At 71.6% G+C, this 55,985-nt stretch carries 52 protein-coding genes (2 of these 52 cut by a window edge); 34 read left to right on the top strand and 18 right to left on the bottom strand.

Going from position 1 to position 55,985, the window contains the following annotated elements:
- A protein-coding gene (locus AB0P41_RS05225; protein ID WP_365930198.1) for a bifunctional polysaccharide deacetylase/glycosyltransferase family 2 protein crosses the window boundary here: on the top strand, positions 1-368 show its 3' end. The gene continues 1,858 nt to the left of window position 1, outside the view; only the last 368 of its 2,226 coding nucleotides appear in the window; the start codon falls outside the window, past its left edge; it ends in the stop codon at positions 366-368.
- A complete protein-coding gene (locus AB0P41_RS05230) occupies positions 368-1,441 on the top strand; it encodes an acyltransferase family protein (RefSeq protein WP_356716483.1) in 1,074 nt (357 codons plus the stop codon). The genes AB0P41_RS05225 and AB0P41_RS05230 overlap by 1 nt, the downstream gene beginning before the upstream one ends.
- Positions 1,442-1,481: 40 nt before the next feature.
- Here AB0P41_RS05230 and AB0P41_RS05235 read toward each other — a convergent pair whose 3' ends face one another.
- Both AB0P41_RS05235 and AB0P41_RS05240 read right to left on the bottom strand, forming a co-directional pair.
- Positions 1,482-3,950, bottom strand: a complete 2,469-nt coding sequence (locus AB0P41_RS05235; protein ID WP_365930200.1) for an MFS transporter — start codon at positions 3,948-3,950, stop codon at positions 1,482-1,484.
- 200 nt (positions 3,951-4,150) lie between these two features.
- On the bottom strand, positions 4,151-4,594 hold the full coding sequence (locus tag AB0P41_RS05240; protein ID WP_356716479.1) for an SRPBCC family protein: 444 nt from the start codon (positions 4,592-4,594) through the stop codon (positions 4,151-4,153).
- A gap of 148 nt (positions 4,595-4,742) precedes the next feature.
- Between AB0P41_RS05240 and AB0P41_RS05245 the strand changes: the two genes are divergently transcribed.
- The 3 genes from AB0P41_RS05245 to AB0P41_RS05255 all read left to right on the top strand — a co-directional run bounded on the left by AB0P41_RS05245 (position 4,743) and on the right by AB0P41_RS05255 (position 8,118).
- Positions 4,743-5,786, top strand: coding sequence for an Rv2578c family radical SAM protein (locus tag AB0P41_RS05245; protein WP_365930202.1), 1,044 nt, complete (start codon positions 4,743-4,745; stop codon positions 5,784-5,786).
- A gap of 128 nt (positions 5,787-5,914) precedes the next feature.
- Entirely contained in the window at positions 5,915-7,486 is a 1,572-nt protein-coding gene (locus tag AB0P41_RS05250; protein ID WP_365930204.1) for an alpha/beta hydrolase, read from the top strand.
- A 59-nt stretch (positions 7,487-7,545) separates the two neighbouring features.
- The gene (locus tag AB0P41_RS05255; protein WP_365930205.1) at positions 7,546-8,118 is read left to right on the top strand and encodes a GNAT family N-acetyltransferase; all 573 of its coding nucleotides are present in this window, start codon (positions 7,546-7,548) and stop codon (positions 8,116-8,118) included.
- Here the strand turns inward: AB0P41_RS05255 and AB0P41_RS05260 are convergent.
- The 4 genes from AB0P41_RS05260 to AB0P41_RS05275 are packed head-to-tail and all read right to left on the bottom strand — an operon-like array spanning position 8,096 to position 10,722.
- Positions 8,096-8,668, bottom strand: coding sequence for an adenylosuccinate lyase (locus AB0P41_RS05260; RefSeq protein WP_365930207.1), 573 nt, complete (start codon positions 8,666-8,668; stop codon positions 8,096-8,098). The genes AB0P41_RS05255 and AB0P41_RS05260 overlap by 23 nt on opposite strands.
- A 10-nt stretch (positions 8,669-8,678) precedes the next feature.
- A complete protein-coding gene (locus AB0P41_RS05265; RefSeq protein ID WP_365930737.1) occupies positions 8,679-9,245 on the bottom strand; it encodes an MFS transporter in 567 nt (188 codons plus the stop codon).
- Positions 9,131-10,129: an MFS transporter gene (locus AB0P41_RS05270; RefSeq protein ID WP_365930209.1), complete on the bottom strand. Its 999-nt coding sequence runs from the start codon at positions 10,127-10,129 to the stop codon at positions 9,131-9,133. Before AB0P41_RS05270 ends, AB0P41_RS05265 begins: the two co-directional genes overlap by 115 nt.
- Complete coding sequence (locus AB0P41_RS05275) at positions 10,126-10,722, bottom strand: TetR/AcrR family transcriptional regulator (RefSeq protein ID WP_356716468.1); 597 nt, start codon at positions 10,720-10,722, stop codon at positions 10,126-10,128. The genes AB0P41_RS05270 and AB0P41_RS05275 overlap by 4 nt, the downstream gene beginning before the upstream one ends.
- Before the next feature lie 377 nt (positions 10,723-11,099).
- On the opposite strand from AB0P41_RS05275, the gene AB0P41_RS05280 reads away from it, so the two are divergent.
- A complete protein-coding gene (locus AB0P41_RS05280) occupies positions 11,100-12,881 on the top strand; it encodes a 3-hydroxybutyryl-CoA dehydrogenase (protein ID WP_365930210.1) in 1,782 nt (593 codons plus the stop codon).
- Positions 12,882-13,135: 254 nt separating this feature from the next.
- Positions 13,136-13,948 (top strand): TetR family transcriptional regulator, encoded by an 813-nt coding sequence (locus AB0P41_RS05285; RefSeq protein WP_365930212.1) that lies wholly within the window; start codon positions 13,136-13,138, stop codon positions 13,946-13,948.
- Positions 13,949-13,966: 18 nt separating this feature from the next.
- Here AB0P41_RS05285 and AB0P41_RS05290 read toward each other — a convergent pair whose 3' ends face one another.
- Positions 13,967-14,719 carry a restriction endonuclease gene (locus AB0P41_RS05290; RefSeq protein ID WP_356716462.1) on the bottom strand — a complete coding sequence of 251 codons (753 nt, stop codon included), beginning with the start codon at positions 14,717-14,719 and terminating at the stop codon, positions 13,967-13,969.
- 129 nt (positions 14,720-14,848) lie between these two features.
- Between AB0P41_RS05290 and AB0P41_RS05295 the strand changes: the two genes are divergently transcribed.
- The 9 genes from AB0P41_RS05295 (at position 14,849) to AB0P41_RS05335 (ending at position 25,998) form a co-directional block, all read left to right on the top strand.
- Positions 14,849-15,643: a GNAT family N-acetyltransferase gene (locus tag AB0P41_RS05295; protein WP_356716461.1), complete on the top strand. Its 795-nt coding sequence runs from the start codon at positions 14,849-14,851 to the stop codon at positions 15,641-15,643.
- Positions 15,644-16,009: 366 nt separating this feature from the next.
- Entirely contained in the window at positions 16,010-17,347 is a 1,338-nt protein-coding gene (ccrA, locus tag AB0P41_RS05300; protein WP_365930215.1) for a crotonyl-CoA carboxylase/reductase, read from the top strand.
- A gap of 8 nt (positions 17,348-17,355) precedes the next feature.
- The gene (locus AB0P41_RS05305; protein WP_356716457.1) at positions 17,356-19,368 is read left to right on the top strand and encodes a protein meaA; all 2,013 of its coding nucleotides are present in this window, start codon (positions 17,356-17,358) and stop codon (positions 19,366-19,368) included.
- Entirely contained in the window at positions 19,365-20,339 is a 975-nt protein-coding gene (locus AB0P41_RS05310) for a CoA ester lyase (RefSeq protein ID WP_356716455.1), read from the top strand. The genes AB0P41_RS05305 and AB0P41_RS05310 overlap by 4 nt, the downstream gene beginning before the upstream one ends.
- 2 nt (positions 20,340-20,341) lie before the next feature.
- The gene (locus tag AB0P41_RS05315) at positions 20,342-20,869 is read left to right on the top strand and encodes a MaoC family dehydratase (protein ID WP_365930217.1); all 528 of its coding nucleotides are present in this window, start codon (positions 20,342-20,344) and stop codon (positions 20,867-20,869) included.
- 2 nt (positions 20,870-20,871) lie between these two features.
- Positions 20,872-22,077, top strand: coding sequence for an acyl-CoA dehydrogenase family protein (locus AB0P41_RS05320; RefSeq protein ID WP_365930218.1), 1,206 nt, complete (start codon positions 20,872-20,874; stop codon positions 22,075-22,077).
- Positions 22,078-22,259: 182 nt separating this feature from the next.
- Positions 22,260-22,907 carry a phosphatidylserine decarboxylase gene (locus tag AB0P41_RS05325; protein ID WP_356716449.1) on the top strand — a complete coding sequence of 216 codons (648 nt, stop codon included), beginning with the start codon at positions 22,260-22,262 and terminating at the stop codon, positions 22,905-22,907.
- Between the two features lie 22 nt (positions 22,908-22,929).
- The gene (pssA, locus tag AB0P41_RS05330) at positions 22,930-23,748 is read left to right on the top strand and encodes a CDP-diacylglycerol--serine O-phosphatidyltransferase (RefSeq protein ID WP_325749121.1); all 819 of its coding nucleotides are present in this window, start codon (positions 22,930-22,932) and stop codon (positions 23,746-23,748) included.
- Positions 23,749-23,862: 114 nt separating this feature from the next.
- Positions 23,863-25,998 carry a SpoIIE family protein phosphatase gene (locus AB0P41_RS05335; protein ID WP_365930220.1) on the top strand — a complete coding sequence of 712 codons (2,136 nt, stop codon included), beginning with the start codon at positions 23,863-23,865 and terminating at the stop codon, positions 25,996-25,998.
- A gap of 39 nt (positions 25,999-26,037) precedes the next feature.
- Here the strand turns inward: AB0P41_RS05335 and AB0P41_RS05340 are convergent, their stop codons facing one another.
- From AB0P41_RS05340 to AB0P41_RS05350, 3 genes are all read right to left on the bottom strand, one after another.
- Positions 26,038-28,152 (bottom strand): acyltransferase family protein, encoded by a 2,115-nt coding sequence (locus AB0P41_RS05340; RefSeq protein WP_365930222.1) that lies wholly within the window; start codon positions 28,150-28,152, stop codon positions 26,038-26,040.
- 264 nt (positions 28,153-28,416) lie between these two features.
- Positions 28,417-29,775 carry a glycoside hydrolase family 5 protein gene (locus AB0P41_RS05345; protein WP_365930224.1) on the bottom strand — a complete coding sequence of 453 codons (1,359 nt, stop codon included), beginning with the start codon at positions 29,773-29,775 and terminating at the stop codon, positions 28,417-28,419.
- Positions 29,776-29,993: 218 nt separating this feature from the next.
- Positions 29,994-30,656 carry a ScbR family autoregulator-binding transcription factor gene (locus tag AB0P41_RS05350; RefSeq protein WP_356716441.1) on the bottom strand — a complete coding sequence of 221 codons (663 nt, stop codon included), beginning with the start codon at positions 30,654-30,656 and terminating at the stop codon, positions 29,994-29,996.
- A 162-nt stretch (positions 30,657-30,818) separates the two neighbouring features.
- Between AB0P41_RS05350 and AB0P41_RS05355 the strand changes: the two genes are divergently transcribed.
- Positions 30,819-31,925 carry a ScbA/BarX family gamma-butyrolactone biosynthesis protein gene (locus tag AB0P41_RS05355; RefSeq protein ID WP_356716439.1) on the top strand — a complete coding sequence of 369 codons (1,107 nt, stop codon included), beginning with the start codon at positions 30,819-30,821 and terminating at the stop codon, positions 31,923-31,925.
- On the opposite strand, the gene AB0P41_RS05360 is transcribed toward AB0P41_RS05355, so the two are convergent.
- Positions 31,910-32,521, bottom strand: a complete 612-nt coding sequence (locus AB0P41_RS05360; RefSeq protein WP_365930226.1) for a helix-turn-helix domain-containing protein — start codon at positions 32,519-32,521, stop codon at positions 31,910-31,912. The genes AB0P41_RS05355 and AB0P41_RS05360 overlap by 16 nt on opposite strands.
- Before the next feature lie 103 nt (positions 32,522-32,624).
- On the opposite strand from AB0P41_RS05360, the gene AB0P41_RS05365 reads away from it, so the two are divergent.
- The 16 genes from AB0P41_RS05365 (at position 32,625) to AB0P41_RS05440 (ending at position 48,131) form a co-directional block, all read left to right on the top strand.
- Positions 32,625-33,824, top strand: coding sequence for an acyl-CoA dehydrogenase family protein (locus AB0P41_RS05365; RefSeq protein WP_365930228.1), 1,200 nt, complete (start codon positions 32,625-32,627; stop codon positions 33,822-33,824).
- A 300-nt stretch (positions 33,825-34,124) separates the two neighbouring features.
- Positions 34,125-34,619 carry a MerR family transcriptional regulator gene (locus tag AB0P41_RS05370; protein WP_365930230.1) on the top strand — a complete coding sequence of 165 codons (495 nt, stop codon included), beginning with the start codon at positions 34,125-34,127 and terminating at the stop codon, positions 34,617-34,619.
- A 332-nt stretch (positions 34,620-34,951) separates the two neighbouring features.
- Positions 34,952-36,298 carry a long-chain fatty acid--CoA ligase gene (locus tag AB0P41_RS05375; protein WP_365930232.1) on the top strand — a complete coding sequence of 449 codons (1,347 nt, stop codon included), beginning with the start codon at positions 34,952-34,954 and terminating at the stop codon, positions 36,296-36,298.
- Entirely contained in the window at positions 36,295-37,074 is a 780-nt protein-coding gene (locus tag AB0P41_RS05380; protein ID WP_356716429.1) for an SDR family oxidoreductase, read from the top strand. The genes AB0P41_RS05375 and AB0P41_RS05380 overlap by 4 nt, the downstream gene beginning before the upstream one ends.
- Positions 37,068-37,337 carry an acyl carrier protein gene (locus AB0P41_RS05385; RefSeq protein WP_365930234.1) on the top strand — a complete coding sequence of 90 codons (270 nt, stop codon included), beginning with the start codon at positions 37,068-37,070 and terminating at the stop codon, positions 37,335-37,337. Before AB0P41_RS05380 ends, AB0P41_RS05385 begins: the two co-directional genes overlap by 7 nt.
- Before the next feature lies 1 nt (position 37,338).
- Positions 37,339-38,385, top strand: a complete 1,047-nt coding sequence (locus AB0P41_RS05390; RefSeq protein WP_365930236.1) for an AvrD family protein — start codon at positions 37,339-37,341, stop codon at positions 38,383-38,385.
- Positions 38,386-38,412: 27 nt separating this feature from the next.
- Positions 38,413-39,117: an AAA family ATPase gene (locus tag AB0P41_RS05395; protein WP_365930238.1), complete on the top strand. Its 705-nt coding sequence runs from the start codon at positions 38,413-38,415 to the stop codon at positions 39,115-39,117.
- A 91-nt stretch (positions 39,118-39,208) separates the two neighbouring features.
- Entirely contained in the window at positions 39,209-40,708 is a 1,500-nt protein-coding gene (locus AB0P41_RS05400) for an MFS transporter (protein WP_365930240.1), read from the top strand.
- Positions 40,709-40,743: 35 nt separating this feature from the next.
- Complete coding sequence (locus AB0P41_RS05405; RefSeq protein ID WP_356716420.1) at positions 40,744-41,193, top strand: ester cyclase; 450 nt, start codon at positions 40,744-40,746, stop codon at positions 41,191-41,193.
- An 86-nt stretch (positions 41,194-41,279) separates the two neighbouring features.
- Entirely contained in the window at positions 41,280-42,158 is an 879-nt protein-coding gene (locus AB0P41_RS05410) for an FAD binding domain-containing protein (RefSeq protein ID WP_365930241.1), read from the top strand.
- A 54-nt stretch (positions 42,159-42,212) separates the two neighbouring features.
- Positions 42,213-42,710 (top strand): (2Fe-2S)-binding protein, encoded by a 498-nt coding sequence (locus tag AB0P41_RS05415; protein WP_365930243.1) that lies wholly within the window; start codon positions 42,213-42,215, stop codon positions 42,708-42,710.
- Positions 42,707-45,007: a xanthine dehydrogenase family protein molybdopterin-binding subunit gene (locus AB0P41_RS05420; RefSeq protein WP_365930245.1), complete on the top strand. Its 2,301-nt coding sequence runs from the start codon at positions 42,707-42,709 to the stop codon at positions 45,005-45,007. The genes AB0P41_RS05415 and AB0P41_RS05420 overlap by 4 nt, the downstream gene beginning before the upstream one ends.
- 50 nt (positions 45,008-45,057) lie before the next feature.
- Positions 45,058-45,372 (top strand): acyl carrier protein, encoded by a 315-nt coding sequence (locus AB0P41_RS05425; protein WP_356716412.1) that lies wholly within the window; start codon positions 45,058-45,060, stop codon positions 45,370-45,372.
- Positions 45,369-46,178: a 4'-phosphopantetheinyl transferase superfamily protein gene (locus AB0P41_RS05430; protein WP_365930247.1), complete on the top strand. Its 810-nt coding sequence runs from the start codon at positions 45,369-45,371 to the stop codon at positions 46,176-46,178. The genes AB0P41_RS05425 and AB0P41_RS05430 overlap by 4 nt, the downstream gene beginning before the upstream one ends.
- Positions 46,162-47,394: an XdhC/CoxI family protein gene (locus AB0P41_RS05435; protein ID WP_365930249.1), complete on the top strand. Its 1,233-nt coding sequence runs from the start codon at positions 46,162-46,164 to the stop codon at positions 47,392-47,394. Before AB0P41_RS05430 ends, AB0P41_RS05435 begins: the two co-directional genes overlap by 17 nt.
- Positions 47,391-48,131: an alpha/beta fold hydrolase gene (locus AB0P41_RS05440; RefSeq protein ID WP_365930251.1), complete on the top strand. Its 741-nt coding sequence runs from the start codon at positions 47,391-47,393 to the stop codon at positions 48,129-48,131. Before AB0P41_RS05435 ends, AB0P41_RS05440 begins: the two co-directional genes overlap by 4 nt.
- Here the strand turns inward: AB0P41_RS05440 and AB0P41_RS05445 are convergent.
- The 6 genes from AB0P41_RS05445 to AB0P41_RS05470 form a co-directional block, all read right to left on the bottom strand.
- Positions 48,012-48,806: an HAD-IB family hydrolase gene (locus AB0P41_RS05445; protein ID WP_365930253.1), complete on the bottom strand. Its 795-nt coding sequence runs from the start codon at positions 48,804-48,806 to the stop codon at positions 48,012-48,014. The two genes, AB0P41_RS05440 and AB0P41_RS05445, sit on opposite strands and share 120 nt — an antisense overlap.
- A 265-nt stretch (positions 48,807-49,071) precedes the next feature.
- A complete protein-coding gene (locus AB0P41_RS05450; RefSeq protein ID WP_356715714.1) occupies positions 49,072-50,325 on the bottom strand; it encodes an ABC transporter substrate-binding protein in 1,254 nt (417 codons plus the stop codon).
- A complete protein-coding gene (locus AB0P41_RS05455) occupies positions 50,322-51,368 on the bottom strand; it encodes a branched-chain amino acid ABC transporter permease (RefSeq protein ID WP_356715832.1) in 1,047 nt (348 codons plus the stop codon). Before AB0P41_RS05455 ends, AB0P41_RS05450 begins: the two co-directional genes overlap by 4 nt.
- A gap of 46 nt (positions 51,369-51,414) precedes the next feature.
- Positions 51,415-52,305 (bottom strand): branched-chain amino acid ABC transporter permease, encoded by an 891-nt coding sequence (locus tag AB0P41_RS05460; RefSeq protein ID WP_356715716.1) that lies wholly within the window; start codon positions 52,303-52,305, stop codon positions 51,415-51,417.
- Positions 52,302-53,087: an ABC transporter ATP-binding protein gene (locus AB0P41_RS05465; RefSeq protein WP_356715718.1), complete on the bottom strand. Its 786-nt coding sequence runs from the start codon at positions 53,085-53,087 to the stop codon at positions 52,302-52,304. The genes AB0P41_RS05460 and AB0P41_RS05465 overlap by 4 nt, the downstream gene beginning before the upstream one ends.
- The gene (locus AB0P41_RS05470) at positions 53,075-53,872 is read right to left on the bottom strand and encodes an ABC transporter ATP-binding protein (protein ID WP_356715720.1); all 798 of its coding nucleotides are present in this window, start codon (positions 53,870-53,872) and stop codon (positions 53,075-53,077) included. The genes AB0P41_RS05465 and AB0P41_RS05470 overlap by 13 nt, the downstream gene beginning before the upstream one ends.
- Before the next feature lie 259 nt (positions 53,873-54,131).
- Between AB0P41_RS05470 and AB0P41_RS05475 the strand changes: the two genes are divergently transcribed.
- Complete coding sequence (locus tag AB0P41_RS05475) at positions 54,132-54,851, top strand: helix-turn-helix domain-containing protein (RefSeq protein ID WP_365930256.1); 720 nt, start codon at positions 54,132-54,134, stop codon at positions 54,849-54,851.
- A gap of 143 nt (positions 54,852-54,994) precedes the next feature.
- On the opposite strand, the gene AB0P41_RS05480 is transcribed toward AB0P41_RS05475, so the two are convergent.
- Positions 54,995-55,985, bottom strand: partial view of a glycerate kinase gene (locus AB0P41_RS05480; RefSeq protein WP_365930258.1) — the 3' portion only. The gene runs 125 nt beyond the window's last position; 991 of the gene's 1,116 nt are visible here — the last part of the coding sequence; the start codon falls outside the window, past its right edge; its stop codon occupies positions 54,995-54,997.

Raw genomic sequence — 55,985 nt, forward strand, 5'->3', positions numbered from 1 at the left:
CCTCCGGGCGCTTCGGCCGCGTCGGGATGCCGCTCGTCGTCCTCTTCCAGATCATCACACCGGTCTTCGCCCCGCTCATCGACGTCTTCACCGTCTACTCGATGGTCTTCGTGGACTTCCGGGCCTCGCTGCTCGCCTGGCTGGCGATCCTGGCCGTGCAGTTGTTCTGCGCGGCGTACGCCTTCCGTCTCGACCGGGAGAAGTACCGGTACCTGCTGATGATGCCCCTCCAGCAGCTCGCCTACCGGCAGTTGATGTACCTCGTGCTGATCCACTCCTGTGTCACGGCGGCGACCGGGGGCCGGCTGCGCTGGCAGAAGCTGAAACGCACGGGTGAGGTGGGCACGCCCCACGTGGGGGCCTCGTAGTGGCGGGGGCGCACCGCAGGGCGGCGTTCGCGCCGCCTCCCGCGGCCGGCACCGGCACGGGCCGCGACCGTTCCTTCGATGTGCTGCGGGCCGTGGCGCTCGTCCGGGTGGTGACCTACCACACCTTCGAGTGGCCCTGGCTGGGGTACGTCTTCCCGTCCATGGGCGTGATGTTCGCGCTCGCCGGGTCGCTCATGGCCCGCTCGCTGGAGCGGCCCGCCCTCGGGGTGCTCCGGAGCAGGCTGCGCAGGCTGCTCATACCGGTCTGGCTGTTCGGCCTCGTACTCGGGGTGGCGATGCTGCTGCACGGCTGGGTGCCGGGGCCGGACGTCCTGCTCTGGGTGCTGCCGGTCGGTGACCCGCCCGGCAACGCGTGGGGTGAGCAGGCCTGGGAGGTGCTCTGGTATCTGCGCGCCTATCTCTGGTTCGTGCTGCTCTCGCCGCTGCTGCTGCGCCTCTTCCGGCTCGCCCCGCTGCCCGTGCTCGCCCTCTCCCTGGTGCCGGTCTTGGTGCTGGAGACGGTGTCCGGGGTGCCGGACGGCCGACTGGGGAGCGCGATCAGCGACGCCTCGGTGTTCCTGTTCTGCTGGCTGCTGGGCTTCGCACACCGCGACGGGGTGCTCGACCGGCTGCGCGGCGCGGGAGCGGCGGCGCTCGCGGTGCCGCTGATGGCCGCGGGTGCCTGGTGGGCGGCCGGACATCCGGCGGAGGGTTCGTACGACCTGGACGACCTTCCGCTCGCCCAGGCCCTGTGGTCGGCGGGGTTCGTGCTGCTCCTGCTGCGCTTCAGGCCCCGCTTCGACGGACTCGTACGTCACCGGGTGGCCGACCGGGTCGTCACGGTGTTCAACGCCCGCGCGGTGACGGTCTATCTCTGGCACGAGGTGGCGCTGATGGCCACGGTGCCGCTGATCGACCTCATGTGGGAGGTGCCGGCGATGGAGCGGTACCTGCCGCTGGACAGCCTGTGGTGGCAGTTCGGCGTCGCCTGGGTGCTGATCGCCGCCGCCGTCGTCTGCTTCGGCTGGGTCGAGGACGTGGCGGCGAGGCGGAGGCCCCGGCTGCTGCCGTGAGCGAGGCGGGTGTGCGGAGCACCGCACACCCGTCCGGTGATCAGTCCTCGTGGCCCAGCTGGAGGTCGCGCTCCGTACGCCCCCCTCCGGGGAGCTGGAGCACGGTGGCGACCGGCGGATAGCCGGCGGCGATCACGGTGTACTCGCCGGTCGACAGGTCGACGAAGCGGAACGCCCCGTCGGAGCCGGTGGTCAGGGTGTCGACCACGTTGCCCGCCGCGTCCAGCAGCGTGACCCTCGCGTCCTCGACAACCCGCCCACCGGGTGCGCGCACGATCCCGCGGAGCACGGCGCCGCCCGCCAGCTCGATGTCCTGCCTGGTTTCCCGGGCGGCCTGCACACTGACCGGGAGGGCGGCGGGGCGGTAGGCCGGCGCACTGGCCGCGAGGGTGTACTCCCCGGCCACCAGCTCGCTGATCACATAGGCGCCCTCGCGTCCGGTGCGGGTCGTCGCGACGACTTCGCCCCGTACGTCGGTGAGGGTGACCGCCGCGTCGCGGACGGGAGCTCCGTCAGGGGTGAGGACCGCGCCGGCGAGCCGTCCCGCCCCGCCCAGGACCACGTCGAGCTCCACCGGCCGGTCGCTGACGGTCACGCTGACGGCCTGCGGCTGATGTCCGCCCGCTGCGGCGATCAGGACGTAGGCACCGGCCGCGGGCGCGCTCAGCGCGTACCGCCCGTCGTCGCCGCTCGCTCCGCGTCCTACCTGCCGTCCCTGACCGTCGATGAGGGTGAGCGCGGCCCGTCCCACCTTCGTACCGTCGGGGTGCTGGACGCACCCGCACACCGGCACCCCGGAGAGCGGGCCGGACCGCGGCGGGCCGGGGTCGGCGCGGGCGGCGGGGATCGTGGAGTGCGCCTCGGTCGGGTCGGGTGCCGTCTGGGGGGTGTGGTGGGACACCAGCGGTTTCTCCTTGAGGAAGAAGGCGAGGAACAGGCCGAGCAGGAGCACCGGCACCAGGTAGAGGAAGATCCGCGGCATCGCGTCGGCGTACGCCTGGATGTAGGCGTCACGCAGCGCGGGCTCCATGGAGTGGACCAGCTGAGGGGTGATCGACTCGGCGTCGGGCAGATCGGCGCCGGAGGGGAGCCGCACCCCGAGCGCGTCACTGAGCCGCCCGGCGAACAGGGTGCCGAAGATCGCGGCTCCGACGCTGCCGCCGATCTGTCGGAAGTAGTTGTGCGCGCTGGTGGCGGTGCCGAGGTCGGAAGGGCGTACGGAGTTCTGCACGGCCAGCACCAGGATGGACATGACGAGACCGATCCCGATGCCCAGGACGGCCTGCCAGAGGCCGTACTCCAGCGCCGAGGTGTCCGTGTCGAGCAGGGAGAGCAGCCACATTCCCACGGCCGACACGGCTCCGCCCACCAGCGGATAGACACGGTAGCGGCCGGTACGCGAGACCAGTTGGCCGGAGACGACGGAGGAGACGACGATGCCGCCCATCATGGGCAGCATCAACAGGCCCGACTCGGTGGCGGAGACGCCCTCGACCATCTGGAGGTAGGTCGGCAGGTAGCTGGCCGCCCCGAAGAGCGCGACCCCGATGACCGCGCCGACCAGCGAGGTGACGTTGAAGACGGAGTCGCGGAACAGGCGCAGCGGGATGATGGGTTCGGCGGCCCGGTGTTCGACGACGAGGAAGAGCAGTGTCGTTCCGGCAGCTCCGGCGGCGAGCCCGAGGATGGTCCGGGAGCCCCAGGCGTACTCCGTGCCGCCCCAGCTGGTGAGCAGCACCAGGCAGGTCGACGCGACGGCCAGCAGCAGGGCCCCCAGCACGTCGAGTCGGGGACGGACGGCGGGTTTGGGCAGCTTCAGTACGAGGGCGATGACGGCGAGGGTGACGAGGCCGAACGGCACGTTGATGTAGAAGCACCAGCGCCAGGAGGCGTGATCGGTGAAGAAGCCGCCGAGGAGGGGCCCGGCCACCGAGGCGAGGCCGAAGACGGCCCCGATGAGGCCCATGTAGCGGCCCCGCTCCCTGGCCGGGACGATGTCGGCGATGATCGCCTGGACGCCGATCATGAGTCCGCCGCCGCCGATGCCCTGGACGGCCCGGAAGGCGATCAGTTCGTCCATGGTGCGCGACCAGCCCGCCAGGGCCGAGCCGATGATGAAGACGACGATCGCGAACTGGAAGACGCCCTTGCGGCCGAAGAGGTCGCCGAGCTTCCCGTAGAGCGGCAGACCGATCGTGGAGGCGAGGAGATAGGCGGTGACCGCCCAGGACATCTTGTCCAGGCCGTGCAGCTCACCGACGATCTTCGGCAGGGCGGTGGCGACGATCATCTGGTCGAGCGCCGCGAGCAGCAGGGTGAGCATCAGCCCGAGGAAGACCAGCCGGATCCTGCGGGGGCTGATCCCGTCCGGAGGCGCGGACGGTCCGGCGGCGGACGGCGGCGGGGGCGGCTCGTACTCCGCCTCGGTGCCGGGCGCTGCCCGCGTGCCGGGCGTCCCGTACTCCGTGCCTCCTGGCTCGTCCTTCACCAGAGTGATCCCACCCACCACGTAACGCTCCCCTCGTCGCAGCTGCGCCGCCCATTTCTCGCATCAGGCAGCAAGGCGGGGCAAACGCGACCGGGCGCACTCAGGGCGCATTCAGTGGGCTTATGCGCCGGTGGGAGGGGTTGCGACGCACAACCGGCCACCCCGGAAAACCACTCGTTCCGGTGAGGCCGGCCATGACGTCAACAGCAGGCGGAGGAGGGTTACTTCTCCACCTCGGTGGCGAGGTTCTGCAGCAGTTCGTCGTAGATGCGGCCGAGCCCCTTGGGCGCGAAGGTCTTCTCGAAGAACCCTCCGATGCCGCCGGCGCCGTTCCACACCGTCGAGACGACGGCCTTGGACCTGCCCTCCCCGGCCGGGGTGACGGTCCAGGTGGTGACCATCGAGGAGTTCCGGTCCTTCTCGATCAGCTGCCCGTCGGTGGGCTCGGTGACCTCGAGCAGGCAGTCGCGGACCCGCTTGCTCGTGGCCTGGAGCTTCCAGTGGACGAGGGTGCCTTCCCCGTCCCCGCCCTCGCGCACCTCGTACTCGCTGAAGTGCCCGGTCAGCACCTTGCCCCGGACCTCCTTGTAGTCGGCCAGCGCGTCGAACACCGTCTCTGCGTCCGCCGCGATGATCCGCTCTGTCGTGGCCTCGACCTGCGCCATGCCTGCTCCTCCAGCACTCGGTTGTTCGGGGTGCTGCTGAGCCAACCACCTCGGGTACGGCCCCTCAAAATCGGGCCCCGCGCTCCGCCGCGCACGATCAAGGGAACGTATGTTCTATTCTCTGCGGAGTGCTACGAAGGAGGCGTTCATGCGCTGGGACAATCTGGCAGAGAACACCACAAAGGCGGGTAACGGTGCGCTCTTCGCCGCGGACGCGGTGACGACGCGCACCTTCGACACCCCGGAATTCAGGGGGATCACGTTCCATGAGATCCGGGCCCGCTCGATCGTGAACCGGGTGCCCGGGGCCTCCCGCATGCCGTTCGAATGGACCGTGAACCCCTACCGGGGCTGCACCCACGCGTGCGTGTACTGCTTCGCCCGCAAGACCCACAGCTATCTGGACCTGGACACCGGTCTCGACTTCGACTCCCAGATCGTCGTCAAGGTCAACGCCGCCGAGCTGCTGAGCCGCCATCTGGCCTCCCGTCAGTGGCACGGCCAGCACATCGCGATGGGCACGAACGTCGACTGCTACCAGCGGGCCGAGGGCCGCTACCGGCTGATGCCCGGCATCATCGCGGCGCTGCGTGATCACGCGAACCCCTTCTCCATACTCACGAAGGGCACGCTGATCCTGCGCGATCTCGACCTGCTGCGCCAGGCCGCCGGGGTCACCGAGGTCGGTGTCTCCGTCTCCGTCGGATTCACCGACCCCGAGCTGTGGCGCACGGTCGAGCCGGGCACTCCCTCCCCCGAGCGCCGCCTCGACGTCGTCCGCGCCATGACGGACAACGGGATCGGCTGCGGCGTGCTGATGGCCCCCGTCATCCCCTTCCTCGGCGACCACCCCGACCAGCTGCGCGCCACGGTCCGCGCCATCGCCGCAGCCGGGGCCACCTCCGTCACACCACTCGTCCTGCACCTGCGGCCCGGCGCCCGCGAGTGGTTCATGCAGTGGCTGGCACAGCACCACCCGCACCTGGTGCGACGGTACGAGCGGATGTACGCGGACGGCGCGTACGCGCCGACCTGGTACCAGCGGTCCATCACCCGCCGGGTCCACGAGCTCGCGACCGAGTTCGGCATCGGCCCGGCCGACCGGGGCGGCGCCCGCCGCCTCACCCGCGAGACCCCGCCCGCTCTCGCGGACGGTCACGCGCCGGGCCCCACCCAGCTGACCCTGCTCTGACCGCACCGGTCTCCCCGCCCCGAACGGGTCAACTCTCGGCGACACGTGTCCTGCCCCGACCGGATCCGGGAAGCATGCGGCGGGGGCTGTGCCACCCACAGCCGCGTTCCCCGACCACGGGAGGCCCTATGACGAAACGTGCAGGAATTCTGGTCGCCGTCGGCGCCACGGTCGCGGGTCTGGTGACCGCCGCGCCGTCGACCGCGTCCGCGCCGTCCGCCGCGCCCGCCGCGCCGCTCAAGTGGAAGGCATGCGGGACGAAGACGTATCCGGCGCTGCAATGCGCAACCGTGCGCGCGCCGCTCGACCATGACAACCCGTCGGGCAGGCAGGTCACCCTCGCCCTCTCCCGGATCCCGCACACGGCGAGGACCTCGCAGGGCCCCCTGCTGGTCAACCCCGGCGGTCCGGGCGGCAGCGGGCTCTCCATGGCGGGATTCGTCGCGTCCTCGCTGCCCGCGAAACTCGCCGCGCAGTACGACGTGATCGGGTTCGACCCGCGCGGGGTGGGGAAGAGCACCCCCGCGCTGGACTGCGTACCGAAGTACTTCGAGCCCGTACGCCCCGACTCGGTGCCGGACTCGTACGCGGCGGAGAAGACCGCGCGCAACCGGGCCGCCTCCTTCGCCGCCGCCTGCGGGGAGAAGCACGGCGACCTCCTGCCGTACATGGACACCGTCAGCGCCGCGAAGGACCTCGACGTCATCCGCCGGGCGCTCGCCGCACCGCGGATCAACTACTTCGGATACTCCTACGGCACCTACCTGGGCGCGGTCTACGCCAAGCTGTTCCCCGAGCGCGTACGCCGTCTGGTGCTGGACTCGGTCGTCGACCCGGACGGCGTCTGGTACGAGGACAACCTCGGCCAGGACCACGCGTTCGACGCCCGCCACAAGGCCTTCGCCGCATGGGTGGCGAAGAACGACGCCACGTACGAGCTCGGCAAGGACCCGGCGGCGGTCGAGGCCGCGTGGTACCGGATGCGCGACGCGGTGAAGAAGCACCCGGCGGCCGGGAAGGTCGGGCCGGGTGAGCTGGAGGACACCTTCATGCCCGGCGGTTACTACAACGGCTACTGGCCGCGCCTCGCCGAGGCGTTCGCGGCGTACGTCAACGACAAGGACCAGGAGGCTCTCGCCACCGCGTACGAGGACTTCGCGGCCGTCGACAGGAACGGCGACAACGGCTACTCCGTCTATGCCGCCGTGCAGTGCCGCGACGCCGCCTGGCCCCGTACCTGGAGCACCTGGCGCAACGACACGTGGCAGGCGCACCGGAAGGCGCCCTTCATGTCGTGGAACAACACCTGGTACAACGCCCCGTGCGCCACCTGGCCGGTGGAGCCGCTGGAGCCCGTGCGGGTGACCAACGACGCGATTCCGCCCGCGCTGATCCTCCAGGCGACCGACGACGCGGCCACGCCCTACGAGGGCGGCGTCACCATGAGCCGCAGGCTCAAAAGGTCGAGCCTCGTCGTCGAGCAGGGCGGCGGCAACCACGGCATCACCCTGAGCGGCAACGACTGCCTGGACGCGCACCTGGTGGACTACCTCACCGACGGCACCCTGCCGACCGGCGGCGGCAGCGGCGCGGACGCGGTCTGCGACGCCCTGCCGGAACCGAAGCCCGCTCCTGCCACGAAGGCCGGCGCCAACCCGAAGGGCAAGGCGCTGCACGGCCTGCTCGGCTTCCGCGGCTGATCCGGGCTGATCCGCGGCCGAGAAAAACCCCGGGCCCCACGCCGGGGGCGTACGCCAGGATGGACCGCGTGACCACACGCCCCGATCCCGCGTACGCCCCCGGCGTGCGTGTACGCGACATGACCCTCGACGACTGCTCCGCCGTGGCGGAGATCCGGGTGCGCGGCTGGCGGTGGGCGTACGCCGGGCTCATCCCGCAGCCGTATCTGGACGCGATGGACGCCGGCCAGGACGCCGAGCACCGGCGCGCGCTCCTCATGGCGGACGGCGGGCCGGTGAACCTGGTGGCGGGCGCACCGGACGCCACGGTGACGGGCTGGGCCTGCTACGGCCCCTGCCGCACCGAGAGCGCCCTGCCCGGGAGCGGGGAGCTGTACGCGCTCTACGTCCACCCGGACCGCATCGGCACGGGCACGGGGCGCGCGCTGCTGGCCGAGGTGACCGCACGGGCCCGTGCGGACGGATTCGCCGGGATGTCCCTCTGGGTGCTGAAGGAGAACACGCGGGCCCGGCGCTTCTACGAGCGCGCGGGGTTCCGGCCGGACGGCGCGGAGGTGGCCTCAGACACCGGGGGCGCCCTGGTGCCCGAGGTCAGGTACGTGCGCAGCCTCACCCCGCCCGCAGACGTCTGAGCGCCTCCGCCGCCGCGTCGCCGAGCCGGGGGTGCGGCAGTGCGGCCTCCAGGACCGGGCGGGCCCGGCCGTCCCCCAGGGTCCCCAGCCCCTCGACGCACGCGAGGGCGACGCGCCAGTGCGGCTCGTCGGGGGCCAGCAGGCGGTGCAGGGTGCTGACCAGGGCCGGCACCGACTCGGGTGCGCGCAGGTCGGTCAGCAGGCGGACCGGGTGCAGGGCGTAGCCCGTCCGGAGGCTGTTGGTGGCGAGCGCGGCGGCCGCTCTCGGCGTCCGGGGGTCGCCGAGGAGTCGCAGCGCGTGCGCGGCTGATACGCAGCGCTCGGGATCGCGGTGGTTGAGAAGGAGGACCAGTGCCTCGAAGGCCCGGCGGTCGCCCCGGCAGCCGAGCCGGAACGCCGCGATCTCGCGGGCCCACAGCGGGCGTTCACGTTCCACGAGGACCCTGGCCAGCTCCTCGTCGTCCTCGGTGGCGAGGAGTCTGTCGAAGGCGGCGGATCCGCCCGCCTCGTCCCGCAGCCGGTGGGTCAGCGAGCGCAACTCCTCGTCCATGACCGTCAGTCTACGACCGGACACGGAACGTGCGGGCCGGACGTTCCTTCCCGGGCAGCCCTCCCACCAGCAGCAGCCCCGCGGCTGTCACGGCCGCCAGCACCGTCAGGGTGAGGTCCGTCGCCGGCAGCGGCACCGGCGCGATCCCGCCGACACTCCCGCCGGGTGCAGCGGAGACGAGCAGCGCGGTCGCCGCCGCCACACCCAGTGCCGGGCCGACGTTCATCGCCGTCTGCTGGAGACCTCCGGCGACCCCTGCGTGTTCCTTCGGGACGTGCCGCACGACGACGTCCGTCGCCGTGACCATGACCGCGCCGAAGCCGGAGCCGACCAGCAGGAAGCCCACGCCCGTCGCCACCGTCGACGATCCGGCGCCGGTCCGGGAGAGGACCAGGTCGCCGAGGGCGAACAGCGTCAGCGCGACCGTCACGGTGCCGCGCGTGCCGTACCGGCGTGCCACCTTTACGGAGAAGGGAGCGGCCAAGGCCATCGCGGCCGGGCCGGGCAGCGCCGCCAGGGCGCTCTCGAAGGGGTCGAGTCCGCGGATGTCCTGAAGGTGGTAGATGCCCGCGAACAGGGTCGCGGAGAGCGCGCCCGACGCGAGGCCCAGGACGGCGAGCCCCGAGAGGACCTCTGCCCTCCCGAACACGCCGAACGGCACCAGCGGGTGCCCGGCACGGCGCTCATGCCGTACGAAGGCCCATCCGGCGGCGAGGGCCGCCACTGCGGCGGCGGCGCGCACCGCCCCTCCGCCCCTCCGCCCCATGGTCCCTCGGTGAGCGCCAGCACCCCGCAGGCCAGGGCGCCGGCCAGCAGCAGCGCACCGGGCAGGTCGAGCGCGGCCACCGTGCGCGCCTCGCGGGGCGCGGCCCATGCGCCCGCCTCGCGGGACGCGGCCCGCGGGCCGGTGTCGCGTACGGCGAGGACGGCCAGTCCCCCGGCCGTCGCCGGTGCCACGTTGAGGAAGAAGACCGCCCGCCAGCCGTGCCCGGCGGCCAGCGCCCCGCCCGCCAGAGGGCCGGCGGCCGCAGCCACGCCGATGGCGGCGGTGCGCAGGGCGAGGGGCATGCCGAGCCGGTCGGGCGGGAAGGCCGCACGCAGCATCCCGAGGGTGGCCGGCTGCAGGAGCGCCCCGAAGACGCCCTGGGCGACGCGTAGGGCGATCACCCAGCCGATCCCGGTCGCCAGACCGATGCCGGCGGAGGCCGCGCCGAAGCCCAGCATGCCGACGGCGAACACCCGCCGGTGTCCGAAACGGTCGCCGATCCGGCCCGAGAGCACGAGCAGGCCGGCCACCGCGATCAGATAGGCGGTGCTGGTCCACTGGACCTGTTCGACCGTGGCGTGGAGGTCCTTCTGCAGGGTCGGCTGCACGACGGTCAGCACGGTCCCGTCCAGGGCGACGATCGCTGCCCCGAGGACGCTCGCCGCCAGGGTGACCCGTCGGCGGGTGGCCGTCACCGCACCTCCGGGCCGAGGTGGGCGTCGAGTACGGAGCGCAGCAGCGGTTCGACGTCCTCGGTGCCGGTCGCGAGCTGGAGGCTCCCCCAGCCCCAGAGCTGCGCGATGCCGTGCAGGTTCGCCCACAGCGCGCTCGCCACCAGGGGGGCGGAGGCACCCGAGGGCCGCGAGGGGGCCCGGGCGACGCAGTCCACGAACAGGCCGAAGAGGGGAAGACTCGTCTCCCGCAGCCCCGGACGCCCGTTCTCCAGCAGATCGTGACGGAACATCAGCTCGAACATCCCGAGCTCGGTCCGGGCGAAGTCCAGGTAGACCCGGCACAATGCGGCGACCTGAGCGCGCGGTTCCTCCTGTGCCGCCCGTGCGGCGGCTGCCCTGCCCGCCAGATCGACGAACCCTTCGTGGGCGATCGCGGCGAGGAGTGACGCATGAGTCGGAAAATGGCGGCGTGGGGCTCCGTGCGAGACATCGGCGGCCCGGGCGATCTCCCGCAGAGTGAGCGCCTGGACGCCCCGGTCCGCGACGAGTCGGACTCCGGTGGCCACCAACCTGTCCCGCAAGGTGGCGTTCCGGTCTGCCGTCGGCTGTGACATGAGCACTGTCTACCAAAGCTGCGTAGACACTGTCTACAAGGGCGTCGGGCGCAGCGTCCGGCGGCAGGAGAACTGTGTGCCGGCGCACAGCCCGCCAGGGCTGGCGCGCTCGTTACCCGCCGGTTAAGCTCAGGTGAGCGGGACACACACCCGCCGGCTCCGATGGCCTGGTGACGCAGCCACCCGGAGTGCTTGTCGGTTCGGCAGTTCGTGAGACGTGGCTCCGGGACAGAGCCCGTCACCCTTCACCCCGGTGCGCCCGGAGCGCCCGGGACCGTGCACCACGACACGCAGTTCCCGCACACCGAGCGCCGGTCGATGCCGACCCTGCGCGCCGCCGTGCTCCTCTCAGTCGTCACTCACCCTGGAGTCCCGTGATGGACACCCCGCTCACCACCATTGCCGTCGTCGGTCTCGGCACCATGGGCACCGGCATCGCCGAGGTCCTGGCCCGTGCGGGCCGCGAGGTCATCGGCATCGACACCGACGAGGCCGCCGCCCGGCAGGCCGTCGCCACCCTGGAGGCCTCCACCGAGCGCGCCGTGCGCCGCGAGCGGATCACGGAGCAGGAGCGGCGCGACATCCTCGCCCGGTTCCGTACGTTCTCCGATCTGCAGGCCGCGGCGGAAGCGGAACTGGTCATCGAGGTCGTGCCGGAGACGTACGAGCTCAAGCAGCAGGTCTTCCGGGAGCTGGACGCGGTGGTCTCCCCCACCGCGATCCTCGCGACGGGCACGAACGCCCTGTCCGTGACCCGGCTGGCCGCCGAGTCGCAGCACCCCGAGCGTGTTCTCGGCCTGCACTTCTTCAACCCGGCGCCCGCGATGAAGCTCGTCGAGGTGGTCTCCTCCGTGCTGACCGCCCCGCCCGCCGTGGAGAGCGTCACCCGGCTCGCCCGTGAGCTGGGCAAGGAACCCGTCGCCGTCGGCGACCGCCCCGGCTTCGTCGCGGACGGTCTGCTGTTCGGCTACCTCAACCAGGCCGCGGCGATGTACGAGGCCAACTACGCCTCCCGCGAGGACATCGACGCCGCGATGAAGCTGGGCTGCGGGCTGCCGATGGGTCCGCTGGCGCTGCTCGACCTGATCGGGATCGACACGGCCCGCACGGTGCTGGAGGCCATGTACTCCGCGTCCCACGACCGGCTGCACGCGCCGGCGCCGGTGCTCGGGCAGCTCAGCGAGGCCGGTCTGACCGGCCGCAAGGCGGGCCGCGGCTTCTACACGTACGACGCCCCGGGCGGCCAGACCGTGGTGCCGGACGCCCTGACACCGGTGGGGAGCGCGGGCGCGGGCACCGGGCGCGCGGTCTCCTCGGTGGGGGTGGCGGGCTCGGGGACGATGGCCTCGGGCATCGCGGAGGTCTTCGCGAAGGCCGGGTACACCGTGGTCCTCGCCGCCCGCAGCCAGGAGAAGGCGGACACGGCCAAGGCGCGGATCGCCAAGTCCCTGGGCCGCTCCGTCTCCAAGGGCAGGCTCACGGAGGAGGCGCGGGACGAGGCCCTCGCCCGGATCACCCCGACGGGCTCCCTGGACTCCTTCGCCGATGTCGATCTCGCGGTCGAGGCGGTCGCCGAGGACCTGGAGATCAAGCGGGAGCTCTTCCAGACCCTGGACAAGGTCTGCAAGCCGGGTGCGGTGCTCGCGACGACCACCTCGTCGCTGCCGGTCGTGGCGGTCGCCCGGGTGACCTCGCGCCCCGAGGACGTCATCGGGATGCACTTCTTCAACCCGGCACCCGCGATGAAGCTGGTCGAGGTGGTCCGCACCGTACTGACCGCCGACGACGTGCACGCCACGGTCCGCGAGGTCTGCGCGAAGGTGCGCAAGCACCCGGTCGACTGCGGTGACCGGGCGGGCTTCATCGTGAACGCTCTGCTGTTCCCCTACCTCAACAACGCGATCAAGATGGTCGAGGAGCACTACGCGACGCTCGACGACATCGACGCGGCGATGAAACTGGGGGGCGGCTACCCCATGGGCCCCTTCGAGCTCCTGGACGTCGTCGGCCTGGACGTCTCACTGGCCATCGAGAAGGTTCTGCACGGCGAGTTCCGCGATCCGGGCCTCGCCCCGGCGCCGCTGCTCGAGCATCTGGTGGCCGCCGGCTGCCTCGGCCGTAAGACGGGGCGCGGCTTCCGCGAATATGCCCGCCGCTGAGCGGGGCCGTCAGCGGGCAGCGCGGACGAAGGAGCGGGGCTGGGGTGCGTGCATCGCAAGGCGGAGGATTGAGGCATGGCGGAGCCATGGTGATTGACGACAACGCCGCGAGGCGCGTGCCCCAGCCCCGCGACGCCGCGGAGCCCGCTGCCGGCCCCGCCGAGCGGGGAGCCGGGTGGGGCGGGTTGCTGGGGCCCTCGGGCGACCCGCCCCCACAGGCGCACTCCCCTGCGCCGATGGGTTACGTTCACCTCATGTCCCAACCCGCCAAGTCCCCTCGTTCCTCCGCCTCCGCGGACGCCCCTGAGAGTGCCGCGAGCACCCGGGCCGCCGCCCAGCGACTCAAGATGCGCCGCGAACTGGCGGCGGCGGCCATGGAACTGTTCGCCACCAAGGGGTACGAGGCGACGACGGTCGACGAGATCGCGGGGGCCGCCGGGGTCGCACGGCGTACGTTCTTCCGTCACTTCCGCTCCAAGGAAGAGGCCATCTTCCCCGACCACGACGACACCCTCGTCAGGGCCGAGGCCGTCCTCAACGCCGCTCCCGCGCACGAGCACCCGCTCGACACCGTGTGCCGCGGCATCAAGGAGGTCATGAAGATGTACGCGGCGAAGCCGGCGGTCTCCGTGGCGCGCTACAAGCTGACCCGTGAGGTGCCCACGCTCCGCGAGGCCGAGATCGCCTCGGTGGCCCGCTACGAGCGGCTGTTCACGCGCTATCTGCTGGGCCATTTCGACGAGCGTGACCATCAGGTGGGCAATGACGACCCGCTGCTCGCCGAGGTCGCCGCGTCCGCCGTGGTGACCGCGCACAACCATGTGCTGCGCCGCTGGCTGCGGGCGGACGGGCAGGGCGACGTGGAGTCCCAGCTCGACCACGCGTTCGCGATCGTGCGGGACACCTTCGGCACGGGGATCGGAGCGGGGCGGACCGTGGGCGAGACCACGAAGGCCCCTGCGGCTTCGGTGTCCAGGGAGGGCGAGGTGCTGGTCACCGTGGCCCGTACCGACGCGCCGCTCGACGAGATCATGCGCACGATCCAGCAGGCGCTGAAGGAGCACTGATCCGGGCCCCGGCGGGGTTCACCCCTCGGCGGGCTGCACGGACGCGCTCGCGTACCACGGCGGGGCGGCGCCCTCGCTCCACGCGGTGAGCCCGTCGAGACCGACACAGACGATGCCGCACCGCTCGGCGTACTCGAGGGCCGGATCGGTGAATTCGCCGGTGGTGACGACGACGGCCGCCTCGGCGCCGTGCACCGCGTAACAGGTTCCGCCGAAGCGCTGGAGATCCTGCGAGCCGACCTTGTTGTCGCTCGTGTACCTCTTGCACTGCACGACCAGGCGGCGGCCGTCCGGCGTGGTGCCCACCACGTCGGCGCCGAGGTCTCCGGCGCCTCCGACCACCTCGGCGTCCAGGCAGCCGTCGCGCCTGCAGAGCGCGGCCACGGCCTCCTCGAAGTCGTACGGGTCCATGGCCTCGTAGTCGACCGTCCGCACCGGCTCGGGGGGCGCCTCCGCGGCGTCGGCCTCCGGCGGCTCCTCCAGGGCCGCGTCCACGACCTCGTAGGCGGTCTCGACGGCTGCCGCGGCGGTCCTGGCGGCCGCCCGGCGGCTGCGGCGCAGGCGCAGGAGCACCACGACCGCTGCCACCAGGGCGACGGCCGAGACCACGGCGACCACCGGGTGCCGCTCGGCGCTCCTGAGGGCCGCGCGGAGCGCGAGTCCGGCGGCGCAGACCAGGAGCGCGAGGAACGCGAAGCCGAACGCCGTCCGCCTGAGGTCGAACCCGGGCCTGCGGCCCCGCCGGGCCGTTCTGCGCGCCTGTATACCCATCGCGTACCCCACCCCTTGTCCGTCGCCGTCACATCAAGATCACTTACGTGTGCCCCGCGGCCGCCGGTTGACGCACCGTCGGAAGAAAACTCGGTGGCCGGACCGGTGCTCGAGTGCTCGGATGCCCGCATGGAACCTGATGAGATGCTGGCCCTCTTCGACCACGAGATGCGCGAGCACGCCCGCCCGGACGGCCCCGGCACGCGCGTCGAGCGGGTCGGTGACGTCGTACGGCAGACCGGTGGCCCGGACGACTGGAACGGCGTCGTGTGGACCGCGCCGGACCTCTCCCCCGCCCGCGCCGAGTCGGAGATCGCGGCGCAGGTGGGGCACTACACCGCCCAAGGCGTCGGCGAGTTCGAGTGGAAGCTGTACGCGCACGACGGCCCGGCCGGGCTGGGCACCCTCCTCGCCGCGGCCGGGTTCGAGCCGGAGCCGCCGGAGACGCTGCTGGTGGCACCGGTCGCGGACCAGGCCGGGGCGGTGGACCTCCCGGAGGGGGTCCGGCTGCGGAACGTGACCGACGCCGCGGGGGTGGAGCTGATGGTCCGGGCCCATGAGCTGGCCTTCGGCACCGACGGATCGCGGCTGCGCCATCAGACCCTGGCCCGCCTCGCCGACGCCCCGCCGGACACGTTCGTCGCGGTGGTCGCCATGGCCGGCGACGAACCGGTGAGCTCGGCCCGGATGGAGTTGCACCCCGGCACCGGCTTCGCCGGGCTCTGGGGCGGCGGCACGGCGGCCGGATGGCGGGGCAGGGGGATCTATCGCGCCCTGATCGCCCATCGGGCCCGCATCGCCTCCGGACTCGGCTACCGCTTCCTCCAGGTCGACGCGACGGACCGGTCCGCCCCGATCCTGCGGCGGCTCGGCTTCACGGCCCTGAGCACGACGACGCCGTACGTGTACCGCACCGCGCCGTAGTCGCCACAAAAGGCGGAGCAAAGCGACATACCAACCATGATGTTGCTCATGCGTGCCTACGCGATGACAACTGAGAGAAATTGTTGGCACTGGGTGCCTTGTCACCTGTCACGCAGTGCCATACGTTGAAGGTGTCCGGGCGGCCGGCGGGCAGAGATCTCCCGTACGCCGGCTGTCCCCGCAGACCATGTGTCCGCGCGCCCGGACGCCTGCGTCACAGGCAACCCCTTCTGCTCCACCGAGCAGGCACAGAGCACCACCCCGCCGAACCGACGGCACACCTCCACACCGCACCGCTCCCCTGACCACAGGGGCCTCCGAGCGTTTCCCTCGACGCCGGAGACCCGATCTGCCGGAGGCATCACCGTGAAGGAAATCCTGGACGCGATCCAGTCGCAGGACGGTACGGCCGCGGACTTCGCGGCCCTGTCCATCCCCGAGTCGTACCGCGCGGTGACCGTGCACAAGGACGAGGCCGAGATGTTCGCCGGCGTCGCCAGCCGCGACAAGGACCCCCGCAAGTCCCTCCACGTCGAGGACGTGCCGGTTCCCGAGCTCGGGCCGGGCGAGGCTCTGGTGGCGGTCATGGCCAGCTCGGTCAACTACAACTCCGTGTGGACGTCGATCTTCGAGCCCGTCTCGACCTTCGGCTTCCTGGAGCGGTACGGCAAGCTCAGCGACCTCAGCAAGCGCCACGATCTCCCGTACCACGTCATCGGCTCCGACCTGGCGGGCGTGGTCCTGCGCACCGGGCCCGGCGTCAACGCCTGGACCCCGGGCGACGAGGTCGTCGCGCACTGTCTCTCGGTGGAGCTGGAGTCCTCCGACGGCCACAACGACACGATGCTCGACCCGGAGCAGCGCATCTGGGGCTTCGAGACCAACTTCGGCGGCCTGGCGGAGATCGCACTCGTCAAGTCCACCCAGCTGATGCCGAAGCCCGAGCACCTCAGCTGGGAGGAGGCCGCCTCCCCGGGCCTGGTCAACTCGACCGCGTACCGCCAGCTCGTCTCCCGCAACGGCGCCGGCATGAAGCAGGGCGACAACGTGCTGATCTGGGGCGCCAGCGGCGGACTCGGCTCCTACGCCACGCAGTTCGCGCTGGCCGGCGGCGCGAACCCGATCTGCGTCGTCTCCAGCCCCGAGAAGGCCGCGATCTGCCGGTCCATGGGCGCGGAGGCGGTCATCGACCGCAACGCCGAGGGGTACAGGTTCTGGAAGGACGAGCACACCCAGGACCCCAAGGAGTGGAAGCGCTTCGGCAAGCGGATCCGCGAGTTCACCGGCGGCGAGGACATCGACATCGTCTTCGAGCACCCGGGCCGCGAGACCTTCGGCGCCTCGGTCTACGTCACCCGCAAGGGCGGCACGATCACCACCTGCGCCTCCACCTCGGGCTACATGCACGAGTACGACAACCGCTACCTGTGGATGTCGCTGAAGCGGATCATCGGCTCGCACTTCGCCAACTACCGCGAGGCGTGGGAGGCGAACCGGCTGATCGCGAAGGGCAAGATCCACCCGACGCTCTCCAAGGTCTACTCCCTGGAGGACACCGGCCAGGCCGCGTACGACGTGCACCGCAACCTGCACCAGGGCAAGGTCGGCGTGCTCGCGCTGGCACCCCGTGAGGGCCTGGGCGTGCGTGACACCGAGCTGCGTGAGCAGCACATCGACGCCATCAACCGCTTCCGCAACGTCTGAGGTCTGCCATGACCGAACGTCAGAAGGACCGGCCGTGGCTCATGCGGACGTACGCCGGTCACTCGACCGCCGAGGCGTCCAACGAGCTCTACCGCCGCAACCTCGCCAAGGGCCAGACGGGTCTCTCGGTCGCCTTCGATCTGCCCACGCAGACCGGCTACGACCCCGACCACGTCCTCGCCCGCGGCGAGGTGGGCCGGGTCGGCGTGCCCGTCTCGCACCTCGGTGACATGCGGCGGCTGTTCCAGGACATCCCCCTGGAGCAGATGAACACCTCGATGACGATCAACGCCACCGCGATGTGGCTGCTGGCGCTCTACCAGGTGGTCGCGGAGGAGCAGGGCGCGGACCCGGACAAGCTCCAGGGCACGACGCAGAACGACATCGTGAAGGAGTACCTGTCGCGGGGGACGCACGTCTTCCCGCCGGTCCCGTCGCTGCGGCTGACGACCGACATGATCACGTACACGGTCAGCCGCATCCCGAAGTGGAACCCGATCAACATCTGCAGCTACCACCTGCAGGAGGCGGGGGCCACTCCGGTCCAGGAGATCGCGTACGCCATGTCGACGGCCATCGCGGTCCTCGATGCCGTTCGCGACTCCGGCCAGGTGCCGGAGGAGAAGTTCGGTGACGTCGTCGCCCGCATCTCCTTCTTCGTGAACGCCGGGGTCCGCTTCATCGAGGAGATGTGCAAGATGCGCGCCTTCGGCCGCATCTGGGACCGGGTGACGCGCGAGCGGTACGGCATCGCGAACCCCAAGCAGCGCAGGTTCCGCTACGGCGTGCAGGTCAACTCCCTGGGGCTCACCGAGGCTCAGCCGGAGAACAACGTCCAGCGCATCGTGCTGGAGATGCTGGCCGTCACCCTCTCCAAGGACGCCCGCGCCCGCGCGGTGCAGCTGCCGGCCTGGAACGAGGCACTCGGGCTGCCGCGCCCCTGGGACCAGCAGTGGTCGCTCCGCATCCAGCAGGTACTCGCGCACGAGAGCGACCTGCTGGAGTACGAGGACATCTTCGCCGGTTCGCATGTCATCGAGGCCAAGGTCGACGAACTGGTCACCGAGTCACTGGCCGAGATCGACCGTATCCAGCAGATGGGCGGCGCGATGGCCGCCGTGGAGTCCGGCTATCTCAAGTCGGAGCTCGTCTCCTCGCACGCCGCGCGGCGTGCCCGGATCGAGGGCGGCGAGGAGAAGATCGTCGGCGTCAACATCCACGAGACGACCGAACCCAACCCGCTCACCGCGGACCTCGACGCCGCGATCATGACGGTGGACCCCGAGAACGAGGCCCGGGTCGTCGCGGCCCTCCACGAGTGGCGCGACAACCGCGACGAGTCCCGTGCCACCGAGGCGCTGACGGCCCTGAAGAAGGCCGCGGCGGGCACCGCGAACATGATGGAGGCGACCGTCGAGTGCGCACGGGCAGGCGTCACCACGGGTGAGTGGGCCTGGGCGCTGCGCGATGTGTTCGGCGAGTTCCGGGCGCCGACGGGTGTCGCTTCGGCGCCGGTGGCCGTCGCCGCTGAGGCGGGGACGCCGCTCGCGCTGGTCCGGGAGAAGGTCACCCGCACCGCCGGGGACCTGGGTGTCGGGCGGCTGCGGCTGCTGGTCGGCAAACCCGGCCTCGACGGGCACTCCAACGGCGCCGAGCAGATCGCCGTACGCGCCAGGGACGCGGGCTTCGAGGTGGTCTACCAGGGCATCAGGCTGACGCCCGAGCAGATCACCGACGCCGCGCTGGCCGAGGACGTGCACTGCGTCGGTCTGTCCGTCCTTTCCGGCTCGCACGCCGAACTGGTGCCGGACGTACTGAACCGGCTGCGCGAGGCCGGTGCGCCCGACATCCCGGTGATCGCCGGCGGCATCATCCCCCCGGCCGACGCGCACGCCCTCATCGAGGCCGGCGTCGCCGCCGTCTTCACCCCGAAGGACTTCGGCATCACCGAGATCATCGGCCGTATCGTCGACGAGATCCGGAAAGCGAACAAGCTCGACCCTCTGGAGGTCCCCGCATGACCACGCCCACCGCCCCTGTGAACCGCCTGCGCCCGCGCCGTTCCTGCCTGGCGGTCCCCGGCTCCAACCCGCGGTTCCTGGAGAAGGCTCAGGGCCTGCCGGCCGACCAGGTCTTCCTGGACCTGGAGGACGCCTGCGCGCCGCTGGCCAAGGAGGGCGCCAGGCACCACATCGTCGACGCCCTCAACAACGGCGACTGGACCGGCAAGACCCGGGTCGTGCGGGTCAACGACTGGACGACCCACTGGACGTACCGCGACGTCATCACGGTCGTCGAGGGCGCGGGGCCCAACCTCGACTGCATCATGCTGCCGAAGGTCCAGGACGCCCAGCAGGTCGTGGCGCTGGACCTGCTGCTGACCCAGATCGAGAAGACGATGGGCTTCGAGGCCGGCCGGATCGGCATCGAGGCGCAGATCGAGAACGCCAAGGGCCTGGTGAACATCGACGACATCGCCGCCGCCTCGCCCCGGCTGGAGACCCTGATCTTCGGTCCGGCCGACTTCATGGCCTCGATCAACATGAAGACCCTGGTCGTGGGCCAGCAGCCGCCCGGCTACCCGGCGGACGCCTACCACTACATCCTGATGCGCATCCTGATGGCGGCCCGTACGCACGACCTCCAGGCGATCGACGGGCCGTTCCTGCAGATCCGTGACGTGGACGCCTACCGCGAGGTCGCGGGCCGTGCGGCGGCGCTGGGCTTCGACGGCAAGTGGGTGCTGCACCCCGGTCAGGTCGACGCGGCGAACGAGGTGTTCTCGCCCTCGCAGGAGGACTACGACCACGCCGAGCTCATCCTCGACGCCTACGACTGGTGCACCTCGGAGGAGGGCGGCAAGAAGGGTTCGGCGATGCTCGGCGACGAGATGATCGACGAGGCCAGCCGCAAGATGGCCCTGGTCATCGCGGGCAAGGGCCGCGCCGCAGGTATGCAGCGCACCTCCAAGTTCGAAGCTCCGGAGGCCTGATCATGCAGTTCGGACGCACCTATGAGGAGTTCGAGGTCGGTGCCGTCTACAAGCACTGGCCCGGAAAGACGGTCACGGAATACGACGACCACCTCTTCTGTCTGCTGACCATGAATCACCACCCGCTGCACATGGACAGCAACTACGCCGAGAAGACGACGGATTTCGGAAAGAACGTTGTCGTAGGCAACTACATCTACTCGCTGCTGCTCGGGATGTCGGTGCCGGACGTCTCCGGAAAGGCGATCGCCAATCTGGAGGTGGAGTCACTGAAGCACGTGGCCCCGACCTTCCACGGCGACACGGTCTACGGCGAGACGACCGTGCTCGACAAGACGCCGTCGAGGTCCAAGAGCGACCGCGGCATCGTTCATGTGGAAACGAGGGGTTACAAGCAGGACGGCACGCTGGTCTGCGTGTTCCGCCGCAAGGTGATGGTCCCCACCGCGACGTACATCGAGGAGCGCGGCGGCGAGCAGCCGGGCCGCCCGCAGACCGATCAGCCGACGAGCAAGAACGTGGAGAAGTAGCCATGAGCCGACTCGCACAGACCGCCGGTCTGACGGATGTCCAGCAGGAGATTCTCTCCACGGTCCGGAATTTCGTCGACAAGGAGATCATTCCTGTCGCGACCCAACTGGAGCACCGCGACGAATATCCGACGGACATCGTCGAAGGGCTCAAGGAACTCGGCCTGTTCGGGCTGATGATTCCGGAGGAGTACGGCGGTCTGGGCGAGTCGCTCCTCACGTACGCGCTGTGCGTCGAGGAGATCGCCCGGGGCTGGATGAGCGTGTCGGGCATCATCAACACGCATTTCATCGTGGCCTACATGCTCAAGCAGCACGGGACGCAGGAGCAGAAGGACACCTTCCTGCCGCGGATGGCGCTGGGCGAGGTGCGGGGGGCGTTCTCGATGTCCGAGCCGGCGCTCGGCTCCGATGTCTCCGCGATCTCGTCGAAGGGCGTGAAGGAGGGTGACGAGTACGTCCTGAACGGTCAGAAGATGTGGCTGACGAACGGCGGGACGTCCACGCTGGTCGCCGTCCTCTGCAGGAGTGACGAAGGACACCCCGAGGGCACCGCCCCGCACAGGTCGATGACCACTTTCCTGGTGGAGAAGGAGGCGGGCTTCGGCGAGGTCCGTCCCGGTCTCACGATCCCGGGGAAGATCGACAAGATGGGCTACAAGGGCGTCGACACGACCGAGCTCATCATGGACGGACTACGCATTCCGGCCAATCGTGTGCTGGGCGGCACGACCGGCCGAGGTTTTTACCAAATGATGGACGGTGTCGAGGTCGGGCGGGTGAATGTCGCCGCGCGTGGCTGTGGCGTCGCACAACGTGCGTTCGAACTGGGTGTTTTGTACGCCCAGCAGCGCCAGACCTTCGGAAAGCCGATCGCTCAGCACCAGGCGATCCAGTTCAAACTGGCCGAAATGGCCACCAAGGTCGAAGCAGCGCATGCGATGATGGTGAACGCGGCACGCAAAAAGGACTCCGGGGAGCGGAACGACCTGGAGGCAGGGATGGCGAAGTACCTCGCCTCCGAGTACTGCAAGGAAGTCGTCGAGGACGCCTTCCGTATCCACGGCGGCTACGGCTTCTCCAAGGAGTACGAGATCGAGCGCCTCTACCGCGAGGCCCCGATGCTGCTGATCGGTGAAGGTACCGCCGAGATCCAGAAAATGATCATCGGTCGCCGGCTGCTCGAGGAGTACCGGTTCCAGGGCTGATATGTCCCTTACGAGGTGATTTGGTGGCGAAGAACATCACACCCGGTCACCCCCGTCGGGAGCCTTTCAGCTGTCCGACTCGGCTGCTGGCTTGCCCAGTTGCCGCTCGCACCCGATAGCATCGCCGGAAAGCCGCCGTCCCCCCGTTGCCAGCGCGGCATCATCCGCTACGAAGGTCATCCATGCCCGACAGCCAAACCTCTGCATCCCGCGGCGGGGTCCGCCTTGCGCGCGGAGCATCGCCGTGGCTCCTCCCGACCGTCGCCACCGCGGCCCTCAGCCTCGCCCGGTCCCGCAGGTCCGGGCGCTGGGCGGCCGTGGCCGTGCCCACCACCGCGCTCGCGGCGGGCATGCTGTGGTTCTTCCGCGACCCCGAGCGCGAGATCACCCAGGGCCGCGTCATCTCGCCGGCCGACGGCGTGGTGCAGAGCATCATGCCGTGGAAGGACGGGCGCACCCGCGTCGCGATCTTCATGAGCCCGCTGAATGTTCACGTCAACCGAGCCCCCCTGGCCGGCACCGTGACCTCGGTGGAGCACATCCCGGGTGGGTTCGTCCCGGCGTTCAACAAGGAGAGCGAGAACAACGAGCGCGTTGTCTGGCACTTCGACACCGAGCTCGGCGACATCGAGATGGTGCAGATCGCGGGAGCGGTCGCCCGTCGCATCGTCCCCTACATCCCGCAGGGCACGAAGGTGGAGCAGGGCGAACGCATCGGTCTGATCCGCTTCGGCTCGCGCGTGGACATCTACCTTCCGGAAGGTGTCGACGTCGCGGTCGAGGTCGGCCAGGCCACGACCGCGGGGGTGACTCGAATTGACCGTGATTGATCCTGATACCCAGGCGGGCTGGGTGCCCGAGGCGGAGGAGCAGGACGACGCCGAGGACATGCCGCTCTCGATGAGGCTGTCGATAGCGGACACGCTCACCCTCGGTAACGCCACGTGCGGCTTCATGGCGGTGTACTTCACCACCACGGGAATCCTCATCCCGCACCTCACGGGCAGCGACGAGTCGGGCATGGCCAGGCACTCCGCGGCGACCGCGGTGATCCTGATGCTCATGGCAGCCGTGTTCGACCTGTTCGACGGGCTCGTGGCGCGCAAGCTGCGCTCCTCCCCGATGGGTGCGGAGCTGGACAACCTCTCCGACCTCATCAGCTTCGGCCTCGCACCCGCGTATTTCGTACTGGTGTACGGAATGGTCGCGGACGACGCACACCAGCGGGTGTCGGCGCTCGCGGCGATCGTGGTGCTGCTGGCGGTGGTGCTCCGGCTTGCGCGGTTCTCGTGCGTGACCTTGAAGGACGGCATGTTCCAGGGCATGCCGAGCCCCTTCGGAGCGCTCACGGTCGTCTCGATCGTGCTGCTGGAGCTGCCCTTCGTGCCGACGCTGCTCGCGATCGTCGGAGTGGCGTGGCTGATGGTCAGCCGGGTCGAGTACCCGAAGCCGCGAGGGGTCCTCGCGGTGGCGATGCTCAGCTGGATCGTGGCCGCGATGGGGCTTCTCGCCGCGTGGGCGTTCGACGCCCCCGGCGGCCAGCTGCTCCTCCAGACCGGCTGTGCGCTGCAGGTCGTCCTGGGGGCGGTGATCCCGCTCTTCGCCACGGCGCGGCGGGTGAACACCTTCCGTGACAACCGGCGCGAGGCACGGGCGGCGCAGCTCCCGTAACCAAGCGGAACGCGGATCGACGAGGGCCCGGATGCCAGGGAGCATCCGGGCCCTCGCGCGTGCCCAGGTCCTCAGCGGGTGCGTCCCCGGGTGCCAGGGGGGACGCTGGAAGGCGTGCAGGACCATGCCGCTTCCGTCGCCGCCACAGGTTCGGGCACGGGGCTGCTGGACGGCGCCGTGGACCACCTGGTGCACGAGACCGGTGCGTCGGTGGCGATGCTCTACCTGCTGCCCGAGAACGGCAGCACGCTGCATCTGGCCGTGCTCGCCGGGGTGCCGGGGCAGCTGGCGACCCCGTGGACCCGGGTGCCGCTGTCCGCGCCTATGCCGGTGGCGGACGCCGTGCGGCTGGGCTGCCTGGTATGGCTCGGCAGCCAGGAGGAGCTGGCGCACCGCTATCCGCGTGCCGCGCTCGTCCTGCCGTACCAGTTCGCGCTGGGCGCCGCCCCCATCCGTGCCGGCGCCGTCACGCGAGGCGGGCTGGTACTGCTGTGGCCGGGGTCGCACCCCCCGCAGCTGTCGCCCGTCGAACGTGCGGCCGTCGACAGAGGCTGCAACGGCATCGGCACGCTCCTGCGACAGGCCGAGGCCGAGGGCGTCCCGGTCCTTCCGGGAATCCAGCCCCGGGTGCTCCCCGCACCCCAGCCTCCCGTCCCCGATCCGGCCGAGGCTGCGGCCACGGCGGAATTCACCCAGCGGCTGCCCGGCGGAAGCTGCTCGCTGGCGCTCGACGGGACCGTCACCTACCTCAACGACGCCGCCGCGTCGCTGCTGGGAGCCCGGGCGGACGACGTGTGCGGCGCACTGCCCTGGGTGTCGCTCCCCTGGCTGCACGACCCCGCCGTCGAGGATCACTACCGGGCGGCCGTCATCAGCCGGCAGCACACGAGCTTCACCGTGCTGCGGCCGCCGGACCAGTGGCTGGAATTCCACCTGTTCCCGGACGCCACCGGGATCAGCGTCCGGATCGTGCCCGCCTCCGAGCCCGGCCCCACGGAGGTCCCGCCCCCGACTCTGCCGCTCCCGGCGGCCGTGCCCAGCAGGGCCACCGCCCTGTACCACCTGATGCACCTGGCGGCGACGCTCACCGAGGCGGTGGGCACCCAGGACGTGATCGAGCTGGCCGGCGAACAGGTGATGCCCGCCTTCCGGATCCAGACCCTGATCATCATGACGTCGGCGGAGGGGCGGCTGCGGGTCGAGGGCCGCCTGGGCAGATGCCCCGCCCTCATGGACCGCTTCGACGGTGCGCCCCTGAGCTCGCCCACACCCGCGGCGCACGTGCTGATGAAAGGCGTCCCCGACTTCTATCCCACCTTCACCGAGCTGCACCGCGCCTATCCGTCGGCGGACCTCCGCGACGCCGTGGCAGCCTGCGCCTTCCTCCCGCTGATCGTTTCCGGACGTCCGATCGGCTCCCTGGTCCTCGCCTACGACCGGCCCCATCCCTTCGAGCCCGAGGAACGCGCCCTGCTCACCTCGATCGCCGGGCTGCTCGCCCAGGCGCTGGACCGGGCGCGCCTCTACGACATCAAGGACCGTCTGTCGCACAGTCTGCAGGCCCACCTCCTGCCCCACACCCTCCCCCGGATCGCGGGCCTCGACGTCGCGGCCCGCTATCTCCCGTCGACCCGCGGCATGGGCATCGGCGGGGACTTCTACGACCTGATCCGGCTGGACGACACGGCTGCCGCCGCGGCCATCGGCGACGTACAGGGGCACAACGAGAACGCCGCCGCGCTCATGGGGCAGGTGCGGACCGCCGTGCACGCCTCCGCCGGTGCGCCGCCCGACGAGGTCCTCGCCCGCACCAACCGTCTGCTGACCGACCTCGATCCCGGCCTGTTCACCAGCTGTCTCTACGTGCACCTCGACCTGGCCGGGCACCGAGCCCGGCTGGCCACCGCGGGCCATCCCGGACCGCTGTTGCGCCAGCCCGACGGACAGACCGAGGTACTCGACCTGCCGCCCGGTCTCCTGCTGGGCATCGACCCGGCGTCCCGCTACCCCACGACCGAGATCCCGCTGCGTCCCGGTGCGGCGCTCGCCCTGTACACCGACGGGCTCGTGGAGGCGCCGGGTGTGGACTTCGACGACGCCACCGCGGAGCTGGCCGCGCACCTCGCCCTGGCCCTGGACCAGGACATGGAGTCCGTCGCCGACACGCTCGTGCGGTACGCCAAGCGGGCCACGCCCGGCAACGACGACATCGCGCTGCTGCTCATCAACGCCCTGCGGCAGGACGGCTGAGGACGACCGGGTCCGCGCGGCGGGCGGCACCGGGCCGGTTCAGGGCGCGTCCACGAGGCGGTCCAGCGTCGGCGCCAGGACCGGGGCGAGCGCCGCGGCGTACGCCTCGGAGAGGTGGCTGTCGTCGCGGTGGACGGCGGTGTCGCCGACGACCACGGGGCAGAAGCCGGTGCGGGGCGCGCAGACCCAGGGGGTGGGGTCGATGACCGTGGTGTCCGTCGCGGACGCGGCGGCTCGGACGGCTCTCCCGCGCGTCGCGTCATGGATGGCGTCCGGCAGGTGGTTCGCGCAGGCGTGCAGCTGGAGGGAGTTCCTGGCGGCGCAGTCGACCGGGTCACCCTTGGGCCACGGGGTGTCCAGCAGGGCGGCGACCCGGGTGCCGGAGGCCCTCAGGTCGCGGAAGGTGCTCTCGAAGCCGGTGGTCCACTGGCGGAGGGGGTCGGCGGCGGGGCGCACCGGGTCTCCGGCGTCCGAGGAGGAGGCGACGACCAGATCGGGGCGCAGGGCCCTGATCCTCGCCACGGCGTCGGAGCGCCAGGTGTCGCAGGCGGTGTACGGCTTGTGGTCGTACACGGTGGTCAGGTCGGCGACCTTGCAGGAGGCCTTCGTCAGCGGGACGAGCTTCCAGCCGCGTGTGGTCGCGAGCCGTTGCAGGGCGGGGAACCACTGGGCCGCGTGGGAGTCGCCGAAGAGGACGACCGTACGGGACGAGGCCGGGTCGCCGTAGACGCAGGGCCGGGTGCCGGTGGCGGCGCGGTCGACGTGGCAGCCGTCCCGGTAGACCGCGGAGCGGGAGGACTTCACCTCCGGCAGGGACGGGGCGAGGTTGCCCGGCAGGGCGGTGGGGGCCGATGCGAGCAGTCCGGTGAGCCGGGCCTCGGGGTCCGGGTCCGCCGAGAGGGCCTGCGCCAGGGCGGGGGCGGGGCCGCCCACCTCGATCGTCGGCGGGACCGCCGCCGCCGTCAGGGACAGCGCCCAGGCTCCGGCCGTCAGCGCCGCTCCGAGGACCAGGGCACGGCGGGGGCGTCTGCGGAAGGCCCGGTGGAAGCGGACCGGGTTCTCGACGAGGCGCAGGGTGAGCCACGCCAGGCCCAGCGCCGCCGCGCACAGCCCGAGCGCGAGGGGCACGCCGGCTGTCCCGTCCGCGCGGCCCAGCGCCGCCGGGGCTATGACCAGCAGCGGCCAGTGCCACAGGTACCAGCCGTACGAGAGTCCACCGAGCCACACCAGCGGGCGCCGCCCGAGCAGCCACCCGGCGCCGTGCGGGGCGGGCGCGCAGCCGCCGGCCAGGACGAGCACCGTACCGGCGACCGGCAGGAGGGCGTGGTAGCCGGGGAAGGGCGTCCCGTCGTCGTACCGGACCGCTGCCAGCGTGACGCAGGCAAGACCGAGCCACGTCAGCGGGGCCGCGAGTGCGGCGGGCAGCCGTGCCAGCCGGCCGGTGCCCAGCGCCAGGAGGGCGCCGGCGCCCAGTTCCCAGGCCCGGGTGAGGGAGCCGAAGTACGCCCAGGGTGCCGAGGCGTTCGTCATGAGGAGACCCGCCGCGAACGACCCCAGGAAGAGTGCTCCCAGCAGCATCGCGACAGGGCGGCGCCGGCCGCGGGCGACCCGCCAGGCGAGCAGCAGGAGCAGCGGCCACACCAGGTAGAACTGCTCCTCCACGGCGAGGGACCAGAAGTGCTGGAACGGCGACGGCGGGCTGTTCCGGGCGAGGTAGTCCGTACCGGCCGCGGCCAGCCGGAAGTTGACCGCGTACAGCGCACTGGCGAGAGCGTCGCCCGCGTACTCGGCGAGCCGGGCCTTGGAGAGGAACAGCCACGCCCCGGCCAGTGTGGCGGCGATGACCAGGGACGAGGCGGGGAGCAGCCGCAGTACCCGGCGGGCGTAGAAGGAACGCACCGACACCCGCCCGGTGGTGGTGAGTTCGCGGAGCAGCAGCGAGGTGATGAGGAAGCCGGAGATCACGAAGAAGACGTCGACCCCGATGTAGCCGCCGCTCACCTGGGTCACGCCCGCGTGGGAGAGCACCACCAGTCCGACGGCCACCGCGCGCAGCCCCTGGATGTCGAGCCGCGGTGCGTGGCCCCCCTGCGGTGACGGTGGTCTGCCGCTCGCCGGGGCGGTGCGGGTCTCGGCGGGGATGGTGCTCGGCATCGGGTGGCTCCTCGGGGCGGCTGACACGCTTCCGCCGGGAAGACCGCTCCGGCCGTCGCACGGGTTCCGCCGGTGTCGCCCTGCTTCGCCTGACCGGCGAAGGTTCAACCGTGGGATACCGGCGGTTCACCCGCTTGCGGCCGGGTGACAGGGAACGCCGAGCCCTTCGAGCGGTGGAGAGCCCTGGGGTGCCGAGGCGGTGGGGTGTCATCGGCACCCCAGGGCGTTCAGGGGGTGGTGCGGACGGCGCGGCGCGGGCGGTGTTCAGCCGCCGTAGAGGTCACCCAGACTGATGCCGCTGGTGCTGCCCTCACCGCCGAGCCCGACCTCGTGGTCGAGGCTCACGAACTTCCCGCCGGACTGCCAGAGGGCGGGCTTGAGCAGGGCGTACTTGGCCTCGTCCCAGGTGGCCCAGTCATAGCCCAGAAGGCCCCCGGTGTCGCCGGAGTTGGGGTTGAGGCACCAGAAGGTGTGGTGGATGCCGTTCTCCACCATCAGACCGCGCAACGCCTTCATCCACTTCTCGTTCGGGCCGCCGTCGAGGTGACCGCCCCATTCGCCGATGAACAGCGGCGCGGTGCCGTCCTTGTGCAGGTAGAGCCAGTTGGGGTCCCAGACGTCGCGCTCCAGCGTGGTGCGGTCCCACTCCCCCTCGAACCAGGGCTGCTGGTACACCAGCGGCCCGTAGTCGTGCGGGGAGTACACCAGTTGGTCCTGCTGGGCGCCGAGGTCGACCGGGTGGTCCTTCACACCACGCAGGTTTCCGCCCCACCACATGCCGTGGTAGTCGGCCGCGGAAGTGGAGGACCAGTTCGCGCCGTCCTTCGGATAGATCTCTATGCCCTCGCACAGGACGAGGACATCCGGGTTGACCGCGAGGATCCGTTTGCCGGCGGTCTCGCAGGTGTGCTTGAAGTTGTCCTGGTCGGTGGTGGCGTCCCACTTGGCCCGGGGGCTGTCGGACTGCTTGCCGTGGGGCTCGTTCTTGACGTCCATCGCCACGAGGGTGTCGTTCGCCTTGTAGCGGGCGGTCACCCACTCCCAGGCGGAGTAGAACTGCTCGGTGGTGATCGCGCCCTTCCACCACACCGGGTGGACATGGCCGGAGTTGTCGGCCTCGGCGCTGTGGACGTCGAGCATCACCTTCACGCCGTACTTCTCCGCCACCCCGAGGAAGGTGTCGAAGACGCCGAGCGTCGTCTTCCCCTCGAGCGCGGGGTTGGCCCAGGTGTTGACCGCGCTGGAGACCGCCGCCTGACCGTTCTTCCACTCCAGCAGCAGCTGGGTGGAGATCGGTACGCGGATGATGTTGATGCCGCGCTCCGCCATCTGCCGGGTGATCGTGTCCAGGTTGGCGGACCAGAGACCGTGGAAGACCCGCTCGGTCGCGTTGAAGCCGAACCAGTTGGCACCGGTGAGCCAGACCCGGTTGCCCTGCTTGTCGACGATCCGGTTGCCCTCGGTGTGGAGCCAGTCCGTGCCGGTTCCGGCCACTGTCTCCGTACGTGCCGCGGGCGCGGGGGCCGGCTGTGCGGCGACCGGACCGGAGAGCGCCATCAGCAGGGCTGTCGCGGTGATTGCTGCCAGGACCGGGCCCAGCCACTTTCTCGTCGGTGACTTCATCCGTCGTCGCCCTTCAGGGGGGTAAGGCGGGCAGAGGCGCCTGGGAGCGCTCCCATGCATTGCTCACATGAAGCCAGCACGACGGTCGACGTGTCAATGCACATGTCAAACTTCACTTCTTGGAGGCATCGCCGGCGCCGACGACCCCCGCACGGGACCGTGGAGGCGGACAGCCCGCCCGCCTCCGTCCGCCCCGCCGGACGCGCCCTCGGCAGCGGTCAGGGAAGTACCTCGACGCGCGGCAGAAGCGTGGACAGCAGCTCCTGGACGCGGACCCCCAGGTCCGCACGGCCCCGCTGGATCCAGGAGATGTGCTGCGCGCCGAAGAAGGCCGCCGCGAGCACCCTGCTGAGCACCTCGGGATTGGCTCCGGGAGCCAGGAGCCCGGCGGCCCGCGCCCGGCGGAAGCTCGCGCACAGGGCTTCCGTGTACCCCTCGAACGGCGCGGGGAGGTCGGCACCGATGAGCGCGTACTCGATCTGCAGCCGCGCACCGGCCTGGACCACCACGTCATCGCGGAACGCCTGGGCGGTGCGCATCAGCAGCTCGGAGACCTCGTCCAGGGGTGAGAGCCCGTCCTGACGCACCGACTCGACGACCACGCCGAGCCTCTCGTAGAACTTCGCCGCCACCTCCTGCGCCAGCGCCTCCTTGTTGGCGAAGTGGAAGTAGACGGCGCCCTTCGTCATCCCGGCCAGTTCGGCGACGTCCATGATCGTCACACTCGGATAGCCGCGGGCGGCGAAGGCCTCCGCAGCCGCGTCGAGCACCTGCAGACGGGTACGGACCGCGCGTTGCTGCTTGGGTCCTGACGCCTGCTCCGCCCGGCCGCCCTCTCGCGCGGCTGGGGAAGGCGTCGCAGTCTTCTTCTCGGCGGCCATCAGCGACCTTCCTGGTGGGTCGTGGTCGGTTCGGAGATCGCTACCTCCCGGCATGCGCCCACCGAATCCAAGTACCAGCTTGAAATATACCTTCGTAACGGTATCATCTTGCTCGCCCGCTGAGGCGTTCTGCCTCCGCTGGTCCACTTGGGGGGACTTGAGATGCTTCGGAGCAGTGATCAGCGCACGGACGACCACGAGATCCAGGGAACCGGCACCAGACCCGGCGCGGGCGGCGGCGAGCCGGCGAACGGCTTCGCCCCCCGCGCACTCGACTACCTCCAGCCCGTCCCCCGGCACATGGTGCACCGCGCCGCCGTCGCCGAGGTGTTCGTGACCGACTCGGTCCGCACCGGGGAGGACCGGTTCCTGGTGGCGGCCCAGTGGCCCCGGGATCACGCCCTCTACTCACCGAGCTCCTCCGGCATCAGCGATCCGCTGCTGCTGGCGGAGACGGTCCGTCAGACCCTGGTCTATCTGGCCCACCGCTTCTACGGGGTGCCGCTCACCCACCGGTTCGTCGGCAGCGGCACAGCGTTCCGCATCACCCGGCCGGAGTTGCTGCGCATCGGGGACGCGCCGCTGCCGGTGGTACTCGACGCCCGGTGGGAGTGGGTGGGGAACCGTCCGCCGCGCCGCTACGGGATGCGCCTGACGGTGGTGCTGACGATCGGCGGCCAGGTGTGCGGCGAGGGGGAGATCAGCGCGGTCGCTGTCAACGACCGTACGTACAAGGGCCTGCGCGGGCGCGGCACGGCACCGGCGGACGCCGGCTCCCCGGCGGTCGGGACGACGCGGGTCCCGCCGTCGTCCGTCGGGCGACTGCGCACCAAGGACAGCGTTCTGGGGCTGGGCACCGACGGGTCCTGGCAGTTGCTGGTCGACCTCCGGCACGCCATCTACTTCGACCACCCCAGCGATCACGTGCCGCTCATGGTCATGCTGGAGGGCTTCCGGCAGCTCGGCCACCTCCTGGTGAACGGGGACGCCGGGAGCGCGACGGCGGACGCCCGGGCCGCGGACGGCGAGACCGTGCTGACCGGGATGTCGGTCGACTGCCGGGCCTTCGGCGAACTCGACGCGCCGATCAGCCTGGTGGTGTCCGGGCGGCAGCCGTGCGAAGGCCCGGCCACGTCCGGCACGCTGACCGTCGAGGCGGTACAGAACGGCACCCTGCTGGCCACCTGCCTCACCACCTGGGCCTGCCCGCCCGGCCTGCCCGGAGAGCTCGCCGCCAGCGGGGCGGCCGCCGATCACGGCCCCGCCTGACCCTCGTCGCCCGACGCGGCCGAGACGGCGCCCCAGAGCGCGGCCACGCGTTCGGCAAGGCCCTTCCGGTCCGTCGCGGAGGCGGTGACGTACGCGCCCACCAGGATGACCAGGGCCAGGTCGGCCGGCTCGGCGGCCTGACGGGGGTGCGTCTCGCCGGATGCCTCGCCGGATGCCTCGCCGGATGCCGAGGCGTCCGCCGAGGCACGGCTCGCCGAGCGCGGCGGCCACCGCAGACGGCCGGGCACCCCCGGCTCGCTCTGCGCGGCGTCGAGCATGAGGCGCAGCCCCGCGTTGACCCGCGGATCAGCCTCCACCTCACGCGCGAACTCCATGGTCAGCGAGCGCAGTTCAGCCAGTCCCCGCCCAGCGCCGCGCTCCCCCAGTTCCTCCAGGAACGCTGCCAGGTGACCGCTGAGCGCTTCCGCCAGGTCTTCTTTCCGCGCGAAGTGCCCGTAGAGCGCCCCCTTCGTCAGGGAGGTCCGGTCCACCACGCGTTGCAGGTTGGCGTCCGAGTAGCCGTACCGGGCGAACTCCTCCGCGGCGGCGTCCAGAAACTGCTCGTAGGTACGCCGCGAACGCTCCTGTTTTGCCATCCCATTACCTCCGCAGACCTGGAGAACGACCATCTTACATAAAAATACCTTCTCCCACGAATGTTCAGAACACACCGGACGCCGGATCCAGGGAGCACTTCACATGACGGAACAAGCGATCACGCCCCCGTACGCCACCGCCCCCCTGCTCGCCCCGCCGGCCGTCCCGGGGGCCTGGCTGCCGGCACCCCGCCCGGAGGTCCTGCGGGCGGCCGCCGTCGCGGGCGCGGACGCCCGTCGGGCCGACAGGGAGGGACGGCTGTCACCCGCGACCGTCGAGGCGGTGACGGACGCGGGTCTGCCGGCCCACTTCGTTGGACGCGGCGGACAAGGAGCCGGGAGCTTCTCCGCGCTGTTCGCGGACATCACCGCCCTGGCCCAGGAGTGCCCCTCGGCCGCCTGGTGCGGTGCGCTGTGGGCCGCGCACGGGCGCTTCGCGTCCTGCCTTCCGGAGCGCGGCCGGCGCGAACTGTGGGCCGGCGGCCCCGATGTGCGGATCGCCTCGGCGGTCGCGCCGCCGGCCGGCTCCGCGGTGGAGACGGCGGAGGGCCTGCGGCTCACCGGCGTGTGGGAGTGCGTCAGCGGCGCCCGGCACTCGGACTGGGTCCTGCTGGCGACGCCGGTGACCGGGCCCTCCCCGGAGGACGGTCGGCCGGAGACCCGGGTCCTCGCCGTGCCGGCGGGCGAGCTGGCCGTCCACGGCACCTGGGACGCGACGGGTCTGCGGGGTACGGCGAGCGATGCCGTCGAGGCCTGTGACGTCCTCGTCCCCGCCCACCGTTCCTTCCCCCTCACCGGCATGCTGGACGGCACCGGCAACCACGGCGCCGGCCGTGCACACCGCGCCCCGGCGCAGCTGGCGGGCGGCCTGATCTTCTGCGCGACCGCGCTGGGCGCCGCGCACGCGCTCCGGAGGGCGTGGTCCGGCTGGGCGACGGGAGGCGCCGGCGGGCGGGGCCCGTACGACAGCCCGGCCGTGCGCGATGCGCTGGCGGTGTCCTCGGCCCGCATCGACGCCGCGCATCTCCTGCTGGCCCGTGCCGCGTTCCGTGCGGACACGGAACCGGTGACGGAATCCCTCACGGCCGTCAACCAGCGGGACGCGGCGTTCGCCGCCGGTCTCCTGCTGGAGGCGGCGAACCAGCTCTTCGGGGCGGGTGGCGCACACGTACGCGACGCCGCCGGCGACGTCCAGCGCCTGTGGCGCGACGTGCAGACCGCGGCCCGCCACGGCGTCCTCCGCATGGAACCGGCCGCCACCTCGTACGCGCGGGCGGAGGAGTCCTGGCCGGATCTCGCCTGAGTCACGGTCAGCCAGGTAGCACGCACCACCCGTCCCCGTTCGCATGCGTGCGAGCGGGGACGAGTCGTCTGCAAATAAACGTTCAAGAACGAATGTGAGTGCAGATCAGCCCCAGAGCACCGTACATCCAGGTGAAACGCGGTGAAGCTCTGTCCGCAGCACACCAAGAGAAGGCAATGTCACGCCATCCCTGCCATAAGAAAACCGTCGCGGACGAATTTTTAGGTAGAGTCGTGCTCATCGATCGGCTGAATCTGCCGGTCAGGTTCTTACGCGTTGTCCTTACCAGGGGGTCAGACGATGCCTGAGCGAAACCGTCCGCCGGACGAACACCGCTACACGATCACCGAGGTCGCACGGCTCACCGGACTGAGGGCGCACACGCTGCGCTGGTACGAGGAGATGGGGCTGGTCACGGATGTGGGCCGCGGCCCGGGCGGACGCAGGTCGTACGAGGTCTCTCATCTGCGCTGGCTCGACTTCCTCGCCCAGGTGCGCGAGACGGGGATGACCGTGGCCGACCTGACGCGGTACGTGGAGCTGGTGCGCAAGGGCGAGGAGAGCGTCTCCGAGCGTCTCGCCCTGCTGGAGGCCCACAGGTGTCGCCTGGACGACCAGGCCGCCCGGCTGGAGCGGTGCCTGCGTCACCTGGACGCCAGGCTCGCGTCCTACAGGCTGGCGGAGCAGCGGCTCGCCCCCACCACCGAGCGGACGAGCAGCCGGAGCCGTCGTCCGGCCCCGCCGGCCTCCGCGACGGGTCGTCCGACCGGGGCGCCCGTTCCGGCCTACGCCTGACGCGATGGCCCGCCGGCAGCACCGCGTGACGTTCGACACCCGCAACCGGCCTTGCTTCAGGCGCACTTGAACTCCGTAGCGTCTTCGTCACAGCACGGAAGCCGCGCTCGCGGGCGGCGTCCGGAAGCTGCGCCGGAGCACGCACCGCAGCGCCGTCCCAGGCCGGACGACCGCCTCCGCGGGGGACGACGAAGTCCCCCCGGGCCGTGCGGTCCGGTGTCCCGGACGAACACCTTTCCCACGTACCCGCCGCTCTCGTCACGGTCGCCCTGTTCACCACGCGACCCGAGCAGTCGGCGCACAACCGCGGCACAAAAAAAGGGGGAAACGAAATGATCACATCATTCCTGGCGCGTCTGCACCGATTCGGTGACGCGGACGCGATCGTCTTCGATTCGGTGCGGTACACGTACACCGGTCTGGTCGCCGGCATCGCGCGATGGCGTGCGTTCCTGGACGACCACGGGGTAACCGCGGGCCAGGTCGTGGCCCTGGAGGGGCCCGGTTCCTTCGAGACCTGCGCCGCCCTGCTCGCTCTCGTCGAGCGCGGCGTCGTCCTCGTGCCGTTGACTCCACTCCCCGAGGCCAAGCGGGCGGAGTTCCACGAGATCGCCCAGGTCGAGGCCGTCGTCACCATCGGCGCGGACAGCACCGGCCACTCCTTCGCGCGGTCCGGACGGGCCGCGGACCACGAGCTCTACGGGCGGCTGCGTTCCGCCGGGCGGGCCGGCCTGGTGCTGTTCAGCTCGGGCACGACCGGACGCAGCAAGGCGACGGTCCTGGACTTCACGAAGGTGCTCGCCCGATACGGCGAACCCACCAGACCGCAGTCCACGCTGGCCTTCCTCAACCTGGACCACATCGGCGGCATCAACACGCTGCTGCACACACTCGGTCAGGGCGGCACCGTAATCACCCTGCCGGAACGCACACCGGACACCGTCTGCGCCGCGATCGCGCGCTTCGGGATACGGGTACTGCCGACCACCCCCACGTTCCTCAACATGCTGCTGATCTCCGGTGCGTACCAGCGACACGACCTCAGCTCCCTGACCCTCGTCACCTACGGCACCGAGCCGATGCCGCTGGGCACCCTCCAGCGGCTGAAGGCGGCACTGCCCGCCGTGCGCCTCAAGCAGACCTACGGTCTCTCCGAACTCGGCATCCTGCCGACCAGGTCGAAGGCCGACGACACCCTGTGGGTGCGCCTGGGAGGGCCGGGGTTCGAGTACCAGGTGCGTGAGGGCGTGCTCTGGATCCGCTCGGAGATGGCGATGCTCGGTTATCTCAACGCCCCGGCGCCCTTCGACGACGAGGGGTTCTTCAACACCCAGGACGCGGTGGAGGTGGACGGCCCGTACGTCCGCATCCTGGGGAGGCGTTCGGAGATCATCAACGTGGCCGGGGAGAAGGTCTACCCCAGCGAGGTCGAGAACGTCCTGCTGGAACTGGACGAGGTGGCGGACGTCACGGTCTCGGGGCGCCCGAGCCACGTCACCGGCATGGTGGTCAAGGCCGTCGTCCGGCTCACCGCCGGCGCCGACCACGAGGGCTTCGGCCGCCGGGCCCGGGTCCACTGCCGGGGCAGGCTGGAAGCGTACAAGGTCCCCGCGGTCGTGGAGATCTCCGAGGCCGAGCACCACAACGACCGCTTCAAGAAGACCCGGAGCCTGGTGTGACGGCGCCGGCCGGCACCGTGACCGGGCCCGCATCGCCGGACGGAACTCCCGAGGACGGCCGCGTCGCGGTGGTCAGCGGCGGGAGCCGTGGTCTGGGGCGCGTCGTGGTGGAGCGCCTCCTCGCCGACGGCTGGCGGGTGGCGACCTTCAGCCGGACGGCCAACGACTTCACGGCCGGCAGTGAGCGGCTCCACCCGACCCGTTTCCACTGGGAGGCCGCCGATCTCACCGAACCGGCGTCCATGCGGGCGTTCGTACGGGGCGTGAACCGGCGCTTCGGGCGGGCCGACCTGCTGGTCAACAACGCGGGTGTTCTCCACCAGGAGCTCTTCCTGACGACCGCGCCCAAGCGGATCGACACCCTCCTCACCACCAATCTGCTCGCCCCCATGATGCTCACCCAGGCGTGCGCCCGGCTGATGACCCGTCAGGGCGGCAACATCGTCAACGTCTCGTCGATCAACGCCATCCGCGGCTACCGGGGAGTCTCCGTCTACGCGGCGGCGAAGGCGGGACTCGACGGGTTCAGCCGCAGCCTCGCCCGTGAACTCGGAGCGTTCGGCATCCGGGTCAACTCGATCGTCCCGGGCTTCTTCGACAGCGAGATGACCGCCGAGGTCACCGCCGGCAACCGGGAGAAGATCCAGCACCGCACCCCGCTGGGGAGGCTCGGAACCGTGGAGGAGATCGCCGACGCGATCCTCTTCCTCACCTCTCCCCGCGCCCATTTCGTCACCGGTCAGTCCCTTGTCATAGATGGAGGAATCACATGTTGAGCAAGGCCGAGATAAGCGAACTCGTCGTCGTCCGGGTACGCGATCTGGTGCTCGATCCGGAGCTGGCCGATGCCGTCGCCCCGTCGGTGCCCCTCATGGAACTGGGCCTGAACTCCCTCATGCTCGCCCAGCTCCTCATCGAGCTGGAGGCGGAGCTGGACGTCGACCCGTTCGCGGAGCAGTTCTCCATCACCGACATGCGTACGGTGCAGGACCTCGTGGACGCCTACGACCGGGCTCTCGCAGCCGGTGCGGCGGTCTGACATGGCTGCGACCGAACTGCTGCTGCGCTCCATCGACGACTACCTGGGGCCGGCCGAGGGCCGCTTCTTCTCACGGGGCTACCAGCGCGCGGTCTACGACGTCCACACGGTGGCCGTCACCGGTGCCCGGGCGTGCGACGCCGGGGTCACCGCGACCGCCGACATCACGTATCCCGCCGACTGGTCGAAGAAGAAGGCCGGCGTCGACCTGCGGCCCCACCTGAGCACCGTCGACGCGCTGGTGCTGGGGGTCCAGCTGGCCGAGGCCCACACGGCCCACGCCTGGGGCCTGGGCGCCGCGGAGCGCAGGACCGTACGGCTGGCCAAGGTGGTGCTGCGTGCGGGAACAGCTCCTCAGGAGGTGCTCGACGACATCCCCCTCTCCGCCTCCCTGACGCGGACCGGCCCCGAGCCGGACGTGCCGGGCCTGCACCGGTCCGTCTACGACTGTTCGGTGGGCGGGCTGCGGGTGCGGTGCGAGCTGGTCCACCCGGTCGTGGCGGAGGCGACGACCGGCGTCGTCCACGATTCCCTGGCCGGTCTCCTCGGCCCCGGGGAGGCCCGCTTCTACGGCGAGGGTTTCAAGCTCCGCAGGCACACGGTGAACGACGTGCGGGTCTCCGTCCCCGAACTGACGGCGCACGGAGCGGTCGCCTTCACCCCGGTCGCCGGCAGCCCGGCGCCCACCGAGGGCATCGAGGGAGCGCGGCAGCCCTCCGTCTCCCTGATCGACTGCTTCGTCGTCACCCTCCAGCTGGCCCAGGTGCTCATGTACGAACTCGACTCCGTCACCCGGGAGAACAGCAACACGCTCTGGATGATGCAGACCTCGCTGGAGGCGGCCCGGACCCCCGGGCCGCTGACGGCCGGAGACCCGGCCGATGCCCTGCCCCTGACCGCCACGACCGCGGTGACGGCCAAGCGCACGCTCCCGCTGCGCGGCGCGGTCTGGCGCAGCGTCGAGCTGAGCGGCGAGCTGGCGGGCATCCGGATGCGCGCCACCTTCGCCCACGAACTGCCCGCCGACGCCAAGGCCGCCTCGGCCTGACGGCCCCCTTCCACAGGAGGTACACCCATGCGACTGTCGATATCCGGTACCTACTCGGCCGGCAAGACCTTCACCACCATGGCCCTCGCCCACTACACCGGCATTCCGCGATCGCCCGCACGGACGATCCGGGAGATCATGCCGGACGCCGTTCCCGGCAAGGCCCTGACCGAGGTCACCCCCGCCGAGTACATCCAGCTCGCGGTCCGCCGCCATGTCGGCCGTGCCGTCAGCGAGGCCCTGCTGGGCGACACCTTCGTGGCCGACGGTTCGTCGCTCCAGGAGTGGACGTACGCCGCCGCCCGTGTCGAGTTCGGCATGGACCCTGGCGCGGACACCGGCGTGCCGGCCCCGCCCACGGCCGAGATGCTCTTCTTCGGCGAGGTCGCCGACCAGCTCGGCCACGCCTTCCGCCAGCACGTCAAGGAGGGCTTCGACGGCTTCGTCCATCTGCGCAACGAGTTCGCGCTCGGCGCCGACGGCCACCGGCCGATGAACGAGGGATTCCGGGCGCGGTGCGACGAACTGCTGCTACGCGCCCTGGACGACCTGGCCATCCCGTACCTGCCCGTGGGCGGTTCCGTTCCCGAGCGCCTCACGACGATCGTCGGTCACTTCGGTCTGCCCGTCGTACGCGGACTGGACGAGGCGATCGCCCTGGCCGAGGCCGACTACGCGAAGGTCGACTGGCGCCTGGAGAAGGCCCGCCGCCCCGCCGTGTCCGCGGCCTGACCGCACGTCACCCATCAGCCGGCCGGTGCGGCCCCCGCCGCACCGGCCCGTCCGGGGCACCGCCCAGGATCCCGAGAAAGCGAACACCATCATGTCCCAGCTCACCGACACGGCCGCGCAGCCGCGTCCGGAGCCACCCGCAGCCCAGCCGCCGGCGCCCTACGCCAAGCGCTGGCTGATGCTGCCCGTCCTCCTCGCCGCCATGTTCATGGCCCAGTTCGACCTCTACGTGGTCAACGTCGCGGCGCCGTCGCTTGAACACGACCTCGGCGCCGGTCAGGCGGCACTCGAACTCATCGTCGCCGGCTACGGGTTCACGTACGCCAGCGGGCTGATCACCGGCGGGCGCCTGGGGGACCTGCTCGGCTCCCGGGCGATGTTCCTCTACGGCACGCTGGCCTTCACCCTCGCCTCGCTGCTGTGCGGACTCGCGCAGAACTCGGGCGAACTCGTCGGCGCCCGCCTGCTGCAGGGCCTCACCGGCGCGGCCATGGTGCCGCAGGTGCTGGCCACCATCACCAGCGTCTTCCCCGCGGCTGAGCGGGCGAAGGCACTCGCCTGGTTCGGCGTCACCATCGGCGTCGGCGCCGTGGCCGGCCAGATTTTGGGCGGCGTGCTGCTCCAGGTGGACGTGCTCGGCCTCGGCTGGCGCGTGATCTTCCTGGTCAACGTGCCGATCGGCCTGGCCGCCGTCGCCTTCGCGCTACGTCTGCTGCCCCGCCGGGCGCCGGGCGCCGACGTCAGCCTCGACCCGCTGGGTGCCCTCGGGATCTCGGTCTCGCTGGCCCTCTTCCTGCTCCCCCTCGTCATCGGGCGCAGTGAGGGCTGGCCGGTCTGGGCCTGGATCTGCCTCGTGGCATCGGTGCCCCTGATGGCGCTGACCCTGAAGTGGGAGAACGCCCTGCTGCGCCGTGGGGGACAGCCGATGCTGGACACCCTCCTGCTGCGCAACAAGGTGTTCGTGCAGGGCCTCGTCGTGTGCTTCGGAGCCTTCTGCGCCTTCTTCAGCTTCATGTTCGCCCTGACGCTGGTCTTCCAGACGGGTCTGGGACTCAGCCCTCTGGACGCCGGCATCATGTTCACGCCCCTGGGCCTGGCGTTCGCCATCGCCTCCATCCTCTCCCCCCGCATCGCCGCCCGCCAGGGTGCCAGGCTGATCACCATCGGCACGGCCGTGGCCGCGGCCGGCATGCTGGCGCTCGTCATCGACGTCCAGCTCTCCGGGGACGACACGACGGCGCTGCGCCTGGTGGCTCCGATGATCCTCATCGGTCTCGGCAACGGACTGGCGGTACCGGCCGTGACCGGGGCCGTGCTCGCGGGTGCCCGTCCCGCACAGGCGGGAGCCGCCGCGGGAGTGCTGACCACCTCGCAGCAGTTCGCCAGCGCCGCGGGTGTCGCCGTACTGGGCACCGTGTTCTTCGCCGCGGTCGGCACCCGGCACGGTGTCTCCGCCTACGGCGACGCCCTCACCTGGGTCGCCGCCATCGACCTGGCGCTGGTCCTGCTCGCCTGCCTGATGAGCACCCGGCTGCCGCGTCCCCCCAAGCCCGTGGCGCCCGTGGCCACCGCCCCGGCCGCCACCCGCTGAACCAGCCGAACCCGCCTTCCCGAAGGAGCCTCACCATGACCGGAACAGCCCCGTCCGTCATCGCGGACCGCAAGCGGCGCATCGCGCTGCTGTTCGAGGAGATCATCACCAACAACCGCCTGGAACTGGCCGACGAGATCTTCGCCGAGGACTTCTACTGGCCGCAGTTCGACCTGCGTGGCCCGGAGGGCGTCCGTGCGTGGGTGCGGGCCTTCCGTACCGCCTTCCCGGACATCAGCGACCTCGTCCAGGAACAGACCGCGGAAGGCGACCTGGTGGTCACCCGGGTGGAGTGCGTCGGCACCCAGCTGGGCCCGTTCCGGGGTCTGCCGCCGAGCGGCAAGCGGGTCACGTTCACCGCCATCGGCATCGACCGGTTCGACGGCGAGAAGGTCGTCGAGCGTTCGGCCCACTTCGACATCGTCGATCTGATGCGGCAGTTGGGACACGAGTCCCTGCGGGTGCCGCCCGTCGCCCAGCCCTGAGCCGGCCGGCGGCCCCCGTACTCCGGCGGGCCGCCACCGCCCCTCCTTCCCCCTCCTTGTCCGTCGCACCCCGCTCAGGAGAAATCATGAAGCCGGTCCGGTTCGCCTACCACCAGCCCACATCCGTCGGTGAGGCGATCGCGCTGCTCGGCTCCTCGGGGGGCACGGCGCGGGTGCTCGCGGGCGGGCAGAGCCTCATCCCCCAGCTGAACCGCCGCGCCGTGCGGCCCGAGGCCGTCGTGGACATCGGCCGGCTGCCGGGGCTGCGACACTTCGTCGTGGAGGGCGAAGGCCTGCGGATCGGAGCCCTCACCACCCACCACGACCTGGAGACGGCCGACCGTCTGCCGCCCGGATTCGCGGTGGTGCCGGAGACCGCGCGGCTCATCGGGCATCCGCCGGTGCGGTCCCGGGGCACCCTGGTCGGAAGTCTGGCGCACGCGGACCCGCGGGCGGAGTGGTGTCTGCTCGCCGTCCTGCTGGACGCGGTGGTCACCGTGCGCGGGGCCTACGGGGCGCGATCGCTCCCGGTACAGGACCTGTTCGCGGGTGACGGGCGCACCGTCCTCGTCCATGACGAACTGCTGACCGACGTATACCTGCCGCGGCCGGAGCCCACTGCCGCTCTCTCCGAGACGGCCTTCCAGGAGGGCGGACTGCCCCTGGTGGCCGCCGGCGCCGCGGTCCGCCTCGGTCCCGACGGGCTCGCCGTGTCGGTCAGGGCAGCCCTGGCGGGCACCGCCGACCGCCCGGTGCGGCTGCCGGCGCTGGAGCGTGCCCTGTGCGGCACGCGGCCGGACGAGGGCTGGCAGGACAGGGTCGGGGAGGCGGTCGCGGAGCTGCCCGAGCCTCCGTCCGACGAACTCGCGGAATCCTCCTACCGCCGCCGCGCGTCCGCGGCGATGCTCCTGCGGGCCCTCGGGCGGTCGGTCTCCCGCGCCCGGGCCGCCGCACCGGCCTTCTGAAAAGGCCGTCACCCCCTATATCCCACCCGACGTATCCGAGAAAGCAGGCAGGCGATGGACTCCCCCACAGGCACCGCGGAACGCTCCGTGCGTCTCACGGTCAACGGAGAGCAGCGGACCATCTCGGTCGAACCCTGGCGCGGCCTCGCCGACGCCCTGCGCCGGAAGCTGGGGCTGACCGGCACCACCGTCGGCTGCGACCAGGGGGAGTGCGGAAGCTGCACCGTCCTGGTGGACGACGCCCCCGTACGGTCGTGCCTCATGCTCGCCGCGCAGGCGGACGGCGCCGTCGTCGAAACCGTCGAGTCGCTGGCCCCCGCCGGAGAACTGGGCGAACTGCAAACGTCCTTCAGCGAGCACGGCGCCCTCCAGTGCGGCTTCTGCACCCCCGGTTTCCTGATGCTCGGCACCGGTCTGCTGCGCGCGGAACCCGCCGCCGACCGTGCGCGGATCAGGGAGTGCGTCACCGCCAACCTGTGCCGTTGCACGGGATACGGCTCCATCGTCGACGCCGTGGCCGCCCTGGCGGACTCCCCCGAGGAGGCCTCATGAGCGCCATAGGTCTGTCCGTGACCCGGCTGGAGGACCAGCGCCTGCTGACCGGCCGGGGACGTTTCCACGACGACGTGACACGCCCCGGCCAGCTGTGGATGCGTGTGGTCCGCTCGCCCTCCGCGCACGCCCGGCTCGTCGGTGTGGACACCCGGGAGGCTCTGCGGGTGCCCGGTGTCACCGGTGTGTACACCGTCGCGGACCTGCCGGGTGACCTGCGCATACCGGTGCGCCAGCCGCACCCCGGGCTCGACTTCACGCCCTACCTGCAGCCCCCGCTGGCCACCGGGTTCGTCCGTTACGTGGGCGAACCGGTCGCCGTCGTCCTGGCCGAGGACCCCTGTGTGGCGGAGGACGCCGCCGACCTGGTGAGCATGGAACTGGAGGATCTTCCCGTCGCGCTGGACGCCAGGGGCGCCACCGGCGAGCGGCCGGAGAGTCTGGGCGGCGCGGACGCCGAGGTGGGCGTGGTGCGTTTCGCGTACGGGGACGTGGAGGAGGTCTTCCGCACCGCCCCGCACGTGGTGACCGCCGAACTCGGCACCGGCCGCCACAGCGGCACCCCGTTGGAGCCCCGCGGGCTGGTCGCGGAGTGGGACGAGCGCGCGGAGCGCATGACGATCTGGGGTGCGACGAAGGTCCCGTACTTCAACCGCAGGGTGCTCACCACGCTGCTGGGCCTGCCCGAACACAGCATCCACATGCTGGAGTCCGACGCCGGCGGCAGTTTCGGGATACGCGGCGAGTTCTATCCGGAGGACCTCCTCGTCCCGTTCCTGTGCCGGCTGACCGGCCGCCCGGTCAAGTGGTCCGAGGACCGCGAGGAGCACTTCCTGGCGGCGAACCACGCCCGGGAGCAACACCACCGCATCGAGCTGGCCTTCGACGACGAGGGGACGCTGCTGGGGCTGCGCGACGAGGCGTGGCTGGACAGCGGCGCCTACATCCGCACGCACGGCGCGGTCGTCGCGGCCCTCACCTCGGCCATGATCTGCGGTCCCTACCGGCTCGCCGCGTGCAGCAGCGACGTCCACATCGTCATGACGAACAAGACGCCGATCGGCACGTACCGTGCCCCCGGCCGTTTCCAGAACAACTTCGTGCGCGAGCACGCCATGGATCTGGCCGCCACCCTCCTCGCCATCGACCCGGTCGAGCTGCGGCGCCGCAATCTGCTCGACGCCACGGAGCTTCCGCACCGCCGGCCGATGCAGGTCTTCGGAGCCCCGATGCTGCTGGACGGCAAGGACCACCTGGAGCACTTCGACAAGTCCCGGGCGGCTGTGGGATACGAGGCCTGGCGCGCCGAGTCCCGTGCGGCGCGGGCGGCGGGCCGGCTGGTGGGCACCGGATGCGCGGTCCTGCTGGAGAAGGCGGGGCTCGGCCACGACAGCGCCGTGGTGGACATCGGTGTGGGCGGCGCGGTGCGCGTGTCGATGGGCGGGGCAGGATCGGGGCAGGGCATCGAGACGGTGATGGCCCAGATCACGGCGGAGGAGCTGGATGTTCCCGCCGGGACCGTGAAGGTCGTCCTCTCCGACACGGACATCCTGCCGGACGGTGCGGGCAGCTTCGCCAGCCGTTCCACCGTGGTCGGCGGAACGGCGGTGAAGCTGGCCGCCGAGGCGGTGGTCGCCAAGGCGAAGCGGGTGGCGGCCGTGCTCCTGGAGACCGACGCGTCCCGACTGGTGATGGCCGGGGGCGAGGTGGTGGTGGCCGGCGCCCCGGAGCGGAGGGTGCCGCTGGCGGCTGTCGCCGCCGCCTGCTTCACCCCTCGGTTCATCCGCACCGGGGAGGAGCCCGGCCTCATCGGGCGTGGCACGTACGTCGCCGACGGGATGACCTATCCGTACGGCGCCCACTACACACAGGCCGAGGTCGATGCCCGTACCGGAAGAGTCACCCTGCTGCGGTACGCGGTCAGTTACGAGATCGGGCGCGCCGTCCACCCGCGATCCGTCCACGGCCAGCTCGTCGGTGGCGTCGCGCAGGGGATCGGCGGGGCGCTCTTCGAGGAATTCCGCTACGACGAACGCGGCAGACCGCTCTCTCTCACCTTCCGTGACTACCTGTGGCCCCGCGCGTCGGATGTGCCGGACATCCAGGTCGAGTTGTACGAGGACTCCCCTGCACCCGGCAACCCGCTGGGCGTGCGCGGTGCCGGCGAGGGCGGCACCGCCGGCGTGGGCGCCGCCGTCGCCAACGCCGTGCGCGACGCCCTCCAGCTCACGGGTGACGTCGGGAGGCTGCCGCTGCACCCACCGAGGGTGCTGGATCTGCTGCTCGCACGCCGCTGACCCCGCTCCCGCTTCCGGCCCTCCGGCCCGGCACAGAAAGAGAGAACGCCATGCCCCGCCTCGAGTCCTCCCGCCCTGCCTCTCCCGCCCCTCCTGTCTCTCCCACCTCGTCCGTGCGCGAGGACCTCGCCGGTCATGTACGCCGCGCCCTGGGACGTACGCTCGGTGTGCCGCCCGGCGGACTGACCGACGGGCAGGCGGGCCTGCGACAGCTGGGCGTCGGATCGATGGCCGCCCTGGAGCTCCAGCGCCGCCTGGAAGCGGAGCTCGGCGTCTCCGTCAGCCTCCACGTCGTGCTCACCGCCGCCGTCGTCGACGACCTGATCGACCACGTGACCGCGCGGTACGAGCAGGCAGCGGCGTGAGCGCGCCCGGCCGGGCCGCGGGCGGGACGGAGCTCTGGCTGGTCCGCCAGCCCTCCACCGGCACGGCCGCCGACGACTTCGACCGCGGGGTGCTCGACGACACCGAACGCGAGCGGGCCGGGACCTGCCGCCGCTCCGCGGGCGGCCGGCTGTACGCGCTGGCGCACATCGCCCTGCGCCGGCTGCTCGGCCACCGGCTCGGCCTGCCCCCCGCGGAGATCCTCTTCGTACGCGAGCCGTGCCCCGGCTGCGGCGAACCGCACGGCAGACCGGCCGTGCATCCGGACCAAGCGGGGCGTGCCGGCGGGGCGCCGACCCACTTCTCCCTGTCGCACGGCAGCGGTCTGGTGCTGCTGGGGCTCTCGTCCGCGCCCATCGGCGTGGACGTCGAGCAACTTCCCGGCGGGGAGACGGTACAGATCTGCGCCCCGGCACTGCACCCCGACGAGTACGCGGAACTGGCCGCTCTCGGCGACACCGCGCGAAGACAGGCATTCGGGCGCCTCTGGACCCGCAAGGAGGCCTATCTGAAGGGCATCGGCACAGGGCTGAGCCGCGGCCTGAGCGCCGACTACCTGGGCACCGAACGGACACGGCACCCCCGTGGCTGGGCCGTACGGGACCTGCCCTGCGACCCGGGCCACGTCGCCGCCGTGGCCTGGCGCGGCGCCGCCGGGAGTCCGGTGACGGCCAGGTCGCTCGCCCTGGAGTGGCTGCGCCAGCAGACGCCCGGCGCACCGTACGGAGCACTGCTGCTCCCCCTGACTCCGAGAAGGAGAGAGCCCTCACATGCGCGACATAGCTGAACAGTTGCGGACCTGGCACGCGGCCGGCGACCCGTACGCCGTCGCCACCGTCACGCGGGTGTCGGGCAGCGCCCCTCGCGGCCCGGGCGCCGCACTGGCGGTCCGCCGGGACGGCAGCGCCGTCGGCAGCGTCTCGGGCGGCTGCGTGGAGGCGTCGGTGTACGAACTGTGCCTGCGAGCCCTGGCGGAGGGGCGGCCTCTGCGTGAACGGTTCGGGTACAGCGACACCGATGCCTTCGCGGTGGGGCTGACCTGCGGCGGGGAGCTGGATGTCCTGGTCCAGCCGTTCGGACGCGCCGGAGCGGCAGCCGAGACCGGGGACGTCACTCCGCTCCTCGGTACCGTGCTGGCCCGGATCGCGGCCGGTCTCCCGGTGGCGCTGGCCCGGGTGGCGGACGGTCCTGACCGCCTGCTCGGACTCGGTCTCGTCGTCACACCCGACGACTGTCACGGCAGGTTCCCGTCGCGGAGCACCGCCCTCGGACACGCCGTCGAGGCCGAGGCGCGCACCCTTCTGGAGGCGGGCCGCACGGGCGTGTTCACTCTCGGCCCGGACGGCCGCCCGTGTCCCGGGGACGTGCCGGGGACGGTCACGGTGCTGGTGGAGACGTGGGCGCCGCCGCCGCGCATGCTGGTCTTCGGTGCTGTCGACTTCGCCGCGGCAGTGGTGAGCGCCGGCCGCTTTCTCGGCTATCACGTGACGGTCTGCGACGCCCGCCCGGTGTTCGCCACCGCCGCCCGCTTCCCCGACGCGCACGAGGTCGTCGTGGACTGGCCCCACCGCTATCTGGACGCGCAGTCGCCCGCGCTGGACGGCCGCACCGCGCTGTGCGTGCTCACCCACGACGCGAAGTTCGACGTCCCTCTGCTCGTCAGGGCCCTGCGGCTGCCGCTCGGCTTCGTGGGGGCCATGGGGTCGCGCCGCACCCACGCGGACCGGCTGTCCCGGCTGCGCGCGGCGGGGCTCGGCCCCGCCGAGCTGGCGCGGCTGCGCTCGCCGATCGGCCTCGACCTCGGCGCCCGTACGCCCGAGGAGACCGCGGTCTCCGTCGCCGCCGAGATCATCGCGCTGCGGGGCGGGGGCAGTTGCCTGCCGCTGTCCGACGTGTCGGGGGCCATCCACCGTGCCCCGGGCAGGGCCGGCGCCTCCCGCGCGAGGGGCCGCGCTCCCGCGACCGCCCTTCCCGCCCTCCACCCCGTACAGGCAGGACCGTGACACCCCGTACGCCGGGCCGGCGGGTCCGCGTCTACTGTCTGCCGCACGCGGGAGGGAGCGCCGAGGCCTACCGTGACTGGCTGCCGTCCACGGCGGGGACGGGTCCCCGTTTCGTCCCCCTGGAGCTGCCGGGCCGTGGGCGCCGTCGTGACGAGCCCCTGGCAAAGACGATGACGGAGCTGGCGGACGGGGTCCTGGACCATCTCGCCGGGCGGCCTTCCGACGAGCCCTTCGCGCTGTTCGGCCACAGCATGGGAGCCTGTCTGGCCTACGAGACCGCCCGGCGTCTGCGGGCGGCGGGACGTGCGCTGCCGCGGCTCCTGGTGGTGTCCGGCAGCGGGCCGGTGGGAGCGGGTGGTCGTACGGCCGCGTCCGCCTGTTCGGACGAGGAGCTCCTGGACCGCCTCGAGAAGCTCGGCGGCACGCCGCCCGAACTCCTGCGCCACCGGGCGCTGAGACCCCTGTGGCTGCCCGCGGTGCGCGCCGACCTGAGGCTGACGTCCGCCTTCACCGACCGGGCGCGCCCCACCGTGCTCGACTGTCCGATCCTGGCTCTGGGAGGAAGCGGGGACCCCTTGGCCGGCCCTGGCGAAGTCGGCGGATGGAGCACGCTGACGTCAGCGGGCTTCCATCAACGCCTGTACCCCGGGGGCCACTTCTTCCTGCACGGGCACCGGCGCGCGATCACCGCCCACATCGCGGACCTCCTGGCCGCCCACCCTGTGCGCGGCTGCTGACGGGTCCGGTGCGGGCTCGGCCCCGGGCGCCCGCGGGTAGGCCGCGAGTGCCGGGTCGTCACCGACCGCGTACGGCCGGCCCACACAGTCGAGCATCGGGATGTCGGAGACGTGGTCCCCGTAGGCACAGCAGTCGCGGGCGTCGATGCCGGGGTGGAGCCGCAGGGCCCCTCGCACTGCGGACCGTTTCCCCTCGCCGATGACCGGTTCCCGGATCTCACCCGTGTACGTCCCGTTCTCGGTGAGGAGTTCGGTGCACAGGACGTGCGCCGCGCCGACCTCGGCCGCGATCGGCGTGACGCACGGCGGGAACGATCCGGAGACGAGGACGACGCCCGCTCCGGCCGCACGGTGCCGGGCGAGTTCGGCCCGGGTGCCGGGCAGGAAGAAGTCCGCTCCGGCGGACCGCAGCGCATACCACTCCGTGCCCAGCCGTTCGGTCTCCTCCACGCTCCGGCCGGCCCACAGCCGGTAGTACGCGCGGTTCACCTCCGACCGCGGTGTCCCGGCCGCACTCAGGGCGCGTATCCCGTCGGCCACCTGCTCGTACCACGGCACCGAGACGAAGCGGAGGAAGTCGAACATCGTCTTCAGCCCCACCAGGGTCTCGTCCACGTCGGAGAAGACGAGGTATCGCCCGCCGCACTCCCCCGACCCGCAGTTCCCCACACCCACGATCTCCCCCTAGGCCGACCCGGATCCCCAAAAAAACCTACCAGAAGGAATCATGAAGGGACCGCCGGATCGCGCTGCCATGGGGGCGGAGAACGTCCAGAACGAGTTCACGTATTACACGGTGGTCCTGCCGATCCTCGCCGACGACATCGTCACGTACGTACAGCTCGCTGAGGGCGCCCGCGGGGCACACCTTCGCCCCGTCGAGCGGCAACACGGAGACGGGCCCGGCCTACGCGGCCGGGCCCGTCTCCGTGCGGGGAGGTCAGGGCTTGAGCGTGAACGACTCGGCGGCCGGGGCCACCTCGGCCGGGCGGACCACCTTGAGGCCTCCGGGCGTCTTGGCGTCCGGCTTCATGACGACGGTCTGCCGGGTGGACGGCGCCGCGGGGTCGCTGAAGTCGTGCGAGATCCCGAAGTCGGCGCCGAAGTCCTTGATGGTGAGCAGGGCCTTGTCGACGCCCTCACGGGTGAGGTCCTTGGACTCGCATGCCTTCCTCAGCGCCTCGCCGAACACGGACGCCGCGTTGTATCCGGCGATGACGCCGTTGTCGAGGCCGTCCTTGGGGTACTGGGCCGCATACGCCTTGGCCAGCTTCGCCGGGCCTGCCGCCGCGTCACCGATCGGCAGGGTCGACGCGCCGATGTAGTAGTCCTTCTGCAGGGCGGCGCCCGCCTGGGTCGCCAGGAGCTGCGGGGCGTACGCCGAGTTGTTGCCGACGACGGGGACGTCGAAGCCGGTGGCCGCGGCCACGCCGACCAGGGAGGCCGCCTGGCGCGGGCCGGCACTGATGACGACCGCCTTGACGCCGGCCTGCTTCAGCGCGGAGACCTGGGCGGTCATGTCGTTGTCGGTCGGCTTGATCTTCTGCTCGACGACGGTGAGGCCCGCTTCCTTCGCAGCGTGCTTCGAGCCCGCGAGGGCGTTCTCGCCGTAGTCGCCCTCGAAGTAGACGTGACCGATCTTGTCGCCCTTGGCGATGCGCTTCTCGTCGAGCAGGAAGTCGATCAGGTTGATGGTCTCGACGTCGTACGTGGCGCCGATGACGCGGACGTACTCGGAGCCGACCAGGTTCGCGGACCATGCCTGGGGCAGGACGATGGCCTTGTCCTGGCCGTCGATGCGCGACTCGACGGCGGAGACGAACGGGGAGCCGATGAACTGGGTGAAGCCCAGCACCTCCGGTTCGAGTTCGGTGTAGGCGCCGATCGCCTTCTGCGGGTCGTATCCGTGGTCACGGACGGTCAGTTCGATCTGCCGGTCGCAGATGCCGCCGGCCTTGTTGGTCTCCTCCACCCAGAGCTGCTGGGCCTGGGTGACGCTCTTGCCGAGCGAGGCGTACACCCCCGTCATGTCGGTCAGGGCCCCGAGGGTGATCTTCGAGTCGGTGACGCCCTCCCCGGCCTTCACACCGTTCTTGTCCGCGGCGCCGTCGTCCGACGACTTCGCCTTCTCGCTGCACCCCGCGAGGGTGAGGGTGAGAGCCGCGACAACGGCTCCGACAACACGTAGTTTCATTTCTTCTTCTCCCCTGGATTCTTCAGACGCGCAATGCCGCCGGGCAGGAACAGGACGACCGCGACGACCGCGGCGCCGTACAGATAGCGGGACGCCTCGCCCGGTGCGATGCCGCCCGTACCAGGGGCGGACACCAGGGGGAGGGAGTCGCTGTAGTGGGTGAGCACCTGCGGGAGCAGCGACACGAACGCGGCGCCGATGACGGCTCCCGCGACGCTGCCCAGCCCGCCGATGACGATCATGGCGAGGTATTCGAGGGACAGGATCATGCCGAAGTACTCGGGCACGGTCCGCTGGAAGACCAGCGCGAGCAGGACGCCCGCGAGGCCCGCGTACATCGAGGACAGGACGAAGACGCCCGCCCGGTACCGGGCGACCGGCACCCCCATGACGCCGGCCGCGATCCGGTGGTCCCGGATGGCGTTGAGCGCCCTGCCGGGCCTTCCGCGCAGCACCCCGCGGGCGAAGAGCCCGCCGGCCAGCAGGGCGGCCAGCCCCAGGTACCAGAGCTTCTCCGACGACTGGAAGGGCACTGCGGCGACGACCACTTCGGCGTCGTCGAAGGTGAACCCGAAGAGCGAGAGGGGCGGCACCGGACGGCCGTTGAAGCCACCGGTGAGCGAGCCCGCGTTGAACAGCACGTGCTGGCCGATGAAGATCAGCGCGAGCGTGGCGATACCGAGGTAGGCGCCGCTCAGCCGCCCCGCGATGGGGCTGAAGAGCCCTCCGGCCGCGCCTGCCAGGAGCACGGCCAGGACGGCCGCGAGCCAGGTGGGCAGGCCCAGGCCGGTGACGGCGTGCCCGTTCTCCGTGCTGCTCTCGCCTCCCAGGATGCAGTAGCCGTACGCGCCCACGGCGAGGAAGAACGCGTGCCCCATGGAGAGCTGGCCGGTGGAGCCGGTGAGCAGGTTGAGCCCGATCGCCCCGATCGCGGCGGCCATGGCGAACAGCCCGGCCTGGAGCCAGAAGCGGTCCAGGTAGAACGGGAACAGCAGGAGCAGCACGGACCCGGCGAGCCAGAGGTAGGGGGCGGGGCGGCGCAGCCGGCCGGTGAACGACTCCCCCCGGGCCGCGGTGTCCTTGACGGCTTCAGACACGGGACAGCTCCTTCGTACCGAAGAGTCCCGCCGGCCGGACCAGCAGGACGACCACCATCACCAGATACGGGGCGAGATCACCGATGCCGCGTCCGAGGAAGGAGAGGTCGCCCTGGTAGCCCGTGGCGAGTGACTCGGTGACTCCGACGACGAGACCTCCGACGAGTGCCCCGGTCGTCGAGTCGAGGCCGCCGAGGATCGCGGCGGGGAACGCCTTGAGGGCGGCGAGTGAGGTGGCCCGTTCCAGGCCGGGGGTCGGGAACACGGTGAGGAAGAGCGCGGCGACGGCGGCGAGTGCTCCCGCGACGGCCCAGGCGGAGAGGGAGACCCGGCCGAGGCGGATGCCCATCAGCGCGGCGGTCTGCGGGTTCTCCGCGGCGGCCCGCATGGAGACGCCCCACGAGGTGAAGCGGAAGGCGAGCAGGAACACCGTGATGAGCATCCCCGCCACGAGGAAGGCCGCGATGCGGGTCTCCGCGAGGGTGACGCCCCCTATGGTGACGACGTCGTCACCCCACGGGTCGCCCAGGGACATGACGTCCGTCCCCATGCGCCGGGTGAGTTCGGTGGTGAGGATGATGTCGACGCCGATGGTGACGATGGCCAGGACGCTCTGGTCGCTCCCCCGGTAGCGGCGCATGACGAAGAACTCGACCGCCGAGCCGACGACGGCGGCGCCCGCGATGCCGACGCCCAGGGCCGGCCAGAAGCCGATGTCGTCGTGGAGCACGGCGGTGACGTAACCGCCCGCCAGGAGCAGCGAGGCGTGGGCGAAGTTGACGACCTCGGTCGCCTTGAAGATGACGACGAAGCCCAGGGCGATCAGTGCGTAGACCGACCCTATGGAGAGGCCGCCGAGGAGGAGTTCGATGAAGGTGGTCATTCCTGTGCCCCCAGGTAGGCCTGCACGACGGCCGGGTCGTTCTGCACCTCGGCGGGCGTGCCACCCGCGATCCTGCGTCCGAAGTCGAGTACGGTCACGGCGTCCGCGAGCCGCATCACCACCCCCATGTCGTGTTCGACCATGACGATCGAGATGCCGAGGCTGTCGCGCACACCGGCGACGACGGCCGCGGTGCGGCGGCGTTCGTCGGCGGTCATGCCCGCGATGGGCTCGTCCAGGAGCAGGACCTCGGGCTCCATGCACAGGGCGCGGCCGAGCTCGACGAGCTTCTGCTTCCCGTACGGGAGGGCGCCGGCGGGGAAGTCGAGTTCCTTGTCCAGTCCGATGAACTCGGCGATCTCCCGCACCCGTTCGTGATGCCGACGGGCCTCACGGGTCGCGGAGGGCAGCCGCAGTCCCGAGGCCAGGAATCCGGCGCGGGTGAGCCGGTGCCGGCCGAGCATGAGGCTCTCGGCGACGGTGGCGTGCGGCGGCAGGGCCAGGTTCTGGAAGGTGCGGGCGACACCGAGGTCGGCGATCCTGTGCGGGGCGAGACCGGTGAGTTCGGTGGAACCGAGGTGCACGCTGCCCGAGGTGGCGCGGTAGACGCCGGAGAGCACGTTGAACGTGGTGGACTTTCCCGCGCCGTTGGGGCCGATGACGGCGTGCACGCTGCCCGGTTCGACGGTGAAGGACACCGCGTCGAGCGCGGTGAGTCCGGCGAAGCGCACGGTCACGTCGCGTACGGCGAGAGGGGCCGGAGCGGTCGTCACGCGGACCACCTGCTCAGGGTGCGGGTGACGCCTTCGGCCTGTACGGCGTCCTCGGCGGCGGTCTCGTCGACGACACCGAGATAGCGGCGGCGCACCTCGTCGGATGCGGCGAGTTCGTCGGCCGGGCCGTCGAGCGCGACCTCGCCGACGTCCAGGACGTACGCCGTGGAGGCGAGCCGCAGCGCGATGGCCGCGTTCTGCTCGACGAGCATGACGGAGGTGCCGCCCGCGTTGATCTCCTGGATCGTCTCGGCGATCCTGGCCGCCATCAGCGGGGCGAGCCCGAGGGACGGCTCGTCGAGCAGCAACAGGCGGGGTGCGGCCATCAGGGCCCGGCCCATCGCCAGCATCTGCTGCTCACCGCCGGAGAGCAGACCGGCCCGCTGGTGCGCGCGCTCGGCGAGCACGGGGAACAGTTCGTGTACGCGCTTCAGGGCGGCGGCTGCCGCCTTCCGGCCGCCGCGTGTCCCGAGGGCGCCCGCCCGCAGATTGTCCGCCACCGTCATCCGGGCGAACACCTGCCGCCCTTCCGGCACCTGGATCACTCCCGCCGCCACCACCTGGGCGGGGCGGAGCCCGTCCAGGGGACGGCCGTCGAAGCGGATGGTGCCCGTGCCCGTGCCGCGGTGGAAGCCGAGGGTCCGCGATACGGCCCGCAGCAGCGTGGTCTTGCCGGCGCCGTTGCCACCGAGTACAGCGGTGATCGCGCCGGCCGGCACGTCGACGGAGACGTCGCGCAGTGCCCGTACCGGGCCGTAGCCCACGGACAGTTCGCGGATCTCGAGCGTTGCCATGCGTCCTCCTCCTTCCGACTGGTCGTTGTGGTGCCACAGACCAGCAGTGGGCGCGGCGCGCGTCCACGGCCCCGGGCGCAATCGCTGCGGGTGACCAGTCTTCGAAGGGCCCGGTTGTGCGTGTGCACAGAGGGAGGTGATGCGCGGCCCTCCCCGGGGCGGCCGGTGGCATCCTCACCAGCCATGAGCGGGTCGGTTCCATCCACTGGATCCGGCCTGTTCCGGACGAGAGGCCCTGGCTGCGGAACGGAGCGAAGACATGCGGCTGCGCGGTGACGAGCAGGGCCGGGCACTGCTCGATGCCCTGCTGGAGGGCCGGTCGGAGCCGGGCCTCGCGGCGCGCGCGGCGAGCGGTCTCGGTCTGCCGGAGCGGGGGCGTTACGCGGTGGCGGTGGTGCGGGCGGGCGAGGGCGGGCCGGTGTGCGCGGCGCTGGAGGCGGAGGGGGTGCGGTGCTTCCTGCGGGGACGAGGAGACCGCGAGACGGTGGTCGTCGCTCTGGGGGACCGGGACACGGAGTCGCTCACCGCCCTGCTGGCGCGGTGTCCGGGCCCCGGCGGTATCGGTCCGGTGGCCGACGGCCTGACGGGGCTGGGGGCCGCGTGCCGGCTGGCGGAGGTGGCGCTGCTGACGTGTCCGCCGGGCACGGCGGGGATCGTCCGGCTGGAGGAGCGGCTTCCCGCGGCGCTGGTGGTGAGCCAGCCGGAGCTGGCCGCCCGGCTGGTCGCCGACGTCTTCGGCCCGCTGCTGGCGCTGGATCCGGCGGACCGGGCGCTGCTGGTGCGGACGCTCGAGGCGTGGCTGGAGAGCGGGGGGTCGGCGGGGAGGGCGGCCGGGCGGCTGTACTGCCACCGCAACACCGTGCTCAACCGCTTGCGGCGGCTGGAGCGGCTGACCTCGCGGTCGTTGTCACGGCCGCGTGAACTGACCGAGATGACGCTGGCGCTGGAGGCGTTCACGCTGACGGCACCGCAGCCGTGAAAGGGGTGCCGACTGCCCGGCACCGCAGCCGTGAAAGGGGTGCCGACCGCCCGGCACCGCAGCCGTGAAAGGGGTGCCGACCGCCCGGCACCGCAGCCGTGAAAGGGGTGCCGACCGCCCGGCACCCCCCTCATGACGGTGCGTCAGGACAGGAAGTCGCGGGCGATCGCCTCGGCCGCGCGTTCCAGCAGGGGTCCGGCCTGTGCCATGCAGACGGCGGGGTCCGGTTCCAGGTCCGTCAGTGCGTAGGCCCGGCGTATGCCCGCCTTGCCCAGGGCCTCCGGCGGCAGCGCGAGGCGCCCGCAGACGGCGACGGCCTCCACCCCCGCGGCGCGCGCCGCGGCGGCGACGCCCGCCGGGGCCTTGCCGTGCAGGGTCTGCTCGTCGAGCGAACCCTCGCCGGTGACGACGAGCGTGGCACGGGCCAGCGCGGGGGCGAAGCCGAGAACGTCGAGCATGACCTCGATGCCGGGCCTGAAGCGCGCGCCCAGCGCGACCAGCGCGCCGTAGCCGATGCCTCCGGCGGCACCCGCTCCGGGCAGCTCGGCGGTCTCGGGGCCCAGCACCGACGCGTAGTGGACGAGTGCCGCGTCGAGGACCGCGATGTCGTCCTCGCCGGCGCCCTTCTGCCGGCCGTAGACCTCGGGGGCGCCCTTCGGGCCGGTCAGCGGGTTGTCCACGTCGCTGGCCAGGATCAGGTCGATGTCCGCGAGCCGGGGGTCGAGCCCCGACAGGTCGGCCTCGGCCAGTTCGGCGAGCGCGCCCCCACCGGGGCCGACGGGCTTGCCGTCGCCGTCCAGGAAGCGGGCCCCGAGCGCGGCGAGCATGCCGGCCCCGCCGTCCGTCGTGGCGCTGCCGCCGACGCCGAACACGATCGTCCGGGCGCCCGCGTCGAGCGCGGCCGCCAGCAGCTCCCCGGAGCCGTACGTGGTCGCCGTGAGCGGGGCGAACTCGCCAGCGGGGAGGTGCTGGAGGCCCGAGGCCTCGGCCATCTCCACCACGGCGGTGGCGCCGCGCACCGCGTACGCCCCCGTGACCTGGTTCCCGAGCGGGCCGGTCACCCGCGCCTCGCGGCGCTCGAACCCGGCGGCCACCGCCGCCGCGACCGTGCCGTCGCCGCCGTCCGCGACGGGC

The organism is Streptomyces sp. NPDC079167 (genome assembly GCF_040686735.1).
In the GTDB taxonomy this organism is placed as follows: domain Bacteria; phylum Actinomycetota; class Actinomycetes; order Streptomycetales; family Streptomycetaceae; genus Streptomyces.

What these genes read in the sequence shown, in the direction of transcription:
- AB0P41_RS05240 (WP_356716479.1), bottom strand. Translation starts at nt 4,594, where the DNA reads ATGGCGCAGGTCGAGGCCACGACAGAGCGGATCATCGCGGCGGACGCA.
- AB0P41_RS05245 (WP_365930202.1), top strand. Translation starts at nt 4,743, where the DNA reads ATGCGCTGGGACAATCTGGCAGAGAACACCACAAAGGCGGGTAACGGT.
- AB0P41_RS05250 (WP_365930204.1), top strand. Translation starts at nt 5,915, where the DNA reads ATGACGAAACGTGCAGGAATTCTGGTCGCCGTCGGCGCCACGGTCGCG.
- AB0P41_RS05255 (WP_365930205.1), top strand. Translation starts at nt 7,546, where the DNA reads ATGGACCGCGTGACCACACGCCCCGATCCCGCGTACGCCCCCGGCGTG.
- AB0P41_RS05260 (WP_365930207.1), bottom strand. Translation starts at nt 8,668, where the DNA reads ATGGACGAGGAGTTGCGCTCGCTGACCCACCGGCTGCGGGACGAGGCG.
- AB0P41_RS05275 (WP_356716468.1), bottom strand. Translation starts at nt 10,722, where the DNA reads ATGTCACAGCCGACGGCAGACCGGAACGCCACCTTGCGGGACAGGTTG.
- AB0P41_RS05280 (WP_365930210.1), top strand. Translation starts at nt 11,100, where the DNA reads ATGGACACCCCGCTCACCACCATTGCCGTCGTCGGTCTCGGCACCATG.
- AB0P41_RS05285 (WP_365930212.1), top strand. Translation starts at nt 13,136, where the DNA reads ATGTCCCAACCCGCCAAGTCCCCTCGTTCCTCCGCCTCCGCGGACGCC.
- AB0P41_RS05290 (WP_356716462.1), bottom strand. Translation starts at nt 14,719, where the DNA reads ATGGGTATACAGGCGCGCAGAACGGCCCGGCGGGGCCGCAGGCCCGGG.
- AB0P41_RS05295 (WP_356716461.1), top strand. Translation starts at nt 14,849, where the DNA reads ATGGAACCTGATGAGATGCTGGCCCTCTTCGACCACGAGATGCGCGAG.
- AB0P41_RS05305 (WP_356716457.1), top strand. Translation starts at nt 17,356, where the DNA reads ATGACCGAACGTCAGAAGGACCGGCCGTGGCTCATGCGGACGTACGCC.
- AB0P41_RS05310 (WP_356716455.1), top strand. Translation starts at nt 19,365, where the DNA reads ATGACCACGCCCACCGCCCCTGTGAACCGCCTGCGCCCGCGCCGTTCC.
- AB0P41_RS05315 (WP_365930217.1), top strand. Translation starts at nt 20,342, where the DNA reads ATGCAGTTCGGACGCACCTATGAGGAGTTCGAGGTCGGTGCCGTCTAC.
- AB0P41_RS05320 (WP_365930218.1), top strand. Translation starts at nt 20,872, where the DNA reads ATGAGCCGACTCGCACAGACCGCCGGTCTGACGGATGTCCAGCAGGAG.
- AB0P41_RS05325 (WP_356716449.1), top strand. Translation starts at nt 22,260, where the DNA reads ATGCCCGACAGCCAAACCTCTGCATCCCGCGGCGGGGTCCGCCTTGCG.
- AB0P41_RS05340 (WP_365930222.1), bottom strand. Translation starts at nt 28,152, where the DNA reads ATGCCGAGCACCATCCCCGCCGAGACCCGCACCGCCCCGGCGAGCGGC.
- AB0P41_RS05345 (WP_365930224.1), bottom strand. Translation starts at nt 29,775, where the DNA reads ATGAAGTCACCGACGAGAAAGTGGCTGGGCCCGGTCCTGGCAGCAATC.
- AB0P41_RS05350 (WP_356716441.1), bottom strand. Translation starts at nt 30,656, where the DNA reads ATGGCCGCCGAGAAGAAGACTGCGACGCCTTCCCCAGCCGCGCGAGAG.
- AB0P41_RS05355 (WP_356716439.1), top strand. Translation starts at nt 30,819, where the DNA reads ATGCTTCGGAGCAGTGATCAGCGCACGGACGACCACGAGATCCAGGGA.
- AB0P41_RS05360 (WP_365930226.1), bottom strand. Translation starts at nt 32,521, where the DNA reads ATGGCAAAACAGGAGCGTTCGCGGCGTACCTACGAGCAGTTTCTGGAC.
- AB0P41_RS05365 (WP_365930228.1), top strand. Translation starts at nt 32,625, where the DNA reads ATGACGGAACAAGCGATCACGCCCCCGTACGCCACCGCCCCCCTGCTC.
- AB0P41_RS05370 (WP_365930230.1), top strand. Translation starts at nt 34,125, where the DNA reads ATGCCTGAGCGAAACCGTCCGCCGGACGAACACCGCTACACGATCACC.
- AB0P41_RS05375 (WP_365930232.1), top strand. Translation starts at nt 34,952, where the DNA reads ATGATCACATCATTCCTGGCGCGTCTGCACCGATTCGGTGACGCGGAC.
- AB0P41_RS05385 (WP_365930234.1), top strand. Translation starts at nt 37,068, where the DNA reads ATGTTGAGCAAGGCCGAGATAAGCGAACTCGTCGTCGTCCGGGTACGC.
- AB0P41_RS05390 (WP_365930236.1), top strand. Translation starts at nt 37,339, where the DNA reads ATGGCTGCGACCGAACTGCTGCTGCGCTCCATCGACGACTACCTGGGG.
- AB0P41_RS05395 (WP_365930238.1), top strand. Translation starts at nt 38,413, where the DNA reads ATGCGACTGTCGATATCCGGTACCTACTCGGCCGGCAAGACCTTCACC.
- AB0P41_RS05400 (WP_365930240.1), top strand. Translation starts at nt 39,209, where the DNA reads ATGTCCCAGCTCACCGACACGGCCGCGCAGCCGCGTCCGGAGCCACCC.
- AB0P41_RS05405 (WP_356716420.1), top strand. Translation starts at nt 40,744, where the DNA reads ATGACCGGAACAGCCCCGTCCGTCATCGCGGACCGCAAGCGGCGCATC.
- AB0P41_RS05410 (WP_365930241.1), top strand. Translation starts at nt 41,280, where the DNA reads ATGAAGCCGGTCCGGTTCGCCTACCACCAGCCCACATCCGTCGGTGAG.
- AB0P41_RS05415 (WP_365930243.1), top strand. Translation starts at nt 42,213, where the DNA reads ATGGACTCCCCCACAGGCACCGCGGAACGCTCCGTGCGTCTCACGGTC.
- AB0P41_RS05420 (WP_365930245.1), top strand. Translation starts at nt 42,707, where the DNA reads ATGAGCGCCATAGGTCTGTCCGTGACCCGGCTGGAGGACCAGCGCCTG.
- AB0P41_RS05425 (WP_356716412.1), top strand. Translation starts at nt 45,058, where the DNA reads ATGCCCCGCCTCGAGTCCTCCCGCCCTGCCTCTCCCGCCCCTCCTGTC.
- AB0P41_RS05435 (WP_365930249.1), top strand. Translation starts at nt 46,162, where the DNA reads ATGCGCGACATAGCTGAACAGTTGCGGACCTGGCACGCGGCCGGCGAC.
- AB0P41_RS05450 (WP_356715714.1), bottom strand. Translation starts at nt 50,325, where the DNA reads ATGAAACTACGTGTTGTCGGAGCCGTTGTCGCGGCTCTCACCCTCACC.
- AB0P41_RS05460 (WP_356715716.1), bottom strand. Translation starts at nt 52,305, where the DNA reads ATGACCACCTTCATCGAACTCCTCCTCGGCGGCCTCTCCATAGGGTCG.
- AB0P41_RS05470 (WP_356715720.1), bottom strand. Translation starts at nt 53,872, where the DNA reads ATGGCAACGCTCGAGATCCGCGAACTGTCCGTGGGCTACGGCCCGGTA.
- AB0P41_RS05475 (WP_365930256.1), top strand. Translation starts at nt 54,132, where the DNA reads ATGCGGCTGCGCGGTGACGAGCAGGGCCGGGCACTGCTCGATGCCCTG.